Raw genomic sequence first — 57671 nt, forward strand, 5'->3', positions numbered from 1 at the left:
CAGCCTGTGGGCTGCCCTTTTTGTTTTCTGGGCGGGCGTTGTTTATCGCTTAGATGCCAGCACGCGTAAAGGTGCCAGCACGGCAGGCTGTCGCGTTTACCACGTTTTTGTCCTGTCGCGGGAGGCTTTGCTCTCTGGCTTCAGCCCCTTACCGTTAAAGAAGAGACTTTACGCGTATAGCTGTGTTTTAGTGCTGATGTCTGCTTTGTGCCAAAAGCGGACGTTGCAAACATCTGCATGTAATAATCTACGGGGAGCAGGTCACCGACCATAAAGCAGCTCAGACTGAATAACGGTAAGTCCGTTTTTGTTCTTCTGCTTAAGAATAATCTCTAAACATAAAACAGAGCGGTATTAAAGAATAAAGCCAATTTACGGCTCGCTAGCTAATGTCATAACATTTTTGTTAATTGACTTCTCAACTAATATAAACAGGGCGCTTGGGCTCAAGCCGCCAGGGGGAAACATGCGTGCTGTTATAACTGGAGCGCTAATTGCAATCACGAGTGGGCTTACGGGAGCTGCGCTTACTAATAATCATTTTCTATTCAATACTCTGCCTGATTCTTCTGTCAGCGTTTCAAAAGAGCAACCTGCTGGCTTTTGGGAGACGCCAGCGGTGAAAGGCTATGGCGAAATTCACTATGACCGCAGTGCTGCCTTTCAGCCTACTCCAGACCTGAGTAATAAAATTGTTTTCAAAGTGGGCAAGGCCGGAGCTAACGCCTCATTGCCGAATCCGGCACTGGAAAAAGTTGCGCAGGTGGTTAACCTCTATGTGGCAGCTGGGGTTCCAGTAAACAAACTCAATTTTGTCGTTGCGGTGAACGGCGGAGCAACGCCGGCGATGCTTGATAATGTTTATTATCAAAAAATATTTGGCACTGACAATCCAAACCTCAAGCTCATTTCGGCACTTCAAAGCCAGGGCGTTAAGGTGAGTATATGCGATCAGGCTATCGCCTGGCATCATTATAGAAAGGACTGGATCGCTGGTTCGGTTATACATACGCCTTCCGCACTGACCACAGTAACAACTCTACAAAACAGCGGTTATGCCTACCTGGAAATGTAAAGCGAGCTTCATTGTGGGCTGGAGAGCGTTGAAAGCGGGTTGCTTGCTGAAATGAATCCGCTCACCCGTAACGCTTGATACCGAACGATGACATTACGTCCGCTTTTCGCTCATAACGGATATCGGCCTGCGTGCCCCCCTTAGCGCCAGTAGCGGTGCTTGCGCCCTGATCATCCTTTACTCCTTTAAAATGCCTTAACTGCGCTGGCGAACCGTTCTGGCTGATCAAGCATCACAAAGTGAAAACTGTCATCGATGCGCGTGAAGCGGCTATCAGATGCGGAGGCAGAGGCCCGACGGTAGATCGCCTCTACGCTGGTTGCCGGTATCCCAGATAAGGTGTCATATGCGTAGACGAACGCCATCTGCGAATTACTCCGGCGTCTGCAGCAGCCAGTCCCGCATAGGGGCGGCGTGCCGCATAGCTGTCAAAGGTGAATCCTGCTGCATAATTGCAAGGTTAACTATTTGTTACTCTTGGTTTCATAATTGTAAAGTGCAATGGTGAGCTTAATCACATTATTCGCGCCTCGCTCAGGCTAAAACGGAGAAAAAACGCAGGAAGCCACTATGAGTCACACTCCGTCTTTACAAAAGCCTCAGGGCAGCGCCCGAACTATCTTCAACGTTACCAGCGGTAACTTCCTTGAAATGTATGACTTTATGGTGTTTGGCTACTATGCCACCGCCATCGCGAAAACCTTCTTCCCTGGCGACGATCCATTCGCCTCGCTAATGCTGACCCTGATGACCTTCGGCGCCGGATTCCTGATGCGGCCGTTAGGGGCGATCGTGCTGGGCGCCTATATCGACCACCATGGCCGCCGCAAGGGGCTGCTGCTGACGTTAGGGCTGATGGCGATCGGCACGCTCACTATCGCGCTGGTGCCGGGCTACGCCACGCTGGGCGCCGCCGCGCCGATTCTGATCCTGCTTGGCCGCCTGCTGCAGGGCTTCTCCGCCGGCGTCGAGCTGGGCGGCGTCTCCGTCTATCTGGCCGAGGTGGCGCCAAAAGGGCGCAAAGGCTTTTTCGTTAGCTGGCAGTCGGGCAGCCAGCAAATTGCGGTAATCTTCGCCGCGCTGCTCGGCCTGCTGCTTAACCATCTGCTGGCGAAAGAAGCGGTGACGGAGTGGGGCTGGCGTATACCCTTTGTCGTGGGCTGTATGATCGTGCCCTTTCTGTTCTGGGTGCGCCGCATGCTGGAGGAGACCGAAGCCTTCAGCCAGCGCAAACAGCATCCGACCATGCGGCAGATTATGCGTTCACTGGCGAACAGCTGGGCGCTGGTGCTGGCAGGCATGCTGATGGTGGTCACCACCACCGTGATGTTCTACATGATCACCGCCTTTACGCCCACCTTCGGCAAAACCGTGCTGATGATGAGCGATAAAGAGAGCTTTCTGGTAACGCTGTGCGTCGGCCTATCCAACCTGATCTGGCTGCCGCTAATGGGCGCGCTGTCGGATCGTATCGGCCGCCGCCCGCTGCTGATTACCTTTACGCTGCTGATGATTGTTACTACCTGGCCGGTGCTGCACTGGCTGGTGGGAACGCCAACCTTCGCCCATCTGATGGAGGCGGAGCTCTGGCTCTCGTTCCTCTACGCCAGCTATAACGGCGCGATGGTGGTCTATCTGGCGGAAATCATGCCCGCCGAAGTGCGCGCCTCCGGCTTCTCACTCGCCTACAGCCTGGCGACCGCCTTGTTCGGCGGCTTTACGCCCGCCATCTCCAGCTACCTGATCCACGCCACCGGCGACAAAGCGATGCCCGGCGTCTGGCTCACCTTCGCCGCCGTTTGCGGCCTGATCGGCACGCTGCTGATTGGCCGCATGGTCAGGCAGTACCGCGCGCGCCACAGCGGCGCGACCGCTGGCGCCGCCATCTAAAACGACAGGTCCACCACCACGCTGTCCGTGTAGTTCCCCGCGGGCGGCGTGTTTTGCGTGGTGAGGATGCGCGCCGTATAGCTGTAGCCGCGCGTCAGCCCGTCCGCGCTGACGCTGGTGGAGCTGGCGCTGCTGTAGCGCTCGGTGCCGCTCGGCCCCCAGCGGTTGCTGCTGGTTCCCTTGTAAATCTCATAGCTTAAGCGGTTCGCGCCGCTCGCCATCTGACGCTGCGTGCCGCTGAGGTAGTTACCATTGCTTAACCCTACCATGTAGGTGCTGCCTTTGCTGCACACCACGTTAATCGTCTGCGACACGGCGGAGAAGCTGCCCACCAGCGGCGCGCTGCCGAAGCTGATATTGGGGGAGGTTATGGTGGTGCAGTCGTTGGTAACCACCATGGTGACGCTAATGGGGATCACGCCGCTGCCGGTCTGCGGCGACAGGCAAAGATTACCGACGCCTATGCTGGTGCAGATGTTATAGGTCACCGCCAGGTTAAGCGTAGAGGTATAGGTGCCGGCGGCCACCGTCTGGCCCGGCACGCTGCGCAGGTAGACCGGAATGGCAAAGTTAAGGCTGCCTAGCAGGCCGGCGAGGTTGACCAGCACCGACTGGCTGATGACGTAGGGGGCAGCGCCGATAGTCAGCTCGGTGGCGCAGGCGCTGTCGATGCAGAGCCGCACCGGAATATTATCGCTGCCGGTATCGCCGCTGCGCTTGAGCGTGCCGCGCGTGCCGCTGACGTTGGTGGCACCGGTGAGCTGAAAGGTGATCTGGTTATTGCCCAGCAGCGAGAGCGCGGAGCCGGAGCCGCAGTTGACGTTAGCGTTGGTTGACGTCGGCTGCAGCGTGCTGTTGACCACGAAAGTCGACACCGAACCAAAGCTGGCGGTAGAGGCGGGCAGGGCGCAGGCGGCGCGCGACAGTGCGGGGAAAAGCGCCATCAGCGCCAGCAGCAGCAGGATTTTTTTCATGGCGTAATCCCTGAGGTAGAGTTATCGGTACCGGGCGTCGGCGCGCCCGCTGGACGCGGCGGCAGCGGACAGATAATGGGCCCATAGGTTTTCAGCGCCTGCGGCTGGCCGCTGGCGATGGTCAGCTCGGCGTTGCAGGTCCGCCCGTCCGGCGTAGCGACGCGCATCGGGTTGCTGGCGCGCAGGTTTTCCAGCCAGGCGATGCCGTCCCAGCCAACATAGGTGGTCGCCTGGCCCTCGCGCAGCACCTGGCTGGAGACCGGCAGCGGCTGGCCGTCGGCATCCTGCAGGATGACGCTGGCGGCGCGCAGCTTCTCCACCGGAAAATGCAGCAGATAGCCGCTCTGGCGTTTCACCGCGAAACGCTGCTCGACGCTGGACGTTGTCATATCGGCGGGCAGATCGAGCGTGTCGATATCGTACTTCGCCGGATAGTAGCTGCTGATTGAGGGCACCAGCAGATAGCCGTTGCGGTCGGTGCGCCCCATCGACTGGTTTTCATAGCGCACGTTGACGTCGGGATAGCTGGTTTTCACCACCACGAAGGCGTCGTTGATGGCGTTGGCGGCGAAGGTCTGGCTGTCCATCAGCACCAGGGAACCGGTGAGATCCGCCCACTGGGTGTTGTAGTCGTCGTCGCCGTAGAAGCCCGCCGAGGTGTCGATTTTGTTATTACGCCAGCGCAGGCTGCCCTGGCGGTAGTCGCCGCTGTTGCCGCCCTGGTTGGCCCAGGAGGCGTCCCAGGCGAAGCCGCCGTCGCTCGGCATTGAGCGCGAGAGGTAGAGCCGCTGATTATTCTCGCCCTGCTGGTCGCGCTCCATGCTCACCGAGGCGCTGCCGTGCTCGCCAAACGGGATCACCAGCGAAATCGCGCCGCTCCATGCGCCCTGCTGCTGGTCGCGGCTGGCGGAGACGTAGAGGCTCGAGCTGCCCCACAGGGTTTTGCTCCAGGAGAGATTGAGCAGCCGGGTGTGCTGGCCGTCGCCGCCGCTGATATCGATATAAGCGGCGCCGAGGCTGCCGAACTGGCTCAGCGGCAGGCTGGCGTTGTACTGGGCGCTGCGGCGCGCCAGGCTATAGGTGGTATTGCTGGTGTCGCTGTTGCCGGTGCGGCTGCTGAGCAGCGCGAGATTGCCGAAATCGCGGCTGCGCAGAATATGCTGCGTGCCGATGCTGAACCAGCTGTTGTTGTACTGGTAGCCCCAGCTGTACTGCGTTCCGGCGGCACCGCTCATCTGGCTTTGCGCCGCCGCGGCGTTCAGCACGCCGAGGCTGCCGACGCGAAACATCGCACCCGCGCCGCCCATTGCCAGACTGTCGCTGCCTTCGGCGTGGGTTTCCAGCGTCAGCCAGTCGGTGGCACCGTAGCGCAGCGACCCGCTCGCCGCCGCCTCGCCGTAATCGGCATTGCGAATGCCGTAGTTGTTGCGAAACGCCCCAGCGGAAAAAGAGTAGTCGCTCAGGCCCGCTTTCAGCAGCGTGCTGGAGACGTAAAACGGCAGCGTCGTGGTGATCTGACGTCCCACCGCGTCGGTGGTGGTGATCACCGCATCGCCTGCCCCGTTGACGAAAGGCACGTTGGTCAGCGACCAGGGACCCGGCTGCACGTTCGCCTGGCTGGATCGGTAGCCGTTGATAAAGAGATCGACGGTGGAGGGCACCGCCGCCTGGCCGGAGAAGGCGGGCAGCGGATAGGTCACCAGATCGGGCCGCACGCTAAAATCGCGGCCGACCTGTATCCCGCCGAGGCGCACGCTGTTGCTCCAGCTCAGCGCGTCGGTGGTGAGATCGCCGACGCGCCAGCTGATGACGTTGTTCTCATCCTCGCTGCTCCACCAGGTATCGTAGCGGATATAGCCATCCTCCTGCGCGGGGGCAGGGCCCTCTATCTGCTGCTGCCAGACGCCGTTGCTGGAAAACTGGCCGGCGGCACCAAAGAGGCGCAGCTCGTTCCAGGCAGAGAGTCGGGTGCCCGCGCGGGTGGTGCGCGTGGCGTAGAGATCGTAATTGAACAACGCGCCGGTGGTGGCGCGGCCAGGATAGCGCGGCCCGTTCTGCGCCTCGCCGATCACCTGGCCGGGGAGCCAGGCGGGCGGCACCGTCAGCAGCAGCCGCTGCCGCCGATCGTCGTAATCCGCTTTTACTCCGGGCCACTGGCTGACGTCGACCTGCTGCGGATCGGGCAATTTCTCCACGGGAATGCCGAGGCGCTGCAGATCGCCGGCGCGCACCAGCAGGCGGCCGTCGCGCCGATCTACCGGCACGATAACGCCGCTTTCGCGCTGGTTGATCACCAGCTCCAGCATATAGCGCTGACTCTCACCGCTGCTCTCCAGCGACGGCGGCGGCGGCAGCGACGAAAAGGTCTCCGCCAGCGCGGTGACTGGCGTCAGAGAGGCGCAGACGCTGGCCACCGCCAGCGCGCAGGGGGAGAGAGCGCGCGGCATTTAGCGGCCGGGCGCGCTGCGCCACGCGCCGGCGTTGGTCTCTGCCGTCAGCTGGCCGCTGACCGCATTTTTCAGCGGCCAGCGATTTTCGCTGTGCGCCAGCACGTAGCCGAACAGGCCGTCGCCCAGCTTGCGCCCGCCAACGGTAACGTTGCTGAGACGCGCATGGCCGCTGCCGCGATTGGCAATCAGCAGCCAGGACCGGCCGCCTTCGCTCACCTGCTGCCAGCTCAGATCCGGCTTCGCCCCGTCGCGCGTCAGCCCGTCGCCGTAGACGAACAGCGGGACCGAGTAGCGCATCTGAAAATTCAGGCCCGCCTGGTTTTCGCCCGGCGTGCGCGGCGTCGGGATCTCATCGAGCACCACGCGGTACGCCCGCTCCTGGCCCGCGGCGGGCGGTGTCTGCTTAATCAGGCGCACCAGCTGTTTTTTCCCCGGCTCAATGCGCACCAGCGGCGGGCTGGCAACGACGCTCTGCTGCGTGGCGTACTGCTCTTTGCCGCCAACCTGCTGCCAGCTAAAGATACGCACCTGCATCAGCGTGGTGACGCTGCCGCGATTTTCCAGCCACAGCTCGCTCGCTTTCTCCTCCGGATTGATGGCGGGATCGATTGGCCAGATCATCAGCGAGTTCGCCGCCTGGGCGCTGGCCGTCAGCAGGGAAACAAAGAACAACAGGGCGCGCATCATCAACTTTCTCCTTTAAGCATGCGGCTACCAGCTCAGCGTCGCGGTCAGCGTGTCGGTGTAGACGCCGGCACGCGTCGGACCGGGCAGTTTCAGCAGGCCGTAAATCGGCAACGTAATGTTATTGGCATTGCTGTAGCTCAGCGCGACGGCGCTGTTCACCGGGATCGCGGTGGTAAGGCTGGCGTTGGTATAGAGGGTGTAGGGCACGGTATTGGTATTGCTGGTGTGCTTCAGGTTACGCGTCGTGGTGTAGTTGCTGCCGCCGCTGATGCTCATGCTCAGCGGCGTGCCAGGGGTACAGGCAAGCGTAATGGTGCTGCTCTGCACAAAACTGGTGCTGACGCTGTTGCTGGCGACCCCCGACTGCGAGCCGAAATTAAGCGTGCCAAAGACGCCGGTATTGGTCCCGGAGACGACGCAACCCGCCACAATGGAAGCTGAGACTTGAAACGTGCTGGTGGGCAGGCTCCAGGCGCTAAGACTTCCTGTCAGCAGGGGCAGCGCGCAGATCAGCCCGCGCGTAGTGCGCGGCGCAGCCACCCAAATCCTCCTGACCGCGCGATCAGTAATTCACGGCAACGTTAATGGTGTCGGTATAGGTGCCAGCCGGAATCAGCGGGTTAAATCCGCCGCCCACGACGCGGCCGTAAATCGCGTAGTTGGTGCCCAGCGTTTCATCGGTGGTGCCGCTGGCGGCGATATTGGTGTTATTGGCGATAGCGGTGGTAAAGGCGGCGTCGCTGTAGAGGGTATAGGCGATCCCTTGCGTGTTGTTGGAGCCGAGAATCAGGTAGCGCGGCTGGCCGGAAACCGTGCCGAACACCGTTGCCGGTGCCGCGTTGCTGCTGGTCACCTGCACGTTGTAGGTCTGACCGGTGGTGCAGCGCACGTAGATGCCGTTACCCGAGGCACCGACCAGCGTGGCGTTGAGGGTATCGAAAGTCGCTGCGCTGCTGCCGAAGTTCAGGGTACCGAAGTTAACGCCGGTCGTGGCGGACTGGCCGTTCACCAGGCAGCCGGTGGTCAGCGTCAGGGTGGCGTTGATTGTCCCTGTGGTTGTCGCCGCAAAGGTTACAGCAGGGAGTGCTGAGGTCAGGCCTGCAGCGGCAAACAGAAAAAGCTTGAGTTTCATAATTAATCCTTACCGATTAGTCAGAGTCAGTGCTTTTTCGCCCGGTGATTAATGATGAAAACCAATAAAATCTGGTGACTGCCGCACCGACTAAACCGGAAAGGGCATCTTATTATGAGAATAATCTTAGTTTTGGCTAAGGGGTTTTTATAAATTTTACTTAATATAGAACGGCGCGCAAGCGTCGGGGAAGCAATAGCAAAATTTATCCTTAATCAATGGATGTTTCAGGCTGATAAACCTGCAAACCAATATGTTGGGTTAAAGAAAAAAAAGCAAAGCTCCGGGTGTTTTGCCCTCTACCGCCGCCTCATTAACAGTGATATGTTCATACATTAATCAGGCCCAGTTACCCTTTCAGTTACTATGCCAGGAAAAGTCTCAATCACGCCCCGCTAGCGTCGGAACCGCGCTGAACGATCCTGAAAATAACAAACTGCACGGCTGACCACCTTTTTATCCGACTGTTTTTTAAAATATTTGTTGATTACGACACAGTGCCTGCCCACAGGTGGACTGTGGGGAGTTGCACATGCTGTTGGTCACCTGGGATAGCGTCCTGGTCAGCGTTTCGCTGATGGTCGCTTTTATCGCCGCGTTTACTGCGCTGGACACGGCAGGGCGCGTCGCGGTGTCGCACGGCTGGATGGCGCGTCTATGGCTGCTGGCTGGCGGCATGGCGATGGGCATCGGCATCTGGGCGATGCACTTTATCGGCATGCTGGCGATGATGATGCCAACGCGCTACGACATGCGCCTGACGGTGCTGTCGCTGCTGGCGGCCTGCGTTGCCTGTATGCTGGCGTTCGCGCAGATCCGACACGGGCATTTTAGCCGGCGACGCTGGCTGGCGGGGAGCGCCATGCTCGGCAGCGGCATCGTGGCGATGCACTATACCGGCATGCATGCGCTGCTGATTTCGCCCGCGCCGCACTGGCGCTTTTCGCTGGTGGCGCTCTCTGTCGTTATCGCTTACCTCGCCTCCGCCGCCGCGCTCTGGCTGGCGTTTTGTCTGCGCCAGGGCGAAAAATATCTGCTGATGAGGCGCGCGCTCGGTGCGCTGGTGATGGGCATCGCCGTCGCTGGCATGCACTACACCGGCATGGCGGCGGCGCAGTTCGACCGCCACAGCATGCCGATGGCGCAGGGCGTTAGCGGCCAGGGGCTGGCGGTGTGGGTCGCGCTCGGCACCCTCTCAATCCTCGGTTTTACGCTGCTCGCCTCAATGCTTGACGCCCAGCTGCGCGCCTCGCGTCTGGCGCAGCGCCTTAATCAGGCGAATCAGGAGCTGCATCAGCTGGCGATGCACGACAATCTCACCGCGCTGCCCAATCGCGTGATGCTGGAGCAGCGGCTGGACGCTGCGCTCAGCCAGACAACGCGCGATACGGCGGGCTTTACCCTGATGTATATGGACCTTGACGGCTTCAAGGCGGTCAATGACACCTGGGGCCACTTCGTCGGCGATCGCCTGTTGATCGTGGTCGCCGACCGGCTGCGCCGCCAGCTCAGCGACGACAGTACGCTGCTGGTGCGCCTCGGCGGTGATGAGTTTGTGCTGCTGGCGCAGGGCAATGAGGGCCGTCAGGCGGCGGCGCTGGCGCAGCGGCTGGTCAACGCCATAGACGAGCCCTTTGAGCTGGATCGCTACCTGCTGCGCGTCTCGCTCAGCGTCGGCGTCGCGCTCTACCCGCAGCACGGCCGCAGCAAGCAGGAGCTGATGTTCAACGCCGATTCGGCGATGTACCACATCAAGCAGAGCGGGCGTAACGGCTACTGCCTGTTTGAGCCGGCGATGAGCGCCAGCGCGCAGCATCAGCTGGCGCTGGCCAACGACCTGTGGCAGGCGCTGGAGCGTCAGGAGATGCTGCTGTTCTACCAGCCGAAGTTCCGCTCCAGCAGCAGCGAACTGATCGGCTTTGAAGCGCTGCTGCGCTGGCAGCACCCGACGCGCGGCCTGCTGATGCCCGATGTTTTTCTGCCGCGGGCCGAGAAGACCGGGCAGATTGTCGCGCTGGGCAACTGGGTCATTAACGAAGCCTGCCGCCAGCTCAAACAGTGGCACAGCAATGGCCATCCGCACTGGACGGTCTCCGTTAACCTCTCTGCCCTGCAGTTTCACCAGCGCGATCTGCTGGAGACGGTGCGTCAGGCGCTGCTGCGCCATCAGCTGCCGGGCCATTCGCTGACGCTGGAGATTACCGAAAGCATCGCGATGCGCGATCCGCAGTTTAGCCAGCAGCGCATCAGCGAACTGCAAAAAATCGAGGTCAGAGTGGCGATCGATAATTTCGGCATCGGCTACGCCAATCTGCTGCACCTGAAGCACCTTGACGCCAGCGAGCTAAAAATTGATCGCAGCTTTATCAACAGCCTGCGCGCCGACAGCCAGGACGCCACCGTGGTGAGCGCGATGCTGGCGCTGGCGCAAACGCTGAACCTGCAGATGGTGGCGGAAGGGGTTGAAACCGAAGAGCAGCAGACGCTGCTGACCCGGCTCGGCTTTGACGCTTTGCAGGGCTACCTGCTGGGCAAACCCACGCCGGCCGATCGCATCGCCGACTTCGCCACCGTCTGACGATTGGTTTTAACGCTTGCAGGCATCGGAAGCTTTTATGGTGGCAGGCTAATTCCCCTCCGCCTTCTGCCGATAACCTGAGCGAATAATTCATCCTTGTGACTTTTTCATTACAACACTATGGCTGCAATTTTGCGCTTTAACGGGACTTCACTATGTTAGTGACCTCATACGATTCGTTTACCGTCATCGTTTCCATTCTCGTCGCGATGCTGGCGTCCTTTACCGCGCTGGATATGGCAGGCCGCGTCGCCACCTCGACAGGAAAAGTCGCGCTGATATGGCTGTTCGGCGGCGGTTTTGCCATGGGCGTCGGCATCTGGGCGATGCACTTTATCGGTATGCTGTCGATGACCATGGAGATGGTGGTGAGCTACGACGCGTCGCTCACCGGCGTCTCAATGGCAATTGCCGTTATTGCTTCTGTTTTCGCGCTCTGGTTGGTCTGTCAGGGGGAGCTGCCGCTGAAAAAACTGCTGGGCGGCGCGCTGGTGCTGGGCAGCGGCGTGGTGGCGATGCACTACACCGGCATGGCGGCGCTGATGTTTTCGCCCGGCATTAGCTGGAACTGGAGCTGGATTGCGCTCTCGGTGGTGATTGCGCTGGTGGCGTCGGGCGCGGCGCTGTGGCTGGCGTTCAACCTGCGCGACGGCACCACCGGCCGCACCACGCTGCTGCGCGTCGGCGCCTCGGTAGTGATGGGCTGCGCCATCGCGGGCATGCACTATACCGGCATGGCGGCGGCCAGCTTTCCGGCGCACAGTCACGCCAGCACGATGGGCGTCAACAGCAACTGGCTGGCGATTCTGGTGACGGTAGTGACGCTGGCGATCCTCGGCATTACGCTGCTGGTGTCGATGCTTGACGCGCGCATGCAGGCGCGCACCGCCATTCTGGCGCGCTCGCTGGCGGAGGCGAACCGCGAACTGGCGCAGCTGGCGCTGCACGACAACCTGACGCGCCTGCCGAACCGCATTCTGCTGGAAGATCGCCTGGAGCAGGCGATCAATAAAGCCAATCGCGAACGCACCCAGTTTGCGCTGATGTTTATGGATCTCGACGGCTTCAAGGCGGTCAACGACGCCTTTGGCCACCACGTCGGCGACAACCTGCTGATCGCCGTTACCGAGCGCATGAGCGAGCAGATGAAGGGCTACTACACCCTGGCGCGCATGGGCGGCGATGAGTTTGTGCTGCTGATTGAGATCAACGATCCCAACGACGCCGCGACGGTGGCGGACTCGCTGGTAAAGGCTATCGAGCGTCCGTTCGAGATCTCCCGCTACGAGCTGATGGTGTCGCTGAGCATCGGCATCGCCGTCTACCCGGGCGACGGCAACAACGAGCGCGAGCTGATGTTTAACGCCGACGCCGCCATGTACCACACCAAGAACAACGGCCGCAATGGGCATCACTTTTTCCAGCCCTCGATGAATACCCTGGCGCAGAGCCAGCTCCAGCTGAATAACGACCTGTGGCACGCCCTGGAAAATCAGGAGCTGCGGCTGTTTTACCAGCCGAAATATTGCGCGCCGCGCGGCCCGATTATCGGCTTTGAAGCGCTGCTGCGCTGGCAGCATCCGACGCGCGGCCTGCTGACGCCCGACATCTTCCTGCCGCTGGCGGAGAAGACCGGTATGATCCTCACTATCGGCTGTTGGGTGATCAATGAAGCCTGTCGCCAGCTGCATGAATGGCGCCAGCAGGGGCATACCCACTGGTCGGTGGCGGTCAATCTGTCGGCGCTGCAGTTTGAGCAGAGCAATCTGGTGGAGACGGTGACCGAGGCGCTGGCGGCGCACACCATTCCGCCCGAGCTGCTGACGCTGGAGGTGACGGAAACCACCGCGATGCGCAATCCGGACGAAAGCGTGCGCATCCTGACCGAGCTGACGCGGCTGGGTGTCAAAGCCTCAATTGATGATTTTGGAACCGGCTATTCAAGCCTGCTCTATCTTAAGCGCCTGCCCGCCAACGAGCTCAAGATTGACCGCGCGTTCATCAACGAGCTGCAGCACCAGAGCGAAGATGCCACCATCGTTTCCGCCATCGTCGCGCTGGCGCAGTCGCTGGATCTCAAAGTGGTAGCGGAAGGGGTAGAGACCGCCGAGCAGCAGGCTTTTTTAACCGGCCTGGGCTGCCATACCCTGCAGGGATATCTGCTGGGCAAGCCTGTTCCGCCGGAAAAGGTCGAACAGCTGCCCGATTTCGCCTTAGAACCGGAACAGAAAAAAGGGGTTTTGTCGCCGCCGGCGCTCAGCGCGGCGCTGCCGGGATAAGCTGACCGCACAAAGTAACAGGATTGTTGCTTTGTTATTTGTGTTTGGTTAGCAAAAACATGCTTTTATAGCGGATCTGCTGGCGAGCGCACATTGCAACAGCCCGCAGGTTTGCCACAATGAGCAGAAAGCTACCCGGAGAACCTGTATGACTGCCTCTTCTTCCAGTCTGTTGTTGCTGATGTCCTTCGCGGCGGGCACCTTTGCCGCTGGCTCGTCAAATAATCCGCAGCATCTGATGCTCGCCAGCCCGTCGGGCGGCGTGCCCAACAATCCTCTGCCCCTTATTATCTGGCCGCGCGTGGCGCTGGATGAATTACCGGAGGAGGAGGAGGAACCCGATCTCGCTGGCTGGTTCGAGCAAACTTTTGCGCGCAACGGCTGGCCGCCCTCATGGCGTTACGACATTTTTCCCTATACCCACTACCACCCTAATACGCATGAGCTGCTGGGCGTGGCGCAGGGCTGGGCGGAAATCCTGTTTGGCGGCGATACCGGCCGTATGGTGACCCTGCGTGCGGGCGATGCGGTGCTGATCCCGGCGGGCGTCGGCCATAAGCAGGTCTATGCCAGCGAGGACTTTATGGTGGTCGGCGCCTACCCGGAAGGCTTTGCGCCGGAGACCAACCGCGATGAGCCGGCAAAACTACAGGCGGCGGAAGAGCAGGTTAAGCAGGTGCCGCTGCCGACGCGCGATCCCTTCACCGGCACAGCAGGCGCGCTGACCGAGATCTGGACGCCGATCGCCGACCATTTCTGACCTGCACCGCGTCATAAATTTGAAAACATCCGACCTTATTTTTGGCGTCATCATCGTCGAAAATAAGGCGCGTTATGTTCTCTGTCGATCAGGTTGTCGAACGCTTCTGGCCGCAGGCTCAGCCCGCAGGCTGGCAGCGTCGGGTGCTGCGCTGGGCGCTGCATGAAGAGGAATTTCAGCGCTTCGCCGCGCGCTATCCGCATCTGAAAGGGCTCGATATGGTCGAGCAGATACTGGAGCACCTCGATGTGCGCTGCGAGCTGAGCGAGCGCGATCTAGAGCAGATCCCGTCACGTGGGCCGGTGGTAATCGTCGCCAACCATCCGCTGGGCGCGCTCGACGGACTGGCGCTGCTGTCGGCGGTGGCGCAGGTGCGGCGCGATGTGAAAATTGTCGCCAACCGCATGCTGATGATGCTGGAACCGCTCAGTACGCTGATGCTGCCAGTGGACAACATGGGCAACCGCACCAGCCGCGACCAGCTCCAGCGTATGCAGCAGCACCTTAGCAACGACGGGGTGCTGATTATTTTCCCGGCGGGCGAAGTCTCGCGCCTCGGCAGCCGCGGCGTGCGCGATGGCCGCTGGCATCACACCTTTCTGCGCCTGGCGGCGCGCGCCCGTGCGCCGCTGGTGCCGGTTTTCGTCGACGGGCGCAACAGCAGCCTGTTCTACGCGGCGGCTAAAATCGCCCAGCCGCTGGCGCTGCTGATGCTGGTGCGCGAGATGTTCCGCCAGCGCGGCTCGCGCATCAAGCTGCATATCGGCGCGCAGATCCCTTTCGCCCACTGGCATGACGGCCATACGCCGGGCAGAGCGCTGGCGAAGCGGCTGCGCAAACACCTCTATCGCATCGGCCAGCAGCGTCCCGGCCTGTTCCAGACGGAAAAAGCGATTGCGCGCGCCGAAGATCGCGGTGAGCTGAAGCGGGCGCTGCGCGAGAGCGAGCATCTCGGCACCACCGGCGACGGCAAGCAGATCTACCTGTGGCGGCGTAACGGGGCGACCTGGGTGCCACTGCTGCGCGAGCTGGGAAGATTGCGGGAGATCGCTTTTCGCGCGGTAGGCGAGGGCAGCGGCGGCCGCCGCGACCTGGATAACTACGACGATGACTATTACCACCTGATCCTGTGGGACGATGCGCAGCTGGAGATTGTCGGCGCCTATCGCTTTATTCCCGGCGACGAGCAGCTCGCCAGGCGCGGACTGGAAGGCTTTTACAGCCACAGCCTGTTCCACTACGACGCGCGCATGATGCCGATTTTGCAGCAGAGCATCGAGCTGGGCCGCAGCTTTATTCAGCCCGCCTATTGGGGCAAGCGCGGGCTCGACTACCTTTGGCTCGGCATCGGCGCCTATTTAGCGCGTTATCCGCAGACGCGCTACCTGTTCGGCCCGGTCTCTATCTCCGGCGGCATGCCGCTGGCGGCGCGCGATCTGCTGGTGGCCTTCTACCGCCTCTATTTTCCCACCGGGCTGCCGCTGGCGACGTCGCGCCAGCCTTATCCCGCTTCGCTGCCGGACGTGCTGGCGCAGTTTAGCGGCGACGATTACCAGGCGGATCTGCGCAGGCTCAAGCTGCTGCTGAGCAACCTTGGCTGCGCCATCCCGACGCTCTATAAGCAATATTCCGAGCTGTGCGAGCCCGGCGGCGTGCAGTTTATCGATTTCGGCTGCGATCCCGACTTCAATCACTGCATCGACGGGCTGGTGCTGGTGGATCTGACGCGGCTAAAAGCGTCGCGCTACGAGCGCTATATCGCGGTGCATCAGCAAGCGACGCAGCAGGCGTCAGGCTAAAACAGGCGTCGCAGGCCGGCACCTGACGCCGCACCGCCGTAGCGCGCTGCCCGACGCCATTAAGCCCGGCTTTAGTGTCGGGCTTTGCGTGCATTTTGATTTTTGACTGCTTATCCTTCACCGCCAAATTTCCTGCATTACCATAAGCGCATTTACAGTTGAACATTTTCTCGCCTCTGCCGATAACTCACCTACTAACTTTCGTTTTCCGCGCATTTATTCTTGTCAAAGCAGGTGGATTCCGATGTAGTCGAGTCGTCATTAAGATCATTCTTAAATTTTTGGGGCAATTTCAGACAGCGCAGCAACAGGCTAATAACAATGGATAAAAATGCTGATGTTATGTATCGGTTACTGGTACAGAGCGTGATCGACTACGCCATCTATATGCTGAAACCAGACGGCACGGTCGCTAACTGGAACGCGGGCGCGCAGCGGGCGAAAGGCTACACGCCGGATGAGATTGTAGGTAAGCATTTTTCGCTGTTTTACAGCGAAAGCGACCGCGAAAAGGGCGTGCCGCAGCGCGGTCTGGAGACCGCCGCCCGCACCGGCAGCTTTGAAACCGAAGGCTGGCGCTACCGCAAAGACGGCAGCGCATTCTGGGCCCATGTGGTTATCGACGCCATTCGCGACCCGCACGGCGAGCTGATCGGCTTCGCCAAGATTACGCGCGACTGCACCGAGCAGCAGGCGCAGCAGCGTAAAGTGCGCGAGCAGGAAGCGCGCTTCCGCCTGCTGGTGGAAGGCGTCACCGACTACGCCATCTATATGCTGGATCACGATGGGCTGGTGGTGAACTGGAACGCTGGCGCGCAGCGCGCCAAAGGCTATGTGGCGGAAGAGATCGTCGGCCAGCACTTCTCCCGCTTCTACAGCGCCCGGGATCGACAGGCGCATATCCCGGAAAAAAACCTGCAAACGGCGTATCGCACCGGCCGTTTCGAAGACGAGGGCTGGCGCTACCGCAAAGACGGCAGCGCCTTCTGGGCGCACGTCATTATTGACGCAGTGCGCGACGACGGCGGCAAGCTGATCGGCTACGCCAAGATTACGCGCGACTGCACCGAACAGCAGGCGATGCTGCGCGCGCAGCGCGAGCAGGAGCAGCGTTTCCGCCTGCTGGTAGAAGGCGTGACCGACTACGCTATCTATATGCTGGATCTGCAGGGCTGCGTGGTGAACTGGAACGCCGGGGCGCAGCGCGCCAAAGGCTACCTTGCCGAAGAGATTGTCGGAGAGCATTTCTCCCTATTCTACAGCGCGCAGGAGCGCCTGCTGGGCGCGCCGGACGCTAACCTGGCGATTGCGCTGGCAAACGGCCGCTTCGAAGATGAAGGCTGGCGCTACCGCAAAGACGGCAGCGCCTTCTGGGCGCACGTGGTGATTGACGCCATCCATAACGACGAAGGAGAGCTGATCGGCTTCGCCAAAATCACCCGCGACATCACCGAACGCCGTGAGCAGGAGCAGAAGCTGCTGCGCGCCAAAGATCTGGCCGAAGCGCAGGGCGCGAAAATGTCGGCGCTGTCGAAATTCCTCGACAATATCATCGCCAATATTCCCTCCTGCGTGGTGGTGGAAGACGCCGTTACGCGCGAAATCCTGCTGGTCAACAACCGGTCGGAAAAGCTGTTCGGCGTCTCGAAGGCGCAGCTGGTCAACAAAAAGCCGCACGAATGCATGTCAGTCGAACTCAGCGACTACTTTAACAGCATGGCGGATATCGCGCTGCGCAGCGAAGGCATCCACCAGCGCGAACAGCAGCTGCTTACCGCCAGCGGCGAACGCATCCTCAACACCCGCGCCACCATCATTCGCGGTCAGGACGCGCGCCAGAACTACATTATGCTGCTCGTCGAGGATGTGACCGACCAGCGCGCCGCCGACGCGCGCATCCACCATATGGCGCATCACGACAACCTCACCAGCCTGCCAAACCGTATTCTGTTTCGTCAGCGGCTGAGCGAGGCGCTGCGCGGCGACGCCCAGAGCGGCCGATACACCGCCACGCTCTGCCTGGATCTCGACAACTTTAAGAACGTTAACGACGCGCTTGGCCACCAGATTGGCGACGAACTGCTGCGAGCGGTGGCTAAACGCCTGCGCGCCGCGCTGCGCGACCGCGACACGCTGGCGCGCATCGGCGGCGACGAGTTCGCCATCGTGCTGCCCGCTGTCGGCAGCGAGGAAGAGGCGGCGCTGGTCGCCCAGCGGCTGATTGAGGCGATACGGCCGCCGGTCAATATCGAAGGCCATAATCTGAGCGTTGGCCTCAGCATCGGCATCGCGCTGAGCGCGACCCTTACCAATACGCCGGAGCAGATGCTGCGCTGCGCCGATATGGCGCTCTATGAGGCGAAGCGCAACGGGCGCAACCGCTACGAGCACTTTACGCTGGAAATGGACAACGTGGCGCGCAGCCGCCGTGCAATCGAGAACGATCTGCGCGAGGCGATCGGCAGCAAGCAGCTCAAGCTCTATTACCAGCCGATTACCGACGGCGAAGCGGTGCAGTCGATTATCGGCTACGAGGCGCTGATGCGCTGGCACCATCCGGTGAAAGGGCTGATTATGCCGAACGACTTTATTCCCATCGCGGAAGAGAGCGGGCTGATCCATATGCTTGGCGCCTATGCGCTGTTCGAAGCCTGCCGCGAGGCGACCACCTGGGACGGCAAGCAGTCGGTGTCGGTCAACCTGTCGCCGCTGCAGTTTAAAAACAGCTCGCTGGTCTCGGTGGTGGAGGCCGCGCTGCGCGACTCCGGGCTGGAGCCGAGCCGGCTGGAGGTGGAGATCACCGAGTCGGTGCTGCTCGACGACTCGCTCGGCAATATCCGCACGCTGGAGAGCCTGAAGAAACTCGGCGTGCAGATCGCGCTGGACGACTTCGGCACCGGCTACTCGTCGCTCAGCTATCTGCGCTCTTTTCCCTTCGACAAGATCAAAATCGACAAATCCTTTATCAGCGATATGGGCGACAGCCGCGAGGCGCTGGCGATTATCCGCGCCATTACCGGCATGAGCCGCAGCCTGGATATTCAGATCACCGCCGAAGGGGTGGAGAGCAGCGAGCAATTTGCGAAGCTGCGCGAAGAGGGCTGCACCCTGTTCCAGGGCTACTACTTTGGCCGCCCGCAGCCGTCGGAGCTGCGGCTGAAGGCGCTCTCCGATCCGAGCTAATCGTAGAGGCCGTGCTGCTGCACCGGCGCGTGGCTGAGGTTGTCGCGGATGCGGCGCACCGACTCGCGCACCACCAGCTTGCCGTGCAGCAGCAGGGTGCCGGGCAGCGTCTGCGCGTTCAGGCGCATGCTCTGCACCATGCGCACCGCCTCTGCGCCAAGCTCGTCGCGCGGCACCTGCACGGAGGTGAGCGGAATATCGTGAATGGCGGCGAGATTGAAGCCGTCCATGCTCATCACCGACACATCCTGCGGCACGCGCAGCCCGGCCTGCTGCAGCGCTTCCACCGCGCCAGCGGCGATATAGTCGCCGCTGGCCAGGATCGCGGTAGGGCGCTGGGTGAGGGGGCAGTGCTTCAGGTATTCGCTCAGTCTCTCCGCCGCCTCGATCCGGCTAAAGCTGGTGAGCGTCAGCAGATGCTGGCGGCTGTCGAAGCGCAGATTCATTGCGTGCCAGGCATCGCGCACGCCCTGCAGACGCTGCTCCATGGTGTAGCGGCGCAGGCAGTGCAGCGACAAAATCTGGCGGTGCCCCTGCTCAAACAGATAGCGGGCGGCGCTTTCGCCAATCAGCTGATGATGCGGCGAGACCGAAGAGAGCCGCATGCGGCGATCCCTCGCGTTGATCAACACACAGGGCTTAGCGATCTCCGCCGCGAGCTGGTGGATATGATCGTCGTCGATCCCAACCAGCAGCGCGGCGTCGGTTTGCTGCATCTTCTCCAGAAACAGCGACGTGTCGCTCTCATTCTCCTCCAGCGCGCAGTAGCGCAAACGCACCTCGTGCGGGGCGATCGCCTGCGCGATGCCCTGAATCACCTTGTAGTAAAAGATATCGCTGCGCACGTCGAACGCGCGCGGCGGGGCGAACACCATCAAGTTATTCAGCAGCAGGCGGCCGCTGTGCAGGTTATCCAGCACGCCCTGCTGCTGCGCCACCGCCAGCACTTTATCGCGCGTGCTGGCGCGGGTATTGGCTTTGCCGGCCAGCACGCGCGATACGGTGCTGATCGAGACGCCGCTCAGCGCCGCAATTTCGCTGATTTTCAGCCTTTGTTTCATTTTGTGATCGTCCTCAAATCTGCTGATGAAAAAATTTTCATTGCGTGCTGAATCGCGTCAGATAAGGCAGAGAAGCCGCTTTAAACGCGCCAAAAAGTTTGCCATGAAAAGAGTTGCAAAAAAGAGGCTATACCGATGTTTCGCGCTTTTTTAAGGTGCCAGACAGGTTCACGCAGTACGCCGAAGGGCGGTGTGAAGGATCAAACCGGCCGTTAAAAGCCTGCACAGGAGCTGACAAATGAGCGTTGAATCAACGACTAAGCCAATCGGCAGCGCGCGAACGCTGCGCGCCGTAAAAAATCTCCGCTGGTGGATGCTGGGACTCTTTCTGCTGGGCGTGACGGTAAACTACGTGACGCGCAACTCGCTCGGCATTCTGGCGCCGGAGCTGAAAACCAGCCTCAATATGAGCACCGAGCACTACTCCTGGGTGGTGGCGGCGTTTCAGCTCGCCTATACCCTGTTCCAGCCGCTCTGCGGCTGGCTGATCGACGTCATTGGCCTGAAGATGGGCTTCCTGATCTGCGCGCTTATCTGGTCGGTGACCTGTCTGCTGCACGCCGGCGCGGGAAGCTGGCTGCATCTGGCGCTGCTGCGCTTTGTGATGGGGGCGTCAGAGGCGGCAGCGACGCCCGCCAACGCCAAGGCGATCGGCGACTGGTTCCCGAAAAAAGAGCGTCCGGTCGCCGCAGGCTGGGCGGGCGTCGGCTTTTCGGTCGGCGCGATGCTGGCGCCGCCGATCATCTATGTGGCGCATATTAGCTTCGGCTGGCAGGGGGCGTTTCTGCTCACCGGCGGCCTGGGGCTGCTGTGGGTCGGCCTCTGGTGGTGTGGCTACCAGTCGCCAGAAAAGCATGCCCGCCTTTCTGACGAAGAGCGCGCCTGGATTACGCAGGACAACGAAGCCGTGGGCGAAAAGCTGCCGTTCTTTCAGGCGCTGAAAACCATCGGCAAAGAGAAGAAGTTTTACGGCATCGCCATTCCGGCGTTTCTCGCCGAGCCCGCCTGGGCGGTGCTGAGCTTCTGGGTGCCGCTCTATCTGGCTAACGAGCGCGGCATGGATCTTAAGCAGATTGTGATGTTCGCCTGGCTGCCGTTTCTCGCCGCCGATCTCGGCAGCGTCGCCAGCGGCTACCTGACCAAAATCTATGTGAAGTGGTTCGGCCTGACGCGCGTTAACTCTATCGTCGCCAGCTCGATCACCGGCGCTGTGCTGATGATCTCGCTGGCGCTAATGACCCTGGTAAAAGATCCCTATCTGGCGATCGCCCTGATATCGATCGGCGGCTTCGGCCATCAGGTGATCTCCTGCATGCTCAGCGCGCTGGTAGTGGAGCGTTTTGATCGTCGCCAGATGGCCACGGTTAACGGCATGCGCGGATCCTGCGCCTGGATCGCCAGCTTTATCTTCTCTCTGATTATCGGCGTCACCGCCGACACCATTGGTTTTAATCCGCTGTTCGTCGCCATGGGCTTTTTCGACCTGGTGGGCGCGATTTTCCTGGTGATGTTTATCGCCGAACGTCGTCAGCGCAGCGCGGAACAATAAGGACACCGTTATGAAAACCCTGAAGAACTGGACGCTGAGTCAGCACGCCGATCACTTTGTCGAGCTGAAGGTGGATAACCGCCATCTGCTGCGCCTGTATGTGCTGGAGTCAGGTCTGATGCGCGTGCTGCTGAAGCGCGACGGCGAGCTGGCTCTGAACCGGACCTGGAGCATCGCACCAGGGGACGACGTGCCCTGGGAGGGACGCGAGCGCGAATCCCTCGACGGGTTCGGGCTGCCGGGCTTTCAGCTGGAGCACGAGGCGAACCAGCTGCGCATCAGCACCGACCGGCTGCGCGTAACGGTGCATCATCCGCTCTGCCTGAGCTGGGAGCATTATCACCAGGGGCAGTGGCAGCCGCTGGCGGCCGATCGCCACACCGGCGCCTATCTGCTGAACGCGCACGGCGACGGCGTGGAGCACTATCAGCGCCGTCAGCCGCAGGATCGCGTCTACGGCCTCGGCGAAAAGAGCGGTGACTTGAACCGCAGCGGCCGTCGCTTTGAGATGCGCAACCTCGATGCGATGGGCTATAACGCCGCCAGCACCGATCCGCTCTATAAGCATATTCCCTTTACCCTGACGCAGCGCGACGGCGTGAGCTTTGGCCTGTTTTACGACAACCTGAGCAGCAGCTGGCTCGATCTCGGCAACGAGCTGGACAACTACCATCTGCCCTATCGCCGCTACCGCGCTGAGGCGGGCGATCTCGACTACTACCTGATGCTGGGGCCGAAGCTACTGGATGTGACGAAGGCCTTTGTGCGCCTGACCGGCCGCACTATTTTTCAGCCTAAGTGGAGCCTGGGCTACAGCGGCTCGACCATGCACTACACCGACGCGCCGGATGCGCAGCAGCAGCTACAGGGCTTCATCCGCCTCTGCCGCGAGCATGAGATCCCCTGCGACTCGTTTCAGCTCTCCTCGGGCTACACCTCAATCAACAACAAGCGCTATGTCTTTAACTGGAACTACGACAAGGTGCCGAATCCCAACGGCATGAGCGAGGCGTTCCACGCGGCAGGCATGAAGCTGGCGGCCAATATCAAACCCTGCCTGCTGCAGGATCATCCGCGCTATCAGGAAGTGGCGTCGCAGGGGCTGTTTATTCGCGACTCGGAGCAGGATCGCCCCGAGCGTTCGGTGTTCTGGGACGATGAGGGATCGCACCTCGACTTTACGCATCCGCAGGCGGTGCGCTGGTGGCAGGAGAACGTGACCGCACAGCTGCTGGAGAAGGGCATCGACGCGACCTGGAACGATAACAACGAATATGAAGTGTGGGACGGCGAAGCGCGCTGCCACGGGTTCGGGCAGACCATCGCCATCAAACACATTCGCCCGGTGATGCCGCTGCTGATGATGCGCGCCTCGCTGGAGGCGCAGCAGCGCTTCGCGCCGGAGAAGCGGCCCTATCTGATCTCCCGTTCCGGCTGTGCCGGGATGCAGCGCTACGTGCAGACGTGGAGCGGAGATAACCGCACCAGCTGGCAGACGCTGCGCTACAACATCCGCATGGGACTGGGCATGAGCCTTTCGGGCCTGTTTAACGTCGGTCACGACGTCGGCGGCTTCTCCGGCGACAAGCCGGATGCCGAACTCTTTGTGCGCTGGGTGCAGAACGGCGTGATGCATCCGCGCTTCACCATCCACTCCTGGAACGACGATCACACCGTGAACGAACCCTGGATGTATCCGGAGGTGACGCCGCTGATCCGCGAGGCGATCCGTCTGCGCTACCGCCTGATGCCCTATCTCTACACCCTGCTGTGGCAGGCGAGCGCGCAGGATGAGCCGATGCTGCGTCCCACTTTCCTCGATCACGAAGAGGACAGTGAGACGTACCGGGAAAACGACGACTTTCTGCTGGGGCGCGATCTGCTGGTGGCCAGCGTGGTGGAGGAGGGCAGCCGCGCACGCGAGGTCTATCTGCCGCGCAACGCCCACGGCTGGTATGACTGGCACAGCGGCCAGTGGCTGGCGGGCGGCCAGACCGTGACGCTGGACGCGCCGCTCGATCGCTTGCCGCTGCTGGCGCGCGCCGGTTCCGCCATTCCGCTGGGACGCTGCGAAAGCACCACCGATGCGCGGCTCGACAGCGTGCGCGAACTGCAGCTGTGGCCTGCGCCGGGCGAAGCGCACACTGAAGGGGAGTTTTTCGACGACGACGGCGAGAGTCACGGCTGGCGGCAGGGCAATGCGCTCTGGATGCGCTGGGCGCTGCGCAGCAGCGGCGATCGTCTTGAGCTGACGCTGGAGAAGCGCGGCGACTATCAGCCAGCGTGGCGTGAGATTGAGGTGTCGCTGCCTGCTGACGAGCGGCGCGAGCTGTGGATCAACGGCGAGAAGGGCGAGCGGTTTAGCTTGTAATCTTTAACAACGGTGGGGCGATCATGGCAAACCGCACTGCACCTAAAGCGCGGGCAGGATGGCCCGAAGAGCAAAGCGTCCCGCGCCATGGACGGCGCGGGCCGAGCGAGCATGGATGCCTTGAGCGACTTTGCGATCGGGCCATCCTGCCCGCGCAGGCGCCTCAGCCATTAGCGCCGTGGCTTTCCGCATTCATACGCGCCAGATCTTTATCGACCAGGAACAGGCCTTCGCCTTTGTGGCCCACCAGCGCCAGCTTATCCAGCACGGTTTTGAACAGCTTCTCTTCTTCGTGCTGCTCAGCCACGTACCACTGCAGGAAATTAAAGGTGGAGTAGTCGAGGGAAGTAATGGCCGCATGCGCCAGCTCATTGATTTTGCGCGTGATCAGCTTCTCGTGCTCCAGCGCCTGCTCCAGCAGCTCCGGCAGGGAGTTATAGGCGACCGGCGGCGCGGCGATAGAGCCCAGCACCGGCATCGCGCCCGTATCGCTCAGATAGTCGAACAGGCGCTGCATATGCTCCATCTCTTCACGAGAGTGCTCTTTCAGAAACGCCGCTGCGCCTTCCAGACCTTTATCGCTGCACCACGCGCTCATCTGCAAATAGAGATTCGCGGAGAAAAATTCGAGGTTAAGTTGATCGTTAAGACGCGCGGTCATTTCAGCAGTCAGCATAAGCGGTTCCTTTATAGAGGCAAAATAAGTAAACAGGTGATAAGTGATGAATTATGCACCATAAAGCGCGGTGAAAGATAGTTTTTTACGAAAAAATCACATTTTATCTCATTGATTTAAATAGAATTATTTAGCTATTTGAATGCGAGCGATTATCATTCCTTGACCCGTTATGCTTCGCACTACGTTAGTGCAAAGCTGATGCGTATTAATGGTGCAGAGCGGCTTACTTCCTGTGCGAAGTTGGAAAAAGGGCAATATTCGCTTCGCCAGCCTGGCGCGGATAAATATAAAGCGATGCAGATTTGACCAGTTATTTATTTAAAAGCGAAAGCGAGGAAAACTTTATTTTCAAAAGAGACGTTATGCGACGGCTGGCATAAATCCTGCAACCGTCAGAGTTCCATATACCGCAACTGATAAACTAGTCGCAGGGAATAACCATGTCTGAAGAAAAAATAACGCTGACAGGCGAACGGGTTTCAGCCAGCAAAGGAAGTTATCTGGCGCTGATTGTGGCTATCCTCTTTTTTTCAGGATTGCTGTACCAGGTCGAGGGCTTTCACTGGCTGGGTGCCTTTGACTTCACCACGCTGGGCGGCAGCTTCGGCACCATGAAGGATCCCGCCAGCAATACCTTTCTCGGCGCGGGCGGACTGAGCGCCAAAGCGGGCTTTCTCTTTGCGCTCTCGCTGACGCCGACCGTCATGCTGGCGCTGGGCGTGCTGGAAATTTTTACCCACTACGGCGCGATGCGCGCGGCGCACAAGCTGCTGACGCCGCTGCTGCAGCCGCTGATGGGGCTGCCGGGGCGCTGCGGGCTGGCGCTGATCACCGATCTGCAAAGCACCGATGCGGGCGCCGCGCTGACCAAAGAGATGTATGACCGCGGTCAGGTAACGAAAAAAGATATTGTGGTGATGAGCGCCTGGCAATATTCCGGCGCAGGATTGATCAATAACTATTTTGCTATCGGGTCGGCGCTGTTCTCCTCAATGACGCTGCCGATTATTATTCCGCTCGCCTTGATGTTCGTTCTTAAATTTGTCGGTGCGGCGCTGACGCGTTGTGTGTTAAACAGTGTTTATAAGAAGGATTTCAGCGATGGAAAATAACGGCGCGGTAAAAAGCAGTCAGAACCCTTTTGATATTTTTGTCGCTGGCGCGCGCAAAGGTTTCCATATTGCCATTCATAACCTGATGCCGAACGTGGTGATGGCCTATGTACTGGCGGAGGTGCTTAATTTACTCGGCATTATGCCGTTTCTCGGCCAGCTGTTCGCGCCGGTAATGGGGCTGTTTGGCCTGCCGGGCGAAGCGATTACCGTACTGCTGACCGCCTGGCTCTCCTCTTCAGCCGGTACCGGCGTAGCGGTGAGCCTGCTGACCAAAGGGATAGTGACCGGCGCGGATATCACTATTCTGGCGCCCGCCATTTTTTTGATGGGGTCGCAGCTGCAGTACATGGGCCGCCTGCTGGGTGTGGCCGACGTGCCGAAAAAATACTGGCCGCTGCTGATGCTGGTAAGCGTCATCAATGCGGCGATCGCGATGTTCGTTATGCGTCTTTTTGTTTAGGAGAGAAGCGGTGTCAAAGGTCTTAGAGCACTATCACTATCTGCATGAGATTCCAGAGCTGGGCTTTCAGGAGGTTAAAACCTCCGCCTATATTGCCGGGCAGCTGGAGAAAGCCGGGCTGAAGGTGACGCGTAATATCAATCAGACCACCGGCATCGTGGCGGAGATTGACAGCGGCGTACCGGGTCCGGTGCTGGCGCTGCGCGCCGACATGGACGCGCTCGGCCATATCATCGACGGCGTTGCCTGCGCGCGCCACACCTGCGGCCATGATGGCCACGCTTCTGTGGTGCTGACTGCCGCGCAGGAGCTGCTGGCGGAGGGGGCGGTGAAAAAAGGGCGGCTGAAAATTCTGTTCCAGCCAGCCGAAGAGCTGGGCGCTGGCGCGCTGGCGATGGTAGAGGGCGGCGCGCTGGATGACGTGGAGATGATCTTCGGTTTCCATTTGCGGCCGCTGGAGGAGTGCGTGGTGGGGCAGGCGACGCCAGCGGTGCTCTACTCCGCCTGCTCGACGCTGGAGGCCACCATTAAAGGCGCGCCCGCGCACGCCGCGCGTCCGCATCTCGGCATTAACGCGCTGGATGCGGCGGTGCAGGCGGTCAATGCCGTCAACGCCATTCATCTCTCGCCGGGGCTGAACTGGAGCGTAAAAGCGACGCGCTTTCTCTGCGACGCTGGCGTCACTAACTCGGTGCCCGACGAAGCGCGCGTGGTCTGGGATCTGCGTTCGCAGGAGAACGCGCCGATGGCGATGCTGAAGGAGAAGGTCACACAGGCGATCCAGCACAGCGTCGCGGCGCTGGGCGCGACGGCGCAGGTGAGGGTGCTGAAAGAGATGCCGGCGGCGGAGATCCATGATGACGCGACGGCGGTGATCCGCGCGGCGATTACCGAGGTGCTGGGCGCAGAGGGATTGCTGGAGGCGAAAACCACGCCGGGCAGCGAAGATTTCTTTTTCTATCCGGTCAAGCGCCCGCACGTCAAGGCGGGCTTCTGGGGACTCGGCACCAACCTGACGCCGGGCCTGCACCATCCCGACATGCGCTTCGATCTCAACGCGCTGGAGATCGGGGTGAATATCTTTAAATCCTGCGTAAAAAGCGTGCTGGGGTAAATAAGCGGCTGCCCGCATGACTGCGGGCAGCCGCCGAAATTTTACCGGCCCTGTTCGCCGCCGCGCGCAAAATATTGTATGCTATGCCGCCTTAACGAAGACTGGGTAACCGGAATCGCCGCCAATGTAGAACGCGCATCAACCACCGCCTTCTGACGCCGTTGCGTCACGCCTGGCTCCGTTTACCTGCCGGATTTCCGGCCATCATGATTACTCTGCAGCGTCCCCCTGTGTGACGTTGCCTCGATGAGAAGAACTCACTCATGTCTAATTTCATGCAAGAGGTGGCGCGCCGCCGCACCTTTGCGATCATTTCGCACCCCGATGCCGGTAAAACCACCATCACTGAAAAAGTGCTGCTGTTCGGACAGGCTATCCAGACCGCCGGTACGGTAAAAGGTCGCGGCTCCAGCCAGCACGCCAAATCGGACTGGATGGAGATGGAGAAGCAGCGCGGTATCTCTATTACCACCTCCGTTATGCAGTTCCCCTACCGCGAGAGCCTGGTCAACCTGCTCGATACGCCGGGGCACGAAGACTTCTCGGAAGATACCTACCGTACCCTGACGGCGGTGGACTGCTGCCTGATGGTGATCGACGCGGCCAAAGGCGTCGAGGATCGTACCCGTAAGCTGATGGAGGTCACCCGTCTGCGCGACACGCCGATCCTGACCTTTATGAACAAGCTCGACCGCGACATCCGCGATCCGATGGAACTGCTGGATGAAGTGGAGAGCGAGCTGAAAATCGCCTGCGCGCCGATTACCTGGCCGATCGGCTGCGGCAAACTGTTCAAAGGCGTTTACCACCTCTATAACGACGAAACCTATCTCTACCAGACGGGCAAGGGCCACACCATTCAGGAAGTGCGCATCGTCAAAGGGCTGGATAACCCTGAGCTGGACAGCGCGGTCGGCGAAGAGCTGGCGGCGCAGCTGCGCGAAGAGCTGGAGCTGGTTAAAGGCGCGTCGCACGAGTTCGATCGCGAGCTGTTCCTGAGCGGCGAGATCACGCCGGTCTTTTTCGGCACCGCGCTGGGCAACTTCGGCGTCGATCATATGCTCGACGGTCTGGTCTCCTGGGCACCCGCGCCGATGCCCCGCGCGACTGACCTGCGTACCGTGAGCGCGCAGGAAGAGAAGTTCAGCGGTTTCGTATTCAAAATTCAGGCAAACATGGACCCGAAACACCGCGACCGCGTCGCCTTTATGCGCGTGGTGTCCGGTAAATATGAAAAGGGCATGAAGCTGCGTCAGGTGCGCACCGGCAAAGATGTGGTGATCTCCGACGCGCTGACCTTTATGGCGGGCGACCGTTCGCACGTGGAAGAGGCCTGGCCGGGCGACATCATCGGTCTGCACAACCACGGCACCATTCAGATCGGCGACACCTTTACCCAGGGCGAGAACATGAAGTTTACCGGCATTCCGAACTTCGCCCCGGAGCTGTTCCGTCGCATCCGCCTGCGCGATCCGCTCAAGCAGAAACAGCTGCTGAAAGGGCTGGTGCAGCTGTCGGAAGAGGGCGCGGTGCAGGTGTTCCGCCCGGTGCACAACAACGATCTGATCGTGGGTGCGGTGGGCGTGCTGCAGTTTGACGTCGTCGTGGCGCGTCTGAAAAGTGAATACAACGTCGAAGCGATCTACGAAGCGATCAACGTTTCGACGGCGCGCTGGGTTGAGTGCAGCGATGCGAAGAAATTCGAAGAGTTCCAGCGTAAAAACGAGGTGAACCTCGCGCTGGACGGCGGCGATAATCTGACCTACATCGCACCGACCATGGTTAACCTCAATATCACGCAAGAGCGCTATCCTGACGTGATTTTCCGCAAAACCCGCGAGCATTAATCCACGTTACAACAGGGCCGACCAGCTTTGGCTGGCCCTGTTCTTCCTCTCCAGACTCCTCCTAAAAATCCTGTTTTTCCGCTTAACTGGCGTGCTATCAACCAGTTATTCAGGCAAAACGCCAAACACCGACTATGATTATTCTGTCGGACGGCAAAAGAGAAATAGCTTCTCGCTTACGTCCAGCGATGCAGCAGCGCCGTTTGCTGCTGTTGCGCCCACGGTTGTGGGTGAGCTCACTGACAGAAGGAAGATATCGATGAATAAGACTAAGATTGCCCAAACGCTGATGGCGGTAATGGTTGGTTCCGCCCTGTTAAGCGGCAGCGCCCTGGCTGATGACTCGCTGACGCAAAAAGCGCAGCAAAGCGCGGATAACGCCGGTGCGAAAATCAATAGTTCTATGAAAAAAGTCGATGGATTTATGGATGACAGCGCCGTCACTGCAAAAGCCAAAGCGGCTCTGGTAGATGACGAGGCGATAAAAAGTACGGATATCTCCGTGAAAACCCATGATGGCGTGGTAACCCTGAGCGGTTTTGTCACCTCGCAGGACCAGGCTGAAAAAGCCGTCGCCGTTGTGAAAAACGTGGAAGGTGTTAAATCCGTCAGCGACAAACTGCACGTTAAAGACAGCAAATCACAAAGTATGAAGGGATATGCCGGAGATGCGGCAACGACGAGCGAAATTAAAGCTAAACTATTAGCAGATGACATCGTTCCGTCGCGTCACGTTAAGGTAGAAACCACTGACGGCGTGGTTCAGCTTTCAGGGACCGTCGCGACTAAAGCGCAGTCAGATCGCGCTGAAAGTATCGCGAAAGCGATCGAAGGCGTTAAAAGCGTTAAGAATGACCTGACCGTGAAGTCTTAACGTCGTGAGCGCGGCGTCCCTGCGACGCCGTGCTGACAAAACAAAACCCAAACTGGGAAGAAACGAGCAGTTCGATTTCACTATGGTAAGGAGAGGCTTATGTTTCGTTGGGGTATTATTTTTCTGGTAATTGCACTGATCGCGGCGGCGTTAGGATTTGGCGGCCTGGCCGGTACGGCAGCATGGGCGGCTAAAGTTGTCTTCGTCGTTGGTATTATCCTGTTCCTCGTGAGCCTGTTTACCGGCCGCAAACGACTCTGACCGGTTGTGTCATTCTGATTTTCGCAACGAGCATGCATAAAGCGGAGACCAGCCAGCCGCCGCGCCGCGTAAAGGAAACGCACCAGGCGCGACGGCCGCTGCCAGAGGTTGTGGCGGCAGGTCAGGAGTAAAACATGGCTGGTTCTCCGGGATGCTGTCAACCTGAAGCGGATAAACGCAACGGCAAACCTCAGAACCTTTTCTGAGGAACAGAAGTGGGTATCCGGATCCCTGTCACGCTGGGCGCAATTGAACCCTTAGCCCTTTCCCCGTTTAAAGCGCGAAAAATCGCCCTTGTGTGCGAAGGCGGCGGTCAGCGCGGCATTTTCACCGCAGGCGTACTGGATGAGTTTCAGCGGGCCAAATTCAATCCTTTCGATCTTTTTATCGGCACCTCAGCTGGCGCGCAGAATCTCTCTGCTTTTGTCTGCGGACAGCAGGGCTACGCGCGGCGCGTCATTACCCGCTACACCACCAGCAAACTCTTTTTCGATCCGCTGCGTTTCGTGCGCGGCGGCAACCTGATCGATCTCGACTGGCTAATCGACGTAACCCAGCGCGAACTGCCGCTGGCGCTGGAGAGCGCTAAACTGCTGTTCGACAGTGGACGCGAGTTTTATATGTGCGCCTGCCGCAGCGACGACTACTCGCCTGGCTACTTTGCGCCGACCCGCGCCAACTGGCACGATCTGATTAAGGCGTCGAGCGCCATTCCCGGCTTTTACCGCCTTGGCGTCGATCTGGAAGGCATCAGCTATCTCGACGGCGGTATCAGCGACGCCATTCCCGTGCGCGAAGCGGCGCGGCGCGGCGCCGACACCATCGTGGTGATCCGCACCGTCCCGTCGCAGATGTTCTATACGCCAAAATGGATGAAGCGCATGGAGCGCTGGCTTAACGCCAGTGCGCTGCAGCCGATGATCAATATCCTGCATCATCATGAAGCGAGCTACCGTGAGATTCAGCAGTTTATCGAGCAGCCTCCCGGCGACCTGCGCATCATCGAAATCTACCCGCCGCACGTGCTGGCGAGCATGGCGCTGGGCAGCCGCGTCGCCGCGTTAAATCAGGATTATCACCTGGGACGGCGCTGCGGCCGCTACTTCCTCGCCACGCTGGGGCAGTGGCTCAGCGACGCCGAGCCGTTTGTGCGCTATACCACCGTTACGCCGCCCGCGCCGGTCGCCAACGCGCCCGACAACCGGCCGATTATGACGCCGCCGGTGGCGGGCAATGACGCAGACTATGATGAGGATTCGCTGGCATGAGATTTATCGATACCCACTGCCATTTCGATTTTCCGCCCTTTGTCGACGATGAGCCTGCCAGCATCGCGCGCGCCGCCGAAGCGGGCGTGGAGCGTATTATCGTGCCAGCAGTAGAGGCGAGCCGCTTTGCGCGCGTCGTGTCGCTGGCGGCACACTACCCCGCGCTCTACGCCGCGCTCGGCCTGCATCCCATCTTTGTTGAGCGCCACGAGGATGCCCATCTTGAGCAGCTGGAAAACTGGCTGCGGCAGCGACCGGCGAAGCTGACGGCGATAGGGGAGATCGGCCTCGACCTCTATAGGGAGAATCCGCAGTTTGCGCGCCAGGAGTTTTTGCTCGACGCGCAGCTGCGGCTGGCGAAGCAGTATGATTTGCCGGTGCTCCTGCATTCGCGTCGCACCCACGACAAGCTGGCGCTGCATCTGCGCCGCCACAACTTGCCGCGGCGCGGCGTGGTGCACGGCTTTGCGGGGAGCCTGCAGCAGGCGCAGGCCTTTATCAAACTCGGCTATGCGATCGGCGTTGGCGGCACCCTGACCTATGAACGCGCCAGCAAAACTCGCAACACCCTGGCGCAGCTGCCGCTCGAGGCGCTGCTGCTGGAGACCGACGCGCCCGATATGCCGCTGCACGGCTTCCAGGGCGAGCCGAACCGGCCGGAGCGGGCGCGTCTGGTATGGCAAACCCTGTGCGAATTGCGCCCCGAACCGCCACAGGTTATCGCCGAAGCGCTGTGGCGCAATACGTGTGTGCTGTTCAACCTGCCTGACTGATCTCTCCTGATGTGATAATAGTAACATTGCGCCTCTCTGCGTTATAATGACGCTATTGCTAACAGCTACTGGCGGCGGTGTGATGAAATACACATTATCTGCCGCTTTATGTTGTTATAATTATCACATTACACCGGCGCCTCGGCGTCTGTTTGTTATCTGGAGAACAACATGACTGACATTACCGCCGCTGCGCAGCGCGCGCTGCAACTGATGGACCTGACGACCCTGAACGAAGACGATACCGATGAGAAGGTGATCGCGCTCTGCCGTCAGGCAAAATCACCGGCGGGCAACACCGCCGCGATCTGCATCTATCCACGCTTTATTACGGTTGCGCGCAAAGCGCTGCGCGAGCAGGGCACGCCTGAGATCCGCATCGCCACCGTTACTAACTTCCCGCACGGCAACGATGATATCGATATTGCGCTGGCGGAAACCCGCGCCGCCATCGCCTACGGCGCGGATGAAGTCGATGTGGTCTTCCCTTATCGCGCGCTGATCGCCGGCAACGCGCAGATCGGTTTTGATCTGGTGAAGGCCTGCAAAGCGGCGTGCGCAGAAGCTAATGTGCTGTTGAAGGTGATCATCGAAAGCGGCGAGCTGAAAGAGGAGGCGCTGATCCGTCAGGCTTCTGAGATCGCCATTGACGCTGGCGCGGACTTTATCAAGACCTCTACCGGCAAGGTGCCGGTCAACGCCACGCCGGAAGTGGCGCAGATCATGATGAGCGTGATCCGCGACAAAGGTGTGAAAGAGAAGGTGGGCTTTAAGCCAGCGGGTGGCGTGCGCACGGCGGATGATGCGGCTATCTACCTCAGGCTGGCGGACGATATCCTTGGCGAAGGCTGGGCCGACGCGCGCCACTTCCGCTTCGGCGCGTCCAGCCTGTTAGCCAGCCTGCTGAACGCGCTGGGCCATCAGACCGCCACCAGCAAAACCGGCTACTGATTGCGTGACGGCGGCCGCTGGCCGCCATTCTCATCTCAACCCTGATCATGGGGGCGACTGTGTTTCTGCCGCAAGAAATTATCCGTAAAAAACGCGATGGCCAGACGCTGAGCGAAGAGGAAATTCGCTTCTTCATCAACGGCGTGCGCGATAACAGCGTTTCCGAAGGTCAGATCGCCGCGCTGGCGATGACCATCTTTTTTCACGATATGTCGCTGCCGGAGCGCGTGGCGCTCACCATGGCGATGCGCGACTCCGGCACCGTGCTGAACTGGCAGGCGCTGGACCTCAACGGGCCGGTGGTCGATAAGCACTCCACCGGCGGCGTCGGTGACGTCACCTCGCTGATGCTGGGGCCGATGGTAGCCGCCTGCGGCGGCTATGTGCCGATGATCTCCGGGCGCGGCCTCGGCCATACCGGCGGCACGCTGGACAAGCTGGAGGCGATCCCGGGCTTCGATATTTTCCCGGAGGACGATCGTTTTCGCCAGATTATCAAACAGGTCGGGGTGGCGATTATCGGCCAGACCCGCTCGCTGGCGCCGGCGGATAAGCGCTTCTACGCCACACGCGATATCACCGCCACCGTAGATTCTGTTCCGCTGATCACCGCCTCGATTCTGGCGAAAAAGCTGGCCGAAGGGCTGGATGCGCTGGTAATGGACGTTAAAGTTGGCTCCGGCGCCTTTATGCCGAACTTCGAGGCGTCGCTCGACCTGGCGCAGGCGATCGTCGGCGTGGCCAACGGTGCGGGCTGCACCACCACCGCGCTGCTCACCGATATGAACCAGGTGCTCGCCTCCAGCGCCGGCAACGCGCTGGAAGTGCGTGAAGCGGTGCGCTTCCTGACCGGCGCAGAGCGCAATCCGCGCCTGCTGGAGGTAACGCTGGCGCTCTGCAGCGAGATGCTGATTTCCGGCAGGCTGGCGGCCAGCGAAGCAGAGGCGCGCGGCAAGCTGCAGCAGGTGCTGGATAACGGCCAGGCGGCCGAGGTATTCGCGCGTATGGTCGCCGCGCAGGGCGGCCCCGCCGATTTCGTCGAACGGCACGAGGCTTATCTGCCCCAGCCGACGCTCAGCAAGCCGGTCTACGCCGATCGTCCCGGCATCGTCAGCAGCATGGACACGCGCGCGCTGGGTATGGCGGTGGTGGCGATGGGCGGCGGACGCCAGCGCTCCAGCGACGCTATCGACTACAGCGTTGGGCTGAGCGAGATGATTACGCTGGGCGAACGCGCCGATGGGCAACGTCCGCTGGCGATGGTGCACGCCAGCAGCGAGGCGAGCTGGCAGCAGGCGGCGGCGGCGATAAAAGCCGCCGTAACGCTGAGCGACAGCGCGCCGGCAGCGACCCCGGTGGTTTATCGCAGGGTCAGCGCCAGCGACGCCTGAGCGTAAGCGCATAACAGCAGCCGAGCGAGCAGCGAGCCTCGGCTGCCGAACCTCTGCTGTCGTTCACGACGCCGCCGCAAAAAAGCCGCAAATCTGCGGCTTTATGCTGCCGTTGAGCAGGCATTCGGGTATACTGATCTGATCGCTTTTTTTTGACTTGTCACGCGCGCAGGCGCAGGAGACTTGCATGAAACGTGCTTTTATTATGGTGCTCGATTCCTTTGGAATCGGCTCAAGCAAAGACGCCGACAAATTTGGCGACGCAGGCTCGGACACGCTCGGCCATATCGCCGAGGCGTGCTTTAACGGCAAAGCGGATCAGGGGCGCAAAGGCCCGCTGCATCTGCCGAACCTGACCGCGCTGGGGCTGGGTAAAGCCGCCGAGCTCTCTACTGGCCGCTTCCCGCTGGGCCTCGATCCCGATGCGGAAATCACCGGCGCCTACGCCTACGCCAGCGAAATTTCATCCGGCAAAGACACGCCGTCTGGCCACTGGGAGATCGCTGGCGTGCCGGTGCTGTTCGACTGGGGCTACTTCAGCGACAAAGAGAACAGCTTCCCGCAGGAATTGCTCGACAAGCTGGTCGAGCGCGCGAAGCTGCCGGGCTATCTCGGCAACTGCCACTCCTCCGGCACGGTGATCCTCGACCAGCTGGGCGAAGAGCATATGAAAACCGGCAAGCCGATTTTCTACACCTCGGCGGACTCGGTGTTCCAGATCGCCTGTCACGAAGAGACCTTTGGCCTCGATCGCCTCTATGAGCTGTGCGAAATCGCTCGTGAAGAGCTGACCGAAGGCGGCTACAACATCGGCCGCGTCATCGCGCGTCCGTTTGTCGGCGACAAAGCGGGCCATTTCGAACGTACCGGCAACCGTCACGATCTGGCGGTAGAACCGCCTTCACCGACCATGCTGAAAAAGCTGGTGGATGAAAAGGGCGGCGAAGTGATTTCGGTGGGGAAAATCGCCGATATCTATGCCCAGCAGGGCATCACGCAGAAGGTGAAAGCGACCGGCCTGGATGCGCTGTTCGACGCCACCATCGAGCAGATGAAGAAGGCGCCCGACCAGTCGATCGTCTTTACCAACTTTGTTGATTTCGACTCGACCTGGGGACACCGCCGCGACGTCGCTGGCTACGCGGGCGGGCTGGAGCTGTTCGATCGTCGTTTGCCAGAGCTGATGGCGCTGGTGAAAGAGGATGACATCTTGATCCTCACCGCCGATCACGGCTGCGATCCGACCTGGCAGGGCACCGAGCACACGCGCGAGCATATTCCGATTCTGATCTACGGCCCGAAAGTAAAACCCGGCTCGCTGGGCTATCGCGAAACCTTCGCCGACATCGGTCAGACGATTGCGCACTATTTTGGCCTGTCCGATATGGACTACGGCAAGAGCATGCTGTAAACAGAGCCGCTGAATTTAAAAAGGATAAACAACAATGGCAACTCCTCACATTAATGCAGAAATGGGCGACTTCGCCGACGTGGTACTGATGCCGGGCGATCCGCTGCGCGCGAAGCACATTGCGGAAACCTTTCTGGAAAATCCGGTAGAAGTTAACAACGTGCGCGGCATGCTGGGCTACACCGGCACCTACAAGGGGCGCAAAATCTCCGTAATGGGCCACGGCATGGGCATCCCGTCCTGCTCCATCTACACCAAAGAGCTGATCACCGACTTTGGCGTGAAAAAGATCATCCGCGTCGGATCCTGCGGCGCGGTGCGCGCCGACGTGAAGCTGCGCGACATCGTCATCGGCATGGGCGCCTGCACCGACTCTAAAGTCAACCGCATGCGCTTCAAGGATCACGATTTCGCGGCGATCGCCGACTTCGATATGGTGCGCAACGCGGTTGACGCGGCGAAAGCGCTGGGCGTGGACGCGCGCGTCGGCAACATCTTCTCTGCCGATCTCTTCTATACCCCGGATCCGCAGATGTTCGACGTGATGGAGAAGTACGGCATCCTCGGCGTGGAGATGGAAGCGGCGGGCATCTACGGCGTGGCGGCGGAGTTTGGCGCGAAAGCGCTGACCATCTGCACCGTGTCTGACCATATCCGCACCCATGAGCAGACGACCTCTGCCGAGCGCCAGACCACCTTCAACGATATGATTAAGATCGCGCTGGAGTCGGTGCTGCTGGGCGACTAAGCCTGCGCTTGCCTGTTCCCCGTCTTGTGCCTTGCTGCATAAGGCGGGGAGTCTTACAGGCCTTTCGTAACATTCTCACTAAATGACACACTTTTCCCGACTCCTGTGCATCTTCCTGCTGGCGCCGATCGCTTAGCTCCCTATCATTAGCGCGACATCAAAAAAATAACCTGTCCGCCAATGCCGCCTAATGAATTTTCGTAATTTCGAAGCTGAAGAAAAGCTCTTCGCGCGCCGCGCGCTGGTCGCCTTTGCGCTGGTCGTTATCTGTTTCACTATTCTCGGCGTCAATCTCTACCGTTTGCAGGTGCGCGATCACGGCTATTACCAGACGCGCTCGAACCAGAACGACATCAAAATGATCCCTATCGCGCCGACGCGCGGGCTGATCTTCGATCGCAACGGCATTCCGCTGGTGCATAACGTGACCTGGTACGACATTACGCTGACGCCGTACAAAATCGACGATATGCAGGCGACCCTGAAGGCGCTGACGCCGATCGTCGATCTGACGCCCGACGAGATCGACGCCTTTACCCGCACGCTCAAGCAGAGCAGCCGCTACAAGCCGGTGGTGCTGAAAGAGGAGTTGACCGACGAAGAGGTGGCACGCTTCTCGGTGAACCAGTATCGCTTCACTGGCGTCAGCGTGGAGAGCTATCAGGATCGCGACTATCCCTACGGCGCCGACCTGGCGCACGTCGTCGGCTACGTCTCGAAAATCAACGATAACGACTACAAGCGCCTCAACGCCGCGGGCATCGCCGAGAACTACGCCGCCGACCACAATATCGGCAAGCAGGGCATTGAGGGCTACTACGAGTCGCTGCTGCACGGCAAGCCGGGCTACCAGGAGGTGGAGGTGGATAACCACGGCCGCATCGTGCGCGTGCTGAAAGAGGTGCCACCGGTAGCGGGTAAAAATATTACCCTGACCCTCGATCTGCATCTGCAGCAGTACATAGAGAGCCTGCTAGCCGGGCAGCGCGCGGCGGTACTGGTGGAGGATCCGCACGACGGTTCAGTGCTGGCGATGGTCTCCAGCCCGAGCTACGATCCCAATCCCTTCGTCAAGGGCATCAGCTATCAGGCCTATAAGACCCTGCTTCAGGACAAGAATCTGCCGCTAATCAATCGCGTTACTCAGGGGCTTTACCCGCCTGCCTCGACGGTGAAGCCCTATATGGCGATGTCGGCGCTGCTGACCGGCGTCATCACGCCGCAGACCCATTTCTACGGCGCGCCGACCTGGACCCTGCCGGGCACCGATCGCCGCTATCGCGACTGGAAAAAAAGCGGCCACGGCATGCTGGACGTTACCAAAGCGATTGAGGAGTCTGCCGACACCTTCTTCTATCAGGTGGCCTTTATGATGGGCATCGACCGTATTCACAGCATGCTTAGCCAGTTTGGCTACGGCAAATCCACCGGCATCGATCTTAACGAAGAGTACAGCGGCCTGCTGCCGAGCCGCGAATGGAAGCTCAAGGTGCATAAAAAAGGCTGGTATCAGGGCGATACGGTCTCGGTGGGCATCGGGCAGGGCTACTGGATCGCCACGCCGATTCAGATGGTGAAGGCGATGGTGGCGCTGATCAACAACGGCAAGGTCATTGCGCCGCATCTGCTGGCGAAAGCCGAGCGCGGCAAATTCGTAGAGCCCTATCAGCCGACGCTGCCGCAGCCGCAGATCGGCGACGCCCGTTCGCCTTACTGGGCGCTGGTGCGCCGCGCCATGTTCGGCATGGCCAACGCGCCGAACGGCACCGGCTATAAATATTTTCACACCGCGCCTTACGGCATTGCGGCGAAGAGCGGCACCTCGCAGGTGTTTAGCCTGAAGCAGAACCAGACCTATAACGCGAAGATGATCCCGGTGCGCCTGCGCGACCATATCTTCTATACCGCATTCGCGCCGTTTAACAACCCGAAGGTGGCGGTGGCGCTGATACTGGAGAACGGCGGCAACGAAGGCGTGACCGCCGCGCCGGTGATGCGGCAGATCCTCGACCATATCTTCCTGCCGACAACGCCGACGCCGCCGGTCGAGATGGCGCGGCAGCCGTAAAAAACGGCTACAGCAGGGCGGTTGCTGCGAAAAAACCGGCGCAGGGCCGGCCTTGCGCGCTACTCCTGGCTTAAGGTCTGGGTAACGTGGCTGATGGCGCGCACGACCTCTGACGAGCTGTCGCGCAGCTCGCCGATCACGCCGCCCGCCTGCTGGGCCAGCTCGACGCCGTGATCGGCGCGCTTCATGTTGGAAGCTATGCCTTTCAGCGCCTTGGACGCCAGCAGATGATTCTGCCGCACCCGATTTTCAATCTCGCTGGTGGCCTGATTGATATTGGCCGCCAGCGTGCGCACCTCATTGGCCACGACGGCGAAGCTGCGGCCGTGTGTGCCGGCACGTGCCGCCTCAACCGCGGCGTTAAGCGCGATCAGGTTGGTCTGATCGGCGATGCGGCGGATGCTGGCGACAATGGCGCCGATGCGGTCGGAGGAGTCGCTGAGATCGGCGATATCGTCCGAAATGCCGTGCAGCTCGCCCGCCAGCGCGTTAATGGTCTGCACGCTCTCTTCAATTACGCTGGCGCCGTGGCGGGTGCTTTCGCTGGTTTGCAGCGCGGTCTGATAGGCCTGCTGCGCCGCGTCGCGCTCCTGCTGGTTCTTCTCTACCTGCGCCGTTACGTCAGTGGCAAACTTCACCACCTTATAGAGCTTGCCTTCATCATCAAACACTGGGTTATAGGTGGCGCGCAGCCAGATGGTGCGGCCCTGTTTATTCACCCGCTGGAACTGGCCGGAGATAAACTCGCCGCGGTTGAGCTTTTCCCAGAACGCTTTGTATTCGTCGCTCTGACGCAGCGCTTCGGAGCAGAAGCGGCTGTGCGGCAGGCCGATCACCTCCTTGGCGCGGTAGCCCATGGTTTTGAGGAAGTTGGCGTTCGCCTTGAGCACTTCACCTTTGAGGTTAAAGGCGATAACCGCCATCGACCGCTCAATGGCGGTGGTCATGGCGCGCTGCTCCTGGGCGTCGATGATACGCGCGGTAATATCGGTCGCCAGCTTGACGATTTTCACCACGCGGCCGTGGCGATCCTGTACCGGCACATAGTTAGCCTCCAGCCAGACCGGACGGCTGTGTTTCGCCAGACGCAGGAATTTATCGCTAAAGCTTTCGCCACGCTTCAGGCGCAGCCAGAAGTCGCGATAGTGCGACGACTGCGCAAAGTCGGGGGTGCAAAACAGACTGTGATGCTTACCGACGATGTCGTTCAGCGTATAGCCCATGCGCTCCAGAAATAGCGGGTTAGCGTTAAGGATGATGCCGTCAGGCGTAAACTCAATCATCGCGATAGCGTCGTTGAGCGAGTTAAGCGTCGCCGCAGGGCGCGTTTGTTTTTGCCACGCAAGGCGTGACAGCAGACCTGATGAAATAGTGGAAAACATGGTGCACCTTATTATGGGTATGAAGTGTCGCTATCGTTATCGGCCAGGGAGGCGAAAAAGTAAGCGCAGCGCGACGAGGTTGCCGCTTTTTTTACCAGTTATTCTGGTGATTGCTATAAAACGCAGCAGTCAGTACGCGACTGGATGAAAAGCGTTTGACGCTGTGCAGCCGTTAAGGTTTAATGCGCCCCGTTGCCCGAATAGCTCAGTCGGTAGAGCAGGGGATTGAAAATCCCCGTGTCCCTGGTTCGATTCCGGGTTCGGGCACCAAAATTAAAGAACCCAGCCTTATGGCTGGGTTTTTGCTTTTGTGCGGAACCCGTTCTTCCGATTAGAGACTGCGTTCTCGCGGCGGTAGCGCCATCAGCGCCAGCGCCAGCGCGGCAAACCCCAGCAGCGCCGTGCCTGCCCCCAGGCCCGCATAGGCCGCGCCAAACAGCGCCGATCCGGCAACCTGACCCGCCGCCAGCATAAAGAACGCCACGCTTACGCCTGCCGCCGCTGAAGCTGGCGTGGCGGCCGCGCCATACACCAGCAGCACGCCGGAAAGCGTCACGTAGCCCGCCCCGCCCAGCGCTACGGCGGGAAACAGCCACCATGAAAAGCCCTCCAGGCTCGCCAGCAGCAGCAGCGGCAGCGCCAGGCAGAGCTGCGACAGCCGATAGATCTGCGCCAGGCTAAGGGCGCGCCGCGCCGCACCGGTCAGCGCGCCCGCAATGCCCGCGCCGCCGCCGGTCAGCCACAGCAGGCTGCTGGCGCGCGCGTCGAGATGCAGATGATTACGCAGAATATCGGGGCCGAAGCTCCACCAGGCGGCGCTGGCGGATCCGCTAATAAAAGCAACAAGCGCCAGCCGGAGCAGCGATCGCTGCCGCATCAGAACGCGCCAGCGGGGGCGATCGGCATCGTGCCCACGGCGATCTTCAGGCAAATAGCGTCGCGCCAGCAGCAGGCACAGTAAAGCCAGCAGCGCAAAGGCAACGCAGGCGGCACGCCAGCCGCCGGGCAGCAGCATCAGCACGGGCACGGAGAGCATAATGCCCGCGCTGGTGCCGGCATTGATGGCGGTATTGGCGGAATCCTGCTGCGCAGGCGGCACGCCGGTGCTGACCGCGCTGGCGATAGCAGGCGAGGCGAGGCCGGCACTCAGTCCAGCGATAAACAGCCCGCCAGCGAGCATTAGCGGCGCAAAAGCGCAGGCAAGCAGCAGTAATCCGCCTGCGGCGCAGAGCGCGGCAAGGTAAGCCGTTTTTCGGGCACCAAACCGCGCCACTAGCCCGGGGGCTGCGGCGGTAGCAAGACAATAAGAGAGGTAGCTGCAGGCGGTAATGATCCCGGCAAGATGAACATCAAACGGCACTTCCTGCCTTGCCGCCGGCATCATCAGCCCCCACGCAAAGCGTGCCATGCCGTAGGTGACGGCAATCAGCGAAAAGCCAGTGACACCCAGCGCAGTCGCCGTTCTCATGGTCGCACCTCAGTCGGCAGCATCAGCCGTGCGGCGGCGTCGCCCGCATGGTTCGCCGCATCCGCGCCGAGCATCAGCGCCGAGATGACCGCGCCCTCAAACAGCATCCACACCGCGTTCGCCAGGCGCTCATCTGCCACGCAGTCGCCGATATAGCGGCGCAGCGCATAGCGATAGTCGAGCGCGTGCGCCGCCAGCATCGCGTCTTTCTCCGCATATTCGCCCCAGGCTTTGATAAAAAAGCAGCCTTGCGCGCCATACTGCTCTGTCCATTCCCCCAGCGTCTCAAACAGCCGCCGCAGCGCCTGCGGATGCTGCGCAGGCAGCAGGTCGGCAAAAAATCGCGTCCGGCGCGCCGCCATCACGCTGATGGTCAGCGCTTCGCGCGAGGAAAAGTGATGATAGAGCGTGCGCGTGGAGACGCCCGCTTCCCGGCAAATCTGGTCAGTGCTGGTGGCATGAAAGCCGTTGTTGTAGAACAGCCTTTCGGCCGCCTGCAAAATATCGTCGCGTTTGTTCATCTTTTAAAGGTAAACCGATCGTTTTACTTTTGCGTAATGGCGGCGGCGATTTATTTTTTCCGACAGGGCCAGATTACGCCAGGCAGCGCAGATAACGCGCCCCGGATTGCCTCACGATGGCCTTCGCCTGCTGGATGATATCCTGGCCTTCGAAGGCGCCGTAAAGCCGGGAAAAGGCCAGCGCGTCGCAGCGGCGCAGCATCTCGCTTACCGTTGCGGCGGAGAGCGGCAGCATATTGGGATAGCTCCACATAAAGGAGACTGCATCTTTGCCTGGCGTGACCTGAAGAATATCGCCCGCCAGCATCACGCCGCCGTTGGCTTTCCAGTGCAGCACGCAGCCGCCGGCGAAATGGCCGCCGAGGCGCACGATATCGACCTCGCTGTTTAGCGGCAGCGTCTCGCCCTGCCAGAAATGAATGGCGTCGCTGTCGCGCATCACCCATTGACGATCGTCGGCGTGCAGATAGATCGGCGCGCTAAACTCCTCCGCCCACGCCTGCATCGTGGTGTAGTAGTGCGGATGCGAAATAGCGATAGCTGAAAGCCCGCCGATCGCATGGATCAGCTGGACGGTGGCGGGATCCAGGTTGGCGATGCAGTCCCAGAGAATATTGCCGCCGCCGCTGCGCAGCAGCAGCGCGCGCTGGCCAATGGCGAAGTTCGGCACGGTTTTGATGCCGAGCAGGCCCGGCTCAAGCTGCTGCCATTTGTTCTGATGGCTGCGGGTAAGCGCGGCAAAATCGATCCACTGCTGTCCGGCGGCGGGCACCCACTGCCGCTCGTCCTGGCAGATTTTACAGCGCTGCGGCGAAACCTCAGCGTAGGCGGTGCCGCAGGTGGCGCAAAGTTGCATGCTTTTCTTCTCCGGAATAAAGGTTACTCTGACTATACCCGTTGAGCGCGCAGGCGAAGGATCGCCCTGCAAGAGGCAGATTTCGCGCGCGCTGCCGCTGACTATGCGGAAAGCGTGATTTAAACCGGATAAAATCTTGCGCTTAAGCCGATAAAGCGCGGCTGATCACGTTTCCAGCGCCTCTCTTTACAGAAATATCCGCACAGGCAAAATACATCTTATTTCTTAACCTCCGCGTGCCATGTCTGACGAAGCGCTGCGCCAGCAGATACAGATTTTGAAAAAGCATAATGCGCGACTCAAGCGTATAGCGCACGACGCCCGCAGCAAACTCGACGCGGCGCTGGATGGCACCGGCCTTTGCCTGTGGCAGCTGGATATTCCCTCGGGCAAGCTGGTGATCTTCAACCGGCGCTGGGGGGCGATGCTGGGCTATCAGCCGAAAGAGAGCAGGGCGCTGTTCTCCGAATGGCGAGAGAGCCTGCATCCCGACGATGCCGACGAGGTGCTGAAAGCGTTTTATGACCATCTCGAAGGCAAGGCGCCTTACTATGAGGCGCTGCACCGGATGATCGCCAAAAACGGCGGCGTCACCTGGGTGCTGGATCGCGGCCGCATCAGCGAGTGGGATGAGCAGGGCAGACCGCTGAAGGTCACCGGCACCCATATCGACATGACCAAAGAGAAGCAGTACGAATCACAGCTGGCGATGCTGGCGAATCACGATCCCCTGACGCAGCTCGCCAACCGTCACGCCTTGCGCAACGCCTTCAGCCAGATGCGCAGCGCGTGCGCGCTCTGCGTCGCCTTTATCGATCTCGATGATTTCAAGCATGTGAACGACACCTTCGGCCATCGCAGCGGTGACCGCCTGCTGATCCAGCTCAGCCAGCGCCTGAGCGCGGTGTGCCCTGAGCCAATCCTGGCGGGGCGGCTGGGCGGCGACGAGTTTGTGCTGCTGATGCCGTACGGTCAGGACGATCCGCGGGTTGAGCAGGTAAGCCGCGCCTGCCTGCAGGCGGCGCTGGCCCCGTTTGAGCTGGAGAACGGCACGGCGACCATTGGCGCTTCGATCGGCATCGTACAGGCGCAGCCGCAGGAGGGATTCAGCGCGGCGGTGAGCCGCGCCGACGAGGCGATGTATCGCATTAAGCGTAACGGGAAAAACGGCATCGGGCTGGGCTAATCCGCCAGACTCCACGCCTATCCTCGCGGCAGCAGCCAGTTTTTAAACAAGCGCGTCAGCAGCGGCATCCACAGCCAGACCACCAGCGCGACCACGGTCGCATCGCCTAGAAAATGTCCCCATAGCGTGCCGCGGCTGGCGGGTATTAGCGCGGCCCAGAGCGGCGGGATCAGCAGGGTCGAGGGGAAAATCACGGCTAACGTCAGCAGATACTGTTTCCACTTCGCCGGACGCGGCGTCGCCTTTCTGGCGGGCGTGAACCAGAATGCGGCGCCGGGGCGCACGTCGATATGCTCCGGGCCGGAGAGCAGCTGCGGCAGTTCGGCAATCAGCTTCTTGCGTGCCTCGGACTGGCTCCAGTTGAATAAGTTATCGAGGCTGTCGAAGCGGATCAGCACGGTATAGACGCTTTCGCCGTGCACCGGACGCAGCACGTTCACCCCCAGATGGCCAGGAAGCTGTGCCGCCTGCGGCATGATCTGTTCCAGCCACTGCTCGTAAGCCTGCTCTTTCTCCGCCTGAACGCTATGAGTGATCACCAGCGTAACGTGACTGGCCTGATAATTATTCATATCGCCTCCCGGCGCGTTGAAAGTGATTTACAGCAGTAGCGCTGTTGGATACAAAAATAGGAGATGAGAACTTTTATTGTTAGCGGAATGATTTTGGGTTGTTGTTCAACAATTTTTGGGGAGAGCTGAGGCATGCGATTAAACCTCGAGGCGCTGCTGATTCTGGATGCGCTCGACCGTCACGGCACCTTCGCCGCTGCGGCGGCGCGGCTGTTTAAAACCGCGTCGGCGCTGAGCTATACGGTGCAGAAGATGGAAGCGGACATGAAGATCACGCTGCTCGATCGCTCGGGTCACCGCGCCACTTTTACCCCAACCGGACGGCTAATGCTGGAAAAAGGGCGCACGCTGCTGCGCGCCGTCAACGAACTCCATACGCAACTGCAGTTTCGTCAGGACGTGCTGGCGGGCTGCTGGGAGGCGCTGAGCTACGACGAGGCGGATCTGGTGTTCGGCGCGGTGCAGGAGCCCGCGACACGCAAAGATATCGGCTGCGTGGCGCTGGGCTGGCTCGACTATGTTTTTGCCGTCGCACCAGACCATCCGCTGGCGCAGATGCCGGAGCCGCTGCTGCGCGAGCAGATACGCCAGTATCGCGCCGTGACGGTGCACGACTCCTCGCGCCACGGCGCCGGCGTCGATCTGCGCGTGCTGGATGAACAGAAGACGCTGAGCGTGCACGACTTTCATGCCAAGCTGCAGGCGCAGCTGGCGGGCCTGGGTTGCGGCTATCTGCCGAGCTACCTCGCTGCGCCGCACCTGGCGGACGGCACGCTGGTGGCGCGCCGGCTCGACAGCGAAACGCGGCGCGATATGGGTTATATGGCATGGAATGAGCGCGCCAGCGGCAATGCGGCGCGCTGGTGGCGCGAAAGGCTGCAAACCCTGGAGGGGCTGCGCGACATCTACGCCGCGCCCTGAGCGCAAAGCGCGTCTGAGGCTAGAGCGAGATAAAATGGTGCGCTTTCGGCGCGCCTTCGTCCTGATGGAACGCCAGCACCGCCGCCTGCAGCGCCGCGTCCGCTTTTGATACGCGCTGATGCTGACGCAGATGCTCCTGCCAGGATTCCACTAAAAACCACTCCTGAATCCACGCCGCGTCTTCCGTATGCGACATTACGCCCCAGGCGTAAGCGCCATCGCGGCGACGCGCCAGCGCCAGCTTATTGATGGCCGCCAGGAAGGCGGGGCGATCCTCTTCCGCCACGCGGTAGTGAATCTGCACCATCACCGGGCCGCGATGCGCGTCGATGCTTTGCGCCACCGCCGGTTCCTGCCAGTGCAGCGCGGGCTGCAGATCCGCCTCGCCCTGCGGCAGCGTTTTGCGACGCAGCAGCAGCGCGCTCAGCATCAGCGCTGCCGCCGCCACCACCAGCGTCGCGACGACGCCCGCCTGCTGCGCCACCAGGCCCCACAGCAGGCTGCCGCCCGCCAGCGCGCCGTTAAACACCATCAGATAGACCGCCAGCCCGCGGCCGCGCACCCAGTCCGGCAGCACCGCCAGGGCGACGCCGTTCAGCGTGGTCAGCGCCACGATCCAGCCGCTGCCCAGTACCAGCATCAGCACCAGCGCCAGCCACTGCGGCGGCGTCAGCGCTAAGCCGAGCATCACCAGCCCGTTGATGGCGGCGGCGAGCAGCAGCAGCGCATCGGCGCTCATACTGGCGCGCAGACGCGGCAGCAATAGCGCTCCGGCAATCGCGCCGGTGCCCACCGCGCCGAGCATCATGCCATAAAACCCCGCCGTGCCCTGCAGCAGCTGGCGCGCCACCAGCGGCAGCAGCGCCCAGAGCGCGCTGGCGAAGATAAAGAACATCGCGGCGCGAAACAGCACGCGGTGCAGCTCGCGACTCGCTTTGACGTAGCGCAATCCGGCGCGAAAGGCGCCGAAGAAGTGCTCGTTCAGCGCATCCTGCGCTTTCGCCGGGCGTTGCCAGCACAGCAGGGCGGCGATAACGATAAAGTAGCTGGCGACATCTGCGCCGTAGGCCGCTATCGCGCCAAGGCTCGCCAGCAGCAGCCCGCCAGTCGCTGGACCGATGGCGCGCGCGATATTGATACCGAGCGAATTAAGCGCGACCGCGTTTTTCATCTCCTGGCGCGGCACCAGTTCCGGCACGATCGCCTGCCAGGCTGGCCCGAACAGTGCCGCGCCGATGCCGCCGACGAAGGTCAGCCCAATCAGCCACTCCGCCGTGAGCCAGTTGTTGTGGGAGAGGATCAGCAGCGCGCCGCTGACGCTGGCCATCAGTATTTGAATCGCAATCAGCAGGCGGCGACGGTCAAAAATATCGGACAGCACGCCCGCCGGCAGCGCCAGCAAAAACACCGGCAGCGTGGCGGCGGTCTGCATCAGCGCCACCGCGGCGGGATTATCTGACAGGCCGGTAATCAGCCAGGAGCTGGCGACGTCGCGGATAAAACTGCCGGTATTACCCAGCACCGAAGCGCTCCATATCAGGGCGAACATGGCGTAGCGAAAAGGGGAGAAAGCGCCGCCCGCAGGCGTAGGGATCATATTCTGGCTCATCTTCTGTCTCCGGCCGCGCGGGGTGGCGCAGCGTGATTAAGTGGCGATAGCTGGAACATTACGGGCGCTCAGCCAGGCGTGATAGCGGAATATCTGCGGCAACTTGCCCAGGATTTTTGCACAACCTCAGTCGCTAAAATTATTTAACGACTTATTAAAATTTCTGCTTTAGGTTTTATGGTACGTCCAGGTTAGCTTGATTAGCGAGACACAACCTCACTGATAACGGAGACCCGATATGAGCACCTTCACGACGAAAGATGGCGTAAGCATTTACTTCAAAGATTACGGCAAAGGGCAGCCGGTGCTGTTTAGCCACGGCTGGCCGCTCGATGCTGATATGTGGGAGAGCCAGCTGGTCCACCTGGCCGAAAATGGCTACCGTGCGATTGCTTTCGACCGTCGTGGTTTTGGTCGTTCCGATCAGCCGTGGGAAGGATATGACTACGATACCTTTGCCGAGGATATTCACGGCCTGATTGAACATCTGGGGCTGAGCGACGTGACGCTGGTGGGCTTCTCTATGGGCGGCGGCGACGTGACGCGCTATATCGGCCGTTACGGCACGGAGAAAGTGAAAAGCCTGGTGCTGCTCGGCGCGGTCACACCGATCTTCTGTCAAACCGTCGATCACCCGGAAGGGCCGGAAAAAGCGGTGTTCGACGGCATCGCCGCCGCGCTGCGGAAAGATCGCGCGCAATTTATCAAAGAGTTCGCCACGCCTTTTTATGGGCTTAACGCTGGGCAGACCGTTTCCGATGGCGTGCTGACGCAGACGTTGAATATTGCGCTGCTGGCGTCGCTGAAGGGCACTCTCGACTGCGTTACCGCCTTCTCGCAAACCGATTTCCGCGGCGACGTGGCGAAAGTAGACGTGCCGACGCTGATTATTCACGGCAGCAACGACCAGATCGTGCCGTTTGAAGCGACCGGCAAGCTGGCGCACGAGCTGATCGCCGGATCGGAGCTCAAGGTTTACGACAACGGCCCGCACGGTTTCGCCGCAACGCATCAGGATCAGCTTAATCAGGACCTGCTGGCGTTTCTACAGCAGCATTAATCACACTTTCTGTAAATCTGACGCTAAACGCCCGTACGGGCGTTTTTTATTTACGCTTCGCTTAACGCGCGTGCGCTAAATAAAGTTCAGGAAACCGCAACTTCAATAAGCTAAAGGTCAGGTTGTTTATTGATCGTTTTTAATTCTCTAACAGAGGCTACGGCTTTTTATACCGCTTCGCTTTATTCCCTTTTACGCCTCACCTGTTGAGTGAGGAATTATCTTATTTTTATACGAAAAATGATCATTTTATGATCAACCGTCTCGCTTAAATAAGCTCAGCTCCTCTGTTTCACGCTTCGCTTAACTAATGCCATTTCTCCAGAGCGAAAGTTAAATAGCGCTGCTTTTCGCCTTTATAAAGCTGAATAACCGAAAGGAAACGAGAATTTTTTCACGCTAATAACGGGGAAACACGATTTCATCAAGAAACAGTTGGCACGTTGATTTGTTTGTTGTTGCCGACAACTTTTTGTTATTCGCTGGCAAGCAGTACTTGATCCATTATTTTTAAAAGCTACATTTAACCCTGCGCCATCGACGCTGATGAAGCGTAGGCTGTGATATTTTTATTATTAATCCTTAAGAGGAACACAGTATGTCTCAATATCGTGGTGGAGCCGGGAACTTTGCGGTAGATCGTGAGCGTGCAGCAGAAGCAGGTAGAAAAGGCGGTCAGAAGAGCGGCGGCAATTTCAAAAATAACCCTGAGCGCGCAATCGAAGCCGGTCGGAAAGGAGGTAAGATTAGCCGTCGTAGCTGAAATATCAGTAAGTTAGATGTGATAGCTGTCAGCATCTGACCGCGGGTGACTCATCTTTTTTCTCTTTTAGTTCTCCTTGCGAAACACATTTGACAAGAGCATATTCCTGCCTTTCTTTGAGAATCAGGATCGCCATAATTAAACCGGACTCGGTCTTTTCCCTGTCCGGTTTTTTATTATTTTTTTGTCAAGCTGGCGCAGCAGTAAAGTTAACTTTCACACTGACATGGCGCTGCGCGACTGATAACGTTTATTCAAAAACCGCTTTAATTTATACAAGCTCCTGCAGCTTGTACAATTATGCGTGAGAGAGTGACGTTTAACTGCTGCAGCAGGAGAGAAAGTAAATTTAGCTAACTCCTTGCTGTAGATAGAAAAATGTATTCTGTATGCCACTTTTGCTTAATAGCGCTTTCATTTTTTATAAAATTGTGGCGAGGAAACCGACGCATTTTATCGCGATAAAATGAAGGCCGCGGCTCTTATGGAAACTCTCGCCTTCACGCAGAAAAAAAGATTCAGCCGCAGCGGATAACGGCCAGCCTGTACAGCGCGAGGTCGCAGACTGTTTGATTAGGTTTTGCCTGAAAGAGAGGCCCATTAACATCAGCTCGATGTCAGTGACTGAGAGTAGGGTAATGGCGTTAACCGCCATATTTTAAATATCGCTGGTGTAGCGCGAAAAGCGATCTGGATAAGAAGCAAGAAAGTAAACTAAATAAAATTTGCGTCTCAATCCAGATATATCAAGCTTTTTATCGAAAGTATGTACTTACTATCTGTTATGGATGGCAGGCTAAGGGTGCTGGCTCGACTGAGCCAGCGAAAAGATCAGGGCGCTGCGGGCTGCCAGACGTCTGGCGCCTGCGCATCAATGCGCGTTGGCAGCAGCTTCGCATTGTAGAAGGCATCGGCGATGATCTGCTGCTCCGCCAGATCGCTTTTTTTCACCGGCTCAACCTGGTAGCTGCGCTGGGCATTTGCCTTCTCAATCGTCGCAGCAGGCAGTTTGCCCCACAGCGGCGAAAGCTGTGCCGCCGCCTGGGCAGGATTCGCTTTCAGCCAGGCGGCTTCCTGTTTAAGCGCCTGATAAACGCTGTTCAGTACCTGCGGATGTGCGCTGGCGTAGGGCGTTGACGCAAGATAGTAGCGCTGATAGTTCGCCAGCCCGTTGCCGCTGGCGAGCACGCGTGCGTGCTGTTCTACCTGAGCGCTGGTGACGTAGGGCTCCCAGGTAACCCAGGCAGCAACGCTGCCGTTCTCCAGCGCCGCGCGTCCGTCAGCGGGCGTCAGCCAGGCGGGCGAAACCTCGCTGACGCTCAGCCCTGCTTTCTTAAGGGCGGCAATCAGCAGGTAGTGGCTGCCCGCCGCTTTGGTCACGGCGATCTTTTTTCCCTTTAAATCCTGTAGCCTGTTTATTGGCGAATCGGCAGGCACCAGAATCGCCTGCGCTGCCGGCGATGCTGTTTCACGCGCATAGTAGGTGAGCTTCGCGCCCGCCGCCTGGGCGAACAGCGGCACGGTGTCGGCAACGTCGGCGGAAAGATCGACGTTGTTGAGATTGAGCGCCTCCAGCAGCGGCAGTCCGCTGGAGAATTCATGCCAGCTTACTTTTATACCCTGCGCCGCCAGGGCTTTGTCGAGATCGCCGCGCTGCTTGATCAGCGTCAGCAGGGTAGAGGATTTCTGATACCCGATACGAAGGGTTTCATCTGCGTGCGTAGAGAATGAGAAAAGGGCGGTGAGCAACAGCGCACCGCCCAGTAAGGGACGAAAAGGTTTCATGGGCGTTCCTGTGAGAGAGGGATCATCAGACTGATGATAAAAGCGCGTCAGGGACGCGCTAAACGCCTTTTTCGCATAAGCTTTGCGCCAGCGCGGAAATACGCTAATCGGCCATCAGATGGCCATACATCGTCATCAGACGACGCGTGACGCCGTTGGTCCAGCCAAAGCCGTCCTGCAGCGGATATTCGCCGCCGCCGCCGGGACGGGCGCGATCGCCGCTGATGTCATATTTCTCTACCAGCTTATGGTGCAGCTGATAGAAGTTGTTCACCGTGGTAAGCCAGTTGACGGCAATCTCTGTCGCCAGCATCTCTTCGCCATACTGGTTGAGCCCGATAACTGCCATCCACTGCAGCGGTGCCCAGCCGTTGGGTTTGTCCCACTGCTCGCCGCTTTCGACCATTGAAGCGACCAGTCCGCCACTGGTCAGCAGCAGCTGACGCAGCGCGATAGCCTGCAGGTGCGCCTGTTTCGGCGTTGCCAGGCCAACAAACAGCGGCACCACAGCGGCAGCAGTAAAGGCGCCGAAGCGCTCGCGGCGCCAGTCGTAGTCGCGGTAGACACCTGCCGTGCTGTCCCACAGGTAGCGGTTGATTGCGCGTTTGCGCGTTTCCGCTTTCTTCTGCCATGCCAGCGCGGTTAGCTCTTCGCCTTTCGCGTGGGAAAGCGTGGCGATCATCAGCTCCAGCTTGTAGAGAAACGCGTTCAGATCGATCGGGATGAACTGCGTGGTGCGAATGCTGGCCAGACGTTTAGGATCGCGCAGCCAGCGGGAGGAGTAGTCCCAGCCGGATGCCGCGCCCGCGCGCAGATCGCGATAGACTTCATTCGCCGGTCGGCTGGAGTGGCGCGCCGTCTCGACATCTTCGATCCAGGACTCATCACGCGGCGTATCGCGGTCGTCCCAGTAGCGGTTCAGCAGCGAGCCGTCAGCCATACGCACCACGTGGCGATAAGCCTGACGCGGCATCAGCGAGCCGGCCCCATCCATCCAGAACTGATACTCTTTCATCAGTTGGTCGAGATAACGCTTCGCGCCGCGCACGCCATCTTCTTCAAACAGCTCGACCATCAGCGCGAAGACCGGCGGCTGTGAGCGGCTCAGGTAGTAGGTGCGGTTGCCGTTGGGAATATGGCCGTAGTTATCGATCAGCCATGCGAAATTGTCCGCCATATGGCGCAGCAAATCGTCGCGTCCGCTCTCCGCCAGGCCGAGCATGGTGAAGTAGGAGTCCCAGTAGTAGGTCTCGCCAAAGCGGCCGCCTGGCACCACGTAAGGTTTTGGCAGCGGCAGCAGCGACGAGTGCGGCAAATGCTGCTGCGGCATTTTGGTTAACACCGGCCATAGCGCATCGATATGCTCGTTCAGGGTTTTATCTGGATTCGAAACATAAAAACTTTCGTTTATCGCCGGCAAATAAAAATGGTCCGCCACAAAACGCGCCAGATCGAAATCACGGCTGCGTTTCTGACGACGATAGCGCATTAACACATCCAGCGGATCGTATTTAGGCGAGCAGTCCGGAAAGGTTTTGCTGTCTTCGAAGATGCGCGACATCTGCACATGCTCGAACAGCTCCATGTAGCGATCGGCAGGCGTGAGCGCGTCAGGCGCCGGTAAGCCTTCAATCAGCTCCGGTTCCGGCTCGGAATCCTGCATACGATTAAGCTTGAGCTCGTGGGGATCGTATTGATACTCAACTTCCGCCCCTTTGCGAACCTCATCGAATGCGTTGAGTTGCTGGCGATAAGTATTAATAGCGGCCTCCTTGAGTCTGAGGGTTGCATAAAAGAAAAATTATAGACTTATGGCGGCCCCAAACAACAATGCAGAATATCTATGAACGTAATAAAAATTGTCTATCAATGGGGTATTTAGCGGAATTGCTCTGGTTATCAAGCAAATAACGCGCTGCGCTTAAAACATCTATTTAGGAGTAATCTTTCAGGAACGGAAATAAATCGCGCAGAGTTGAAAAAAAGCGGCAAAAATTGACAAAAACCGACGTTGCCGCTGCGCTGTGGATTGAGCAATTTGTGGCATTTTTGCACAGTTAGCGATGGTGCTCTTCTGCCAGCCGCATACAGGGATGCGGCGTGGCTTGTCGCGCTTTAAGAGTGATGCTGTTTTACTCGCTGACGCGGTAGCGTTCCAGCCAGTGTGCATAGGGTGCAGGCAGTACCCATGATGGCTGCGGCTTGTCGAGCGCCAGCGCCGCCTGATAAGGCCAGTGCGGATTCTTCAGGTGCGCGCGGCCGACCATCACCAGATCAAGCTGGCCTTTCTCGACGGTAGCGTTGGCGATCTGCGGCGCATCAATGCCCCATGCTGAGGCAACGGCGATATCCGCCTCGCGGCGAATCCGCTCGGCAATCGGCGCCAGAAAAGCAGGCGTGCCCCACGGAATAGTGGCGTCCGGCGTGGAAAAGCCGACGCTAACGCTCAGCAGGTCCAGACCGTTGGCGCGCCAGTAGCGCGTCAGGTCGATCGCTTCCGCCAGCGTCTCTTCGTCGCGGCCGTCATACTCCAGCACGCCAAAGCGCGCGGTAAGCGGCAGATTTTCCGGCCAGACTGCACGCACCGCGTCGAAGGTTTCGCGCAGGAAGCGGCTGCGGCCCGCGGCGTCGCCGCCGTACTCATCGGTGCGCTGGTTGGCGTGCACCGAGAAAAAACTCTGCGCCAGATAGCCATGAGCGAAGTGCAGCTCCAGCCACTCATAGCCCGCGTCGCGCGCGCGGATGGCCGCCTGCACGAAGTCGTTGCGCACGCGCGCAATATCGTCGAGCGTCATGGCGCGCGGCACCTGCGGCAGGTTATGGCCGAAGGCAACGGCGGAAGGGGAGAGGGTCTCCCAGCCGCGTCCGTCGTCAGCTGCGATATGGTCATCGCCTTCCCAGGGTTTGTTGGCACTTGCTTTACGACCGGCATGACCAATCTGAATGCCCGGCACGGCCCCCGCCGCTTTGATCGCCTGGGCGACCTGCGCCAGCCCTTCGGCCTGCGCGTCATTCCATAAGCCCAGACAGCCCGGAGTGATGCGGCCTTCTGGCGAAACGGCGGTCGCTTCGACAATCACCAGGCTCGCGCCACCGCGCGCCAGCGCCGCGTAGTGCACGCGGTGCCAGTCGTTGACCAGGCCCTGCTCGGCGCTGTACTGGCACATAGGCGGCACCGCAATGCGGTTGCGCAGCGTCACCTCTTTCAGACGAAATTCAGAAAACAGAGACATAGCACCCTCTTGATTGTGTGAGATTTCAGCCGCTGATTTTCCCGTCAGCGCACGTCGCCAAAGCGTCACAGGCGACGTTGGAGAGGGGAAACATCAGGGCCGATTCGCCATGCAATGTATCCTGAGACCTTTAACGCAGCCTACGCTCCCTGTGCTGCGTCAGAGGCGCGACGCGGACGGATTCAGGCGTCTGATCCGCGGCGCGCTTCCGTTTCCGCCTTATTTTGCCAGCGCCGCCTTAATGACCTCCTGATAAGGCGTGGTGGCGCGGCCAATCAGCTTGCTCAGGCTGCGTGAGTCGTCGAACAGGCCGCCCTGCGACGCGCCCTTGTCGGAATCCGCCAGCATCTCCGCCAGGCCGTCCGGCAGGCCAGCGCCTTTCAGCGCAGCGGCAAATTCGGCGGGAGAGAGGTTAACGTATTCCACCTGCTCGCCGGACTGGCGCGCAATCTCTGCGGCGAATTCCGCCAGCGTATAGCTGTCGTCGCCCGCCAGCTCATAGATTTTGCCCGCCTGATCGTCGCGGCTGATCACCTCTGCCGCCGCTTCGGCGTAATCCTGGCGCGCCGCCGAGGCGATGCGTCCTTCGCCAGCCGATCCGATAAAGGCGTGATGCGTCAGCGCCGGCGCGATGCTGGCCGCGTAGTTCTCGGTGTACCAGCCGTTGCGCAGCAGCGCGAACGGAATGCCGGAGGCCTGCAGCAGCGCTTCGGTGGCGCGATGTTCGTCGCCGAGGCCCAGCGGCGAGCTGTCGGCGTGCAGCAGGCTGGTGTAGGCGATAAATTTTACGCTGGCTGATTTAGCCGCGTTAATCACCGCTTTATGCTGCGCTTCGCGCTGACCTACTTCGCTGCCAGAGATCAGCAGCAGCTTATCCACGCCGGAAAAAGCGGACATCAGGGTATCCGGCTGGCTGTAGTCCGCCTTACGCACCGTCACGCCTTTCGCCGCCAGGTCTGCGGCTTTTTCCGGCGAACGCACGGCGGCGACGATCTGCTCTGCCGGCACTTTTTTCAGCAGGGCTTCAATCACCAGACGGCCTAACTGGCCAGTTGCGCCTGTCACTGCAATCATTTTCTCTCTCCTTTGCGTTTGTCGTTGTCGAACGCAAGAGTAGGATATAAGCTAACTTTTCGTAAGTACTTACAGCTTTGTTAGTTTAGAGAAACAAGATTAAATGTCTGAAAAAATAAGTGAAAAATTTAGCCGCGGCGAACTGCTTAACGTCAACTGCCCGTCGCGCGATGTGCTTAAGCGCGTTACCAGCCGCTGGAGCGTACTGATTTTTCTCGCGCTGCGTAATGACAGGCTGCGCTTTAGCGAACTGCGCCGCGCGGTCGGCGGCGTCAGCGAGCGCATGCTGGCGCAGACGCTGCGCCATATGGAAGAGGACGGCTTCGTCGAGCGCATCGCCTATAACGTCGTGCCGCCACATGTAGAATATCGCCTGACGCCGCTCGGCCGCGAGCTGGAAGGGCAGGTGGTTGGCCTGGCGGACTGGCTGGAGCTCAACGTGGACCGGATTCTGGCGCAGCGGAAAAAAGCCTGACGGCGTTGCCGCCTGGCAGCGCGACGGCAGGCAAAGAGGTACGGGCAATATTCGTCCTGAATAAAAAACGGCGCTGATGCCTTTATTCCCGCTGCGCAACCTCTGATTGTTATTAACAACTTTATTTCATGCTTGCGCGGCGACTTAATTAAACGTGGCGGAAATGGCAATAATGGCCAGAGGCAATAAATCAGGTTTTTTAAACGTAACGCCTTAAAAAGAATTCTTAATCACCTAAATGCTTAATTTACTGTCATTAAGCGTCACAACGAACCGCAAAATTGACCGCTTTTCAGCTGTGGGTATAGATAAAATAACATGCTCAAACAGGGCGTTGCGTCAGTAAAGCGTCGCTACGCCGCCTGGATTCCCCTCCGCCGTAATCATGCAACAATAAATAACAAAGATGTCACATTGACGCCTGTCAATTAACCTAAAGTAGGGCATTAAAATAGGTAATTTCGGACAAAAACAATGACCAAAATCAAAAAACGCTGTTATAGTTTTTGCATCCCAGACTGTTTCTGTTTGTCAGGCGCAAGTTCTTATAAATTTGCGTCAGCAAGTGGCTTAAGCGCAGCGTAAATATTAACGCTGTGCTTTGGTTGTTAACTATAAGTAAATATATGGTGTTATATGTGGCAACGAGGTAAGCAATGTTCGGATTAGACGCCTTTCACCTGGCCAGGATACAGTTCGCATTTACTGTCTCCTTTCACATCCTTTTTCCCGCCATTACCATCGGTCTCGCCAGCTTTCTGGCCGTGCTCGAAGGGATGTGGCTGAAAAGCCGTAACGAAACCTATCGCGATCTCTATCACTTCTGGTCCAAAGTCTTTGCCGTTAACTTTGGTATGGGCGTGGTCTCGGGCCTGGTGATGGCCTATCAGTTCGGTACCAACTGGAGTGGCTTCTCGCAGTTCGCGGGCAGCATCACCGGTCCGTTGCTCACCTATGAAGTCCTGACCGCCTTCTTCCTTGAAGCGGGCTTCCTCGGCGTGATGCTGTTCGGCTGGAACCGCGTCGGTCCGGGTCTGCACTTTTTCGCGACCTGTATGGTGGCACTCGGCACCCTGATCTCCACCTTCTGGATCCTCGCCTCCAACAGCTGGATGCATACGCCGCAGGGCTACCTGATCCAGAACGGCATCGTGGTGCCGGAGGACTGGCTGAAAATCATCTTCAACCCCTCGTTCCCCTATCGCCTGTTCCATATGTCAGTGGCGGCGTTCCTCGCCAGCGCCTTCTTTGTCGGCGCATCCGGCGCATGGCATCTGCTGCGCGGCAACGACAATCCGGCCATCCGCAAGATGTTTTCGATGGCGCTGTGGATGGCGCTGATCGTCGCGCCGATTCAGGCGATGATCGGCGATGCGCACGGCCTGAATACCCTTGAGCATCAGCCAGCCAAGATCGCGGCGATTGAAGGCCACTGGGAAAACCCGCCGGGCGAAGCGACGCCGCTAATCCTGTTCGGTATCCCGGATATGGATGAAGAGCGCACCAAATACGCGGTGGAAATCCCTTATCTTGGCAGTTTGATTCTGACGCACAGCCTGGATAAGCAGGTGCCGGCGCTGAAGACCTTCCCGAAAGAGGATCGTCCTAACTCGCTGATCATCTTCTGGTCTTTCCGCGTCATGGTGGCGATGGGGCTGCTGATGATTACGCTCGGCGTGGTCAGCCTGTGGCTGCGCTATAAAGGCCGTCTCTATCAGTCGCGTCCGTTCCTGTGGTTTGCTTTGCTGATGGGGCCGTCTGGCCTGATCGCGCTGCTGGCGGGCTGGTTCACCACGGAAATCGGCCGTCAGCCGTGGGTGGTGTACGGCGTGCAGCGCACTATCGACGCGGTTTCCGGTCATGGCGATCTGCATATGAGCATCAGCCTGCTGGCCTTTATCGTGGTCTACTCTGCGGTGTTTGGCGTAGGTTATGTCTATATGGTGCGCCTGATTAAGAAAGGCCCGCTGACCGGCGAAGGTAAGGATGTGCGTCACGGCGGTCCAGGCCACGGCAAG

46 protein-coding genes and 1 tRNA gene (1 of these 47 running past the window's edge) are annotated in these 57671 nt (G+C 59.7%); 29 read left to right on the forward strand and 18 right to left on the reverse strand.

Annotation, left to right across the window (positions count from 1 at the left end; all coding sequences use genetic code 11):
* The first annotated feature begins 466 nt into the window (after positions 1–466).
* Positions 467–1075, forward strand: a complete 609-nt coding sequence (locus Q9R34_RS06570; RefSeq protein WP_287635997.1) for a DsrE family protein — start codon at positions 467–469, stop codon at positions 1073–1075.
* A gap of 185 nt (positions 1076–1260) precedes the next feature.
* Here the strand turns inward: Q9R34_RS06570 and Q9R34_RS06575 are convergent, their stop codons facing one another.
* Entirely contained in the window at positions 1261–1440 is a 180-nt protein-coding gene (locus Q9R34_RS06575; protein WP_485892858.1) for an alpha/beta fold hydrolase, read from the reverse strand.
* Between the two features lie 205 nt (positions 1441–1645).
* Here Q9R34_RS06575 and tcuC point away from each other — a divergent pair, with 205 nt between their 5' ends.
* Positions 1646–2965: a tricarballylate/proton symporter TcuC gene (gene tcuC, locus Q9R34_RS06580; protein WP_485892860.1), complete on the forward strand. Its 1320-nt coding sequence runs from the start codon at positions 1646–1648 to the stop codon at positions 2963–2965.
* Here the strand turns inward: tcuC and Q9R34_RS06585 are convergent.
* From Q9R34_RS06585 to Q9R34_RS06605, 5 genes are read right to left on the reverse strand one after another with little or no spacing between them, the layout of a single operon-like run.
* Positions 2962–3939, reverse strand: a complete 978-nt coding sequence (locus Q9R34_RS06585; protein WP_485892862.1) for a Csu type fimbrial protein — start codon at positions 3937–3939, stop codon at positions 2962–2964. The two genes, tcuC and Q9R34_RS06585, sit on opposite strands and share 4 nt — an antisense overlap.
* Positions 3936–6386, reverse strand: a complete 2451-nt coding sequence (locus tag Q9R34_RS06590) for a fimbria/pilus outer membrane usher protein (RefSeq protein WP_485892864.1) — start codon at positions 6384–6386, stop codon at positions 3936–3938. The genes Q9R34_RS06585 and Q9R34_RS06590 overlap by 4 nt, the downstream gene beginning before the upstream one ends.
* Positions 6387–7076, reverse strand: coding sequence for a fimbrial biogenesis chaperone (locus tag Q9R34_RS06595; RefSeq protein ID WP_485892865.1), 690 nt, complete (start codon positions 7074–7076; stop codon positions 6387–6389).
* 24 nt (positions 7077–7100) lie between these two features.
* A complete protein-coding gene (locus Q9R34_RS06600) occupies positions 7101–7589 on the reverse strand; it encodes a Csu type fimbrial protein (protein ID WP_485892994.1) in 489 nt (162 codons plus the stop codon).
* 49 nt (positions 7590–7638) lie between these two features.
* Positions 7639–8208, reverse strand: coding sequence for a spore coat protein U domain-containing protein (locus tag Q9R34_RS06605; RefSeq protein ID WP_434125231.1), 570 nt, complete (start codon positions 8206–8208; stop codon positions 7639–7641).
* A 532-nt stretch (positions 8209–8740) separates the two neighbouring features.
* Here Q9R34_RS06605 and Q9R34_RS06610 point away from each other — a divergent pair.
* The 5 genes from Q9R34_RS06610 to Q9R34_RS06630 all read left to right on the forward strand — a co-directional run bounded on the left by Q9R34_RS06610 (position 8741) and on the right by Q9R34_RS06630 (position 18807).
* Complete coding sequence (locus tag Q9R34_RS06610) at positions 8741–10786, forward strand: putative bifunctional diguanylate cyclase/phosphodiesterase (RefSeq protein ID WP_485892867.1); 2046 nt, start codon at positions 8741–8743, stop codon at positions 10784–10786.
* A 155-nt stretch (positions 10787–10941) separates the two neighbouring features.
* Positions 10942–13065: a putative bifunctional diguanylate cyclase/phosphodiesterase gene (locus Q9R34_RS06615; protein ID WP_485892868.1), complete on the forward strand. Its 2124-nt coding sequence runs from the start codon at positions 10942–10944 to the stop codon at positions 13063–13065.
* A gap of 148 nt (positions 13066–13213) precedes the next feature.
* Positions 13214–13825, forward strand: coding sequence for a cupin domain-containing protein (locus Q9R34_RS06620; RefSeq protein ID WP_434125236.1), 612 nt, complete (start codon positions 13214–13216; stop codon positions 13823–13825).
* Between the two features lie 74 nt (positions 13826–13899).
* Complete coding sequence (olsF, locus tag Q9R34_RS06625) at positions 13900–15624, forward strand: bifunctional ornithine lipid synthase OlsF (protein ID WP_485892869.1); 1725 nt, start codon at positions 13900–13902, stop codon at positions 15622–15624.
* Positions 15625–15945: 321 nt separating this feature from the next.
* On the forward strand, positions 15946–18807 hold the full coding sequence (locus Q9R34_RS06630) for an EAL domain-containing protein (RefSeq protein WP_485892871.1): 2862 nt from the start codon (positions 15946–15948) through the stop codon (positions 18805–18807).
* On the opposite strand, the gene Q9R34_RS06635 is transcribed toward Q9R34_RS06630, so the two are convergent.
* Positions 18804–19868 (reverse strand): LacI family DNA-binding transcriptional regulator, encoded by a 1065-nt coding sequence (locus Q9R34_RS06635; protein ID WP_485892872.1) that lies wholly within the window; start codon positions 19866–19868, stop codon positions 18804–18806. The two genes, Q9R34_RS06630 and Q9R34_RS06635, sit on opposite strands and share 4 nt — an antisense overlap.
* Positions 19869–20106: 238 nt before the next feature.
* Here Q9R34_RS06635 and Q9R34_RS06640 point away from each other — a divergent pair, with 238 nt between their 5' ends.
* Entirely contained in the window at positions 20107–21417 is a 1311-nt protein-coding gene (locus tag Q9R34_RS06640) for an MFS transporter (RefSeq protein ID WP_485892873.1), read from the forward strand.
* A gap of 10 nt (positions 21418–21427) precedes the next feature.
* The gene (locus Q9R34_RS06645; protein ID WP_485892874.1) at positions 21428–23788 is read left to right on the forward strand and encodes a glycoside hydrolase family 31 protein; all 2361 of its coding nucleotides are present in this window, start codon (positions 21428–21430) and stop codon (positions 23786–23788) included.
* 163 nt (positions 23789–23951) lie between these two features.
* Here the strand turns inward: Q9R34_RS06645 and ftnA are convergent, their stop codons facing one another.
* Positions 23952–24464 carry a non-heme ferritin gene (ftnA, locus tag Q9R34_RS06650; RefSeq protein ID WP_485892875.1) on the reverse strand — a complete coding sequence of 171 codons (513 nt, stop codon included), beginning with the start codon at positions 24462–24464 and terminating at the stop codon, positions 23952–23954.
* Between the two features lie 443 nt (positions 24465–24907).
* Here ftnA and Q9R34_RS06655 point away from each other — a divergent pair, with 443 nt between their 5' ends.
* From Q9R34_RS06655 to mrdA, 13 genes are all read left to right on the forward strand, one after another.
* Positions 24908–25579: a nucleoside recognition domain-containing protein gene (locus Q9R34_RS06655; RefSeq protein WP_485892876.1), complete on the forward strand. Its 672-nt coding sequence runs from the start codon at positions 24908–24910 to the stop codon at positions 25577–25579.
* Complete coding sequence (locus Q9R34_RS06660) at positions 25569–26042, forward strand: YjiG family protein (RefSeq protein ID WP_434125245.1); 474 nt, start codon at positions 25569–25571, stop codon at positions 26040–26042. The genes Q9R34_RS06655 and Q9R34_RS06660 overlap by 11 nt, the downstream gene beginning before the upstream one ends.
* Before the next feature lie 10 nt (positions 26043–26052).
* The gene (locus tag Q9R34_RS06665) at positions 26053–27156 is read left to right on the forward strand and encodes a M20 peptidase aminoacylase family protein (protein ID WP_485892878.1); all 1104 of its coding nucleotides are present in this window, start codon (positions 26053–26055) and stop codon (positions 27154–27156) included.
* Between the two features lie 263 nt (positions 27157–27419).
* Positions 27420–29003 (forward strand): peptide chain release factor 3, encoded by a 1584-nt coding sequence (gene prfC / locus Q9R34_RS06670; RefSeq protein ID WP_434125247.1) that lies wholly within the window; start codon positions 27420–27422, stop codon positions 29001–29003.
* Positions 29004–29262: 259 nt separating this feature from the next.
* Positions 29263–29877, forward strand: coding sequence for a molecular chaperone OsmY (osmY, locus tag Q9R34_RS06675; RefSeq protein ID WP_434125248.1), 615 nt, complete (start codon positions 29263–29265; stop codon positions 29875–29877).
* 99 nt (positions 29878–29976) lie between these two features.
* Positions 29977–30138 (forward strand): DUF1328 domain-containing protein, encoded by a 162-nt coding sequence (locus Q9R34_RS06680; protein ID WP_009634777.1) that lies wholly within the window; start codon positions 29977–29979, stop codon positions 30136–30138.
* 215 nt (positions 30139–30353) lie between these two features.
* Complete coding sequence (locus Q9R34_RS06685) at positions 30354–31406, forward strand: patatin-like phospholipase family protein (RefSeq protein WP_485892879.1); 1053 nt, start codon at positions 30354–30356, stop codon at positions 31404–31406.
* Entirely contained in the window at positions 31403–32179 is a 777-nt protein-coding gene (locus Q9R34_RS06690; RefSeq protein WP_485892881.1) for a TatD family hydrolase, read from the forward strand. The genes Q9R34_RS06685 and Q9R34_RS06690 overlap by 4 nt, the downstream gene beginning before the upstream one ends.
* 171 nt (positions 32180–32350) lie before the next feature.
* Positions 32351–33130, forward strand: a complete 780-nt coding sequence (gene deoC / locus Q9R34_RS06695; protein ID WP_485892883.1) for a deoxyribose-phosphate aldolase — start codon at positions 32351–32353, stop codon at positions 33128–33130.
* Between the two features lie 59 nt (positions 33131–33189).
* Entirely contained in the window at positions 33190–34521 is a 1332-nt protein-coding gene (gene deoA, locus Q9R34_RS06700; protein ID WP_485892885.1) for a thymidine phosphorylase, read from the forward strand.
* Between the two features lie 187 nt (positions 34522–34708).
* Positions 34709–35932 carry a phosphopentomutase gene (deoB, locus tag Q9R34_RS06705; protein ID WP_434125256.1) on the forward strand — a complete coding sequence of 408 codons (1224 nt, stop codon included), beginning with the start codon at positions 34709–34711 and terminating at the stop codon, positions 35930–35932.
* Between the two features lie 34 nt (positions 35933–35966).
* Positions 35967–36680: a purine-nucleoside phosphorylase gene (gene deoD, locus Q9R34_RS06710; protein ID WP_033752378.1), complete on the forward strand. Its 714-nt coding sequence runs from the start codon at positions 35967–35969 to the stop codon at positions 36678–36680.
* Positions 36681–36870: 190 nt separating this feature from the next.
* A complete protein-coding gene (mrdA, locus tag Q9R34_RS06715; RefSeq protein WP_434125258.1) occupies positions 36871–38748 on the forward strand; it encodes a penicillin-binding protein 2 in 1878 nt (625 codons plus the stop codon).
* A 59-nt stretch (positions 38749–38807) separates the two neighbouring features.
* Here mrdA and Q9R34_RS06720 read toward each other — a convergent pair whose 3' ends face one another.
* Entirely contained in the window at positions 38808–40130 is a 1323-nt protein-coding gene (locus tag Q9R34_RS06720; RefSeq protein ID WP_485892888.1) for a methyl-accepting chemotaxis protein, read from the reverse strand.
* Between the two features lie 194 nt (positions 40131–40324).
* Here Q9R34_RS06720 and Q9R34_RS06725 point away from each other — a divergent pair.
* A tRNA-Phe gene (locus Q9R34_RS06725) sits at positions 40325–40400 on the forward strand.
* 61 nt (positions 40401–40461) lie between these two features.
* Here Q9R34_RS06725 and Q9R34_RS06730 read toward each other — a convergent pair.
* From Q9R34_RS06730 to Q9R34_RS06740, 3 genes are all read right to left on the reverse strand, one after another.
* Positions 40462–41598 carry an MFS transporter gene (locus tag Q9R34_RS06730; protein ID WP_485892890.1) on the reverse strand — a complete coding sequence of 379 codons (1137 nt, stop codon included), beginning with the start codon at positions 41596–41598 and terminating at the stop codon, positions 40462–40464.
* Entirely contained in the window at positions 41595–42119 is a 525-nt protein-coding gene (locus Q9R34_RS06735; RefSeq protein ID WP_485892892.1) for a TetR/AcrR family transcriptional regulator, read from the reverse strand. Before Q9R34_RS06735 ends, Q9R34_RS06730 begins: the two co-directional genes overlap by 4 nt.
* Before the next feature lie 73 nt (positions 42120–42192).
* Positions 42193–42975, reverse strand: a complete 783-nt coding sequence (locus Q9R34_RS06740) for an MBL fold metallo-hydrolase (RefSeq protein WP_485892894.1) — start codon at positions 42973–42975, stop codon at positions 42193–42195.
* Between the two features lie 241 nt (positions 42976–43216).
* Between Q9R34_RS06740 and Q9R34_RS06745 the strand changes: the two genes are divergently transcribed.
* On the forward strand, positions 43217–44161 hold the full coding sequence (locus Q9R34_RS06745; protein ID WP_485892896.1) for a diguanylate cyclase domain-containing protein: 945 nt from the start codon (positions 43217–43219) through the stop codon (positions 44159–44161).
* 17 nt (positions 44162–44178) lie between these two features.
* On the opposite strand, the gene Q9R34_RS06750 is transcribed toward Q9R34_RS06745, so the two are convergent.
* Positions 44179–44733 (reverse strand): antibiotic biosynthesis monooxygenase, encoded by a 555-nt coding sequence (locus tag Q9R34_RS06750; protein ID WP_485892898.1) that lies wholly within the window; start codon positions 44731–44733, stop codon positions 44179–44181.
* Positions 44734–44865: 132 nt separating this feature from the next.
* Between Q9R34_RS06750 and Q9R34_RS06755 the strand changes: the two genes are divergently transcribed.
* Positions 44866–45654 (forward strand): LysR family transcriptional regulator, encoded by a 789-nt coding sequence (locus tag Q9R34_RS06755; protein ID WP_485892900.1) that lies wholly within the window; start codon positions 44866–44868, stop codon positions 45652–45654.
* 19 nt (positions 45655–45673) lie between these two features.
* On the opposite strand, the gene Q9R34_RS06760 is transcribed toward Q9R34_RS06755, so the two are convergent.
* On the reverse strand, positions 45674–47263 hold the full coding sequence (locus Q9R34_RS06760; protein ID WP_485892901.1) for an MFS transporter: 1590 nt from the start codon (positions 47261–47263) through the stop codon (positions 45674–45676).
* A 238-nt stretch (positions 47264–47501) separates the two neighbouring features.
* Here Q9R34_RS06760 and Q9R34_RS06765 point away from each other — a divergent pair, with 238 nt between their 5' ends.
* Together Q9R34_RS06765 and Q9R34_RS06770 are read left to right on the forward strand one after the other, a co-directional pair.
* Positions 47502–48323, forward strand: coding sequence for an alpha/beta fold hydrolase (locus Q9R34_RS06765; protein ID WP_485892902.1), 822 nt, complete (start codon positions 47502–47504; stop codon positions 48321–48323).
* 598 nt (positions 48324–48921) lie between these two features.
* Complete coding sequence (locus tag Q9R34_RS06770) at positions 48922–49086, forward strand: con-10 family general stress protein (RefSeq protein ID WP_071997459.1); 165 nt, start codon at positions 48922–48924, stop codon at positions 49084–49086.
* 831 nt (positions 49087–49917) lie between these two features.
* Here Q9R34_RS06770 and Q9R34_RS06775 read toward each other — a convergent pair.
* The 4 genes from Q9R34_RS06775 to Q9R34_RS06790 all read right to left on the reverse strand — a co-directional run bounded on the left by Q9R34_RS06775 (position 49918) and on the right by Q9R34_RS06790 (position 55178).
* Complete coding sequence (locus Q9R34_RS06775) at positions 49918–50871, reverse strand: aliphatic sulfonate ABC transporter substrate-binding protein (RefSeq protein WP_485892903.1); 954 nt, start codon at positions 50869–50871, stop codon at positions 49918–49920.
* A 103-nt stretch (positions 50872–50974) separates the two neighbouring features.
* Positions 50975–52633, reverse strand: a complete 1659-nt coding sequence (locus Q9R34_RS06780; RefSeq protein ID WP_485892995.1) for an alpha,alpha-trehalase — start codon at positions 52631–52633, stop codon at positions 50975–50977.
* 370 nt (positions 52634–53003) lie between these two features.
* Positions 53004–54104 (reverse strand): NADH:flavin oxidoreductase/NADH oxidase, encoded by a 1101-nt coding sequence (locus tag Q9R34_RS06785; protein WP_485892904.1) that lies wholly within the window; start codon positions 54102–54104, stop codon positions 53004–53006.
* A gap of 219 nt (positions 54105–54323) precedes the next feature.
* Positions 54324–55178 carry an SDR family oxidoreductase gene (locus tag Q9R34_RS06790; protein WP_434125277.1) on the reverse strand — a complete coding sequence of 285 codons (855 nt, stop codon included), beginning with the start codon at positions 55176–55178 and terminating at the stop codon, positions 54324–54326.
* A 103-nt stretch (positions 55179–55281) separates the two neighbouring features.
* On the opposite strand from Q9R34_RS06790, the gene Q9R34_RS06795 reads away from it, so the two are divergent.
* A complete protein-coding gene (locus Q9R34_RS06795) occupies positions 55282–55653 on the forward strand; it encodes a winged helix-turn-helix transcriptional regulator (RefSeq protein ID WP_434125278.1) in 372 nt (123 codons plus the stop codon).
* 656 nt (positions 55654–56309) lie between these two features.
* Positions 56310–57671 carry the 5' portion of a cytochrome ubiquinol oxidase subunit I gene (locus tag Q9R34_RS06800; protein ID WP_434125280.1) on the forward strand. It continues 63 nt past the right edge of the window, so only the first 1362 of its 1425 coding nucleotides appear in the window; it begins with the start codon at positions 56310–56312; the stop codon falls past the right edge of the window.

Origin of the sequence: Enterobacter sp. BRE11, from assembly GCF_031844285.1 — a bacterium.
Taxonomy (GTDB): Bacteria; Pseudomonadota; Gammaproteobacteria; order Enterobacterales; family Enterobacteriaceae; genus Pantoea.

Coding starts and splice junctions, on each gene's coding strand:
- Q9R34_RS06720 (WP_485892888.1), bottom strand. CDS start 40,130: ATGTTTTCCACTATTTCATCAGGTCTGCTGTCACGCCTTGCGTGGCAA.
- ftnA (WP_485892875.1), bottom strand. CDS start 24,464: ATGCTGACTGCTGAAATGACCGCGCGTCTTAACGATCAACTTAACCTC.
- deoC (WP_485892883.1), top strand. CDS start 32,351: ATGACTGACATTACCGCCGCTGCGCAGCGCGCGCTGCAACTGATGGAC.
- Q9R34_RS06575 (WP_485892858.1), bottom strand. CDS start 1,440: ATGGCGTTCGTCTACGCATATGACACCTTATCTGGGATACCGGCAACC.
- deoD (WP_033752378.1), top strand. CDS start 35,967: ATGGCAACTCCTCACATTAATGCAGAAATGGGCGACTTCGCCGACGTG.
- Q9R34_RS06790 (WP_434125277.1), bottom strand. CDS start 55,178: ATGATTGCAGTGACAGGCGCAACTGGCCAGTTAGGCCGTCTGGTGATT.
- Q9R34_RS06775 (WP_485892903.1), bottom strand. CDS start 50,871: ATGAAACCTTTTCGTCCCTTACTGGGCGGTGCGCTGTTGCTCACCGCC.
- Q9R34_RS06745 (WP_485892896.1), top strand. CDS start 43,217: ATGTCTGACGAAGCGCTGCGCCAGCAGATACAGATTTTGAAAAAGCAT.
- Q9R34_RS06635 (WP_485892872.1), bottom strand. CDS start 19,868: ATGAAACAAAGGCTGAAAATCAGCGAAATTGCGGCGCTGAGCGGCGTC.
- Q9R34_RS06595 (WP_485892865.1), bottom strand. CDS start 7,076: ATGATGCGCGCCCTGTTGTTCTTTGTTTCCCTGCTGACGGCCAGCGCC.
- Q9R34_RS06750 (WP_485892898.1), bottom strand. CDS start 44,733: ATGAATAATTATCAGGCCAGTCACGTTACGCTGGTGATCACTCATAGC.
- Q9R34_RS06770 (WP_071997459.1), top strand. CDS start 48,922: ATGTCTCAATATCGTGGTGGAGCCGGGAACTTTGCGGTAGATCGTGAG.
- tcuC (WP_485892860.1), top strand. CDS start 1,646: ATGAGTCACACTCCGTCTTTACAAAAGCCTCAGGGCAGCGCCCGAACT.
- Q9R34_RS06755 (WP_485892900.1), top strand. CDS start 44,866: ATGCGATTAAACCTCGAGGCGCTGCTGATTCTGGATGCGCTCGACCGT.
- Q9R34_RS06660 (WP_434125245.1), top strand. CDS start 25,569: ATGGAAAATAACGGCGCGGTAAAAAGCAGTCAGAACCCTTTTGATATT.
- Q9R34_RS06690 (WP_485892881.1), top strand. CDS start 31,403: ATGAGATTTATCGATACCCACTGCCATTTCGATTTTCCGCCCTTTGTC.
- Q9R34_RS06740 (WP_485892894.1), bottom strand. CDS start 42,975: ATGCAACTTTGCGCCACCTGCGGCACCGCCTACGCTGAGGTTTCGCCG.
- Q9R34_RS06605 (WP_434125231.1), bottom strand. CDS start 8,208: ATGAAACTCAAGCTTTTTCTGTTTGCCGCTGCAGGCCTGACCTCAGCA.
- olsF (WP_485892869.1), top strand. CDS start 13,900: ATGTTCTCTGTCGATCAGGTTGTCGAACGCTTCTGGCCGCAGGCTCAG.
- deoB (WP_434125256.1), top strand. CDS start 34,709: ATGAAACGTGCTTTTATTATGGTGCTCGATTCCTTTGGAATCGGCTCA.
- osmY (WP_434125248.1), top strand. CDS start 29,263: ATGAATAAGACTAAGATTGCCCAAACGCTGATGGCGGTAATGGTTGGT.
- Q9R34_RS06680 (WP_009634777.1), top strand. CDS start 29,977: ATGTTTCGTTGGGGTATTATTTTTCTGGTAATTGCACTGATCGCGGCG.
- Q9R34_RS06570 (WP_287635997.1), top strand. CDS start 467: ATGCGTGCTGTTATAACTGGAGCGCTAATTGCAATCACGAGTGGGCTT.
- mrdA (WP_434125258.1), top strand. CDS start 36,871: ATGAATTTTCGTAATTTCGAAGCTGAAGAAAAGCTCTTCGCGCGCCGC.
- Q9R34_RS06615 (WP_485892868.1), top strand. CDS start 10,942: ATGTTAGTGACCTCATACGATTCGTTTACCGTCATCGTTTCCATTCTC.
- Q9R34_RS06795 (WP_434125278.1), top strand. CDS start 55,282: ATGTCTGAAAAAATAAGTGAAAAATTTAGCCGCGGCGAACTGCTTAAC.
- Q9R34_RS06590 (WP_485892864.1), bottom strand. CDS start 6,386: ATGCCGCGCGCTCTCTCCCCCTGCGCGCTGGCGGTGGCCAGCGTCTGC.
- Q9R34_RS06760 (WP_485892901.1), bottom strand. CDS start 47,263: ATGAGCCAGAATATGATCCCTACGCCTGCGGGCGGCGCTTTCTCCCCT.
- Q9R34_RS06655 (WP_485892876.1), top strand. CDS start 24,908: ATGTCTGAAGAAAAAATAACGCTGACAGGCGAACGGGTTTCAGCCAGC.
- Q9R34_RS06610 (WP_485892867.1), top strand. CDS start 8,741: ATGCTGTTGGTCACCTGGGATAGCGTCCTGGTCAGCGTTTCGCTGATG.
- Q9R34_RS06730 (WP_485892890.1), bottom strand. CDS start 41,598: ATGAGAACGGCGACTGCGCTGGGTGTCACTGGCTTTTCGCTGATTGCC.
- Q9R34_RS06735 (WP_485892892.1), bottom strand. CDS start 42,119: ATGAACAAACGCGACGATATTTTGCAGGCGGCCGAAAGGCTGTTCTAC.
- Q9R34_RS06630 (WP_485892871.1), top strand. CDS start 15,946: ATGGATAAAAATGCTGATGTTATGTATCGGTTACTGGTACAGAGCGTG.
- Q9R34_RS06640 (WP_485892873.1), top strand. CDS start 20,107: ATGAGCGTTGAATCAACGACTAAGCCAATCGGCAGCGCGCGAACGCTG.
- Q9R34_RS06765 (WP_485892902.1), top strand. CDS start 47,502: ATGAGCACCTTCACGACGAAAGATGGCGTAAGCATTTACTTCAAAGAT.
- prfC (WP_434125247.1), top strand. CDS start 27,420: ATGTCTAATTTCATGCAAGAGGTGGCGCGCCGCCGCACCTTTGCGATC.
- Q9R34_RS06645 (WP_485892874.1), top strand. CDS start 21,428: ATGAAAACCCTGAAGAACTGGACGCTGAGTCAGCACGCCGATCACTTT.
- Q9R34_RS06585 (WP_485892862.1), bottom strand. CDS start 3,939: ATGAAAAAAATCCTGCTGCTGCTGGCGCTGATGGCGCTTTTCCCCGCA.
- Q9R34_RS06785 (WP_485892904.1), bottom strand. CDS start 54,104: ATGTCTCTGTTTTCTGAATTTCGTCTGAAAGAGGTGACGCTGCGCAAC.
- Q9R34_RS06620 (WP_434125236.1), top strand. CDS start 13,214: ATGACTGCCTCTTCTTCCAGTCTGTTGTTGCTGATGTCCTTCGCGGCG.